The 56,526-nt window shown below is 72.3% G+C and carries 54 protein-coding genes and 1 pseudogene (1 of these 55 only partly in view); 31 read left to right on the forward strand and 24 right to left on the reverse strand.

Annotated features, from left to right (window positions below; translation table 11 throughout):
- The first annotated feature begins 448 nt into the window (after positions 1 to 448).
- Positions 449 to 652, forward strand: a complete 204-nt coding sequence (locus CA984_RS07065) for a hypothetical protein (RefSeq protein WP_086569479.1) — start codon at positions 449 to 451, stop codon at positions 650 to 652.
- Positions 645 to 2,075 (forward strand): nitronate monooxygenase, encoded by a 1,431-nt coding sequence (locus CA984_RS07070; RefSeq protein ID WP_207620767.1) that lies wholly within the window; start codon positions 645 to 647, stop codon positions 2,073 to 2,075. Before CA984_RS07065 ends, CA984_RS07070 begins: the two co-directional genes overlap by 8 nt.
- Before the next feature lie 43 nt (positions 2,076 to 2,118).
- Here the strand turns inward: CA984_RS07070 and CA984_RS07075 are convergent, their stop codons facing one another.
- Positions 2,119 to 3,018 carry a MurR/RpiR family transcriptional regulator gene (locus tag CA984_RS07075; RefSeq protein ID WP_086569483.1) on the reverse strand — a complete coding sequence of 300 codons (900 nt, stop codon included), beginning with the start codon at positions 3,016 to 3,018 and terminating at the stop codon, positions 2,119 to 2,121.
- 28 nt (positions 3,019 to 3,046) lie between these two features.
- Positions 3,047 to 4,597: a glycoside hydrolase family 3 protein gene (locus CA984_RS07080; protein ID WP_086569485.1), complete on the reverse strand. Its 1,551-nt coding sequence runs from the start codon at positions 4,595 to 4,597 to the stop codon at positions 3,047 to 3,049.
- 237 nt (positions 4,598 to 4,834) lie between these two features.
- Between CA984_RS07080 and CA984_RS07085 the strand changes: the two genes are divergently transcribed.
- Entirely contained in the window at positions 4,835 to 6,385 is a 1,551-nt protein-coding gene (locus tag CA984_RS07085) for a glycoside hydrolase family 10-like protein (protein ID WP_086569486.1), read from the forward strand.
- Positions 6,386 to 6,658: 273 nt separating this feature from the next.
- On the opposite strand, the gene CA984_RS07090 is transcribed toward CA984_RS07085, so the two are convergent.
- Positions 6,659 to 7,138, reverse strand: a complete 480-nt coding sequence (locus CA984_RS07090) for an SRPBCC family protein (protein WP_086569488.1) — start codon at positions 7,136 to 7,138, stop codon at positions 6,659 to 6,661.
- 2 nt (positions 7,139 to 7,140) lie between these two features.
- Positions 7,141 to 7,563 (reverse strand): nuclear transport factor 2 family protein, encoded by a 423-nt coding sequence (locus CA984_RS07095; protein WP_086569490.1) that lies wholly within the window; start codon positions 7,561 to 7,563, stop codon positions 7,141 to 7,143.
- Between the two features lie 73 nt (positions 7,564 to 7,636).
- Here CA984_RS07095 and CA984_RS07100 point away from each other — a divergent pair, with 73 nt between their 5' ends.
- A complete protein-coding gene (locus tag CA984_RS07100) occupies positions 7,637 to 8,149 on the forward strand; it encodes a MarR family winged helix-turn-helix transcriptional regulator (RefSeq protein WP_086569492.1) in 513 nt (170 codons plus the stop codon).
- Here the strand turns inward: CA984_RS07100 and CA984_RS07105 are convergent.
- Positions 8,146 to 9,066 (reverse strand): AraC family transcriptional regulator, encoded by a 921-nt coding sequence (locus CA984_RS07105; RefSeq protein ID WP_086569495.1) that lies wholly within the window; start codon positions 9,064 to 9,066, stop codon positions 8,146 to 8,148. The genes CA984_RS07100 and CA984_RS07105 overlap by 4 nt on opposite strands.
- A 114-nt stretch (positions 9,067 to 9,180) precedes the next feature.
- On the opposite strand from CA984_RS07105, the gene CA984_RS07110 reads away from it, so the two are divergent.
- Positions 9,181 to 9,585 carry a nuclear transport factor 2 family protein gene (locus tag CA984_RS07110; RefSeq protein WP_165781139.1) on the forward strand — a complete coding sequence of 135 codons (405 nt, stop codon included), beginning with the start codon at positions 9,181 to 9,183 and terminating at the stop codon, positions 9,583 to 9,585.
- Positions 9,586 to 9,806: 221 nt separating this feature from the next.
- Here CA984_RS07110 and CA984_RS07115 read toward each other — a convergent pair whose 3' ends face one another.
- A complete protein-coding gene (locus CA984_RS07115) occupies positions 9,807 to 10,733 on the reverse strand; it encodes an N-acetylglucosamine kinase (RefSeq protein WP_086569498.1) in 927 nt (308 codons plus the stop codon).
- 68 nt (positions 10,734 to 10,801) lie between these two features.
- On the opposite strand from CA984_RS07115, the gene CA984_RS07120 reads away from it, so the two are divergent.
- From CA984_RS07120 to CA984_RS07140, 5 genes are all read left to right on the forward strand, one after another.
- A complete protein-coding gene (locus CA984_RS07120; RefSeq protein WP_086569500.1) occupies positions 10,802 to 11,968 on the forward strand; it encodes an anhydro-N-acetylmuramic acid kinase in 1,167 nt (388 codons plus the stop codon).
- Positions 11,969 to 12,235: 267 nt separating this feature from the next.
- Positions 12,236 to 12,772 (forward strand): NADPH-dependent FMN reductase, encoded by a 537-nt coding sequence (locus CA984_RS07125; protein ID WP_165781140.1) that lies wholly within the window; start codon positions 12,236 to 12,238, stop codon positions 12,770 to 12,772.
- A 234-nt stretch (positions 12,773 to 13,006) separates the two neighbouring features.
- Positions 13,007 to 13,900 carry an LLM class F420-dependent oxidoreductase gene (locus CA984_RS07130; protein WP_086569504.1) on the forward strand — a complete coding sequence of 298 codons (894 nt, stop codon included), beginning with the start codon at positions 13,007 to 13,009 and terminating at the stop codon, positions 13,898 to 13,900.
- Positions 13,901 to 14,009: 109 nt separating this feature from the next.
- A complete protein-coding gene (locus tag CA984_RS07135; RefSeq protein ID WP_086569505.1) occupies positions 14,010 to 14,516 on the forward strand; it encodes a hypothetical protein in 507 nt (168 codons plus the stop codon).
- A gap of 62 nt (positions 14,517 to 14,578) precedes the next feature.
- Positions 14,579 to 15,451: a diacylglycerol/lipid kinase family protein gene (locus CA984_RS07140; protein WP_086569507.1), complete on the forward strand. Its 873-nt coding sequence runs from the start codon at positions 14,579 to 14,581 to the stop codon at positions 15,449 to 15,451.
- A 97-nt stretch (positions 15,452 to 15,548) separates the two neighbouring features.
- Here the strand turns inward: CA984_RS07140 and pgm are convergent, their stop codons facing one another.
- Positions 15,549 to 17,186, reverse strand: coding sequence for a phosphoglucomutase (alpha-D-glucose-1,6-bisphosphate-dependent) (gene pgm, locus CA984_RS07145; RefSeq protein WP_086569509.1), 1,638 nt, complete (start codon positions 17,184 to 17,186; stop codon positions 15,549 to 15,551).
- Between the two features lie 230 nt (positions 17,187 to 17,416).
- The gene (locus tag CA984_RS07150; protein ID WP_086569511.1) at positions 17,417 to 18,082 is read right to left on the reverse strand and encodes a TetR/AcrR family transcriptional regulator; all 666 of its coding nucleotides are present in this window, start codon (positions 18,080 to 18,082) and stop codon (positions 17,417 to 17,419) included.
- A 97-nt stretch (positions 18,083 to 18,179) separates the two neighbouring features.
- Here CA984_RS07150 and CA984_RS07155 point away from each other — a divergent pair, with 97 nt between their 5' ends.
- Positions 18,180 to 19,154: a quinone oxidoreductase family protein gene (locus CA984_RS07155; RefSeq protein WP_086569581.1), complete on the forward strand. Its 975-nt coding sequence runs from the start codon at positions 18,180 to 18,182 to the stop codon at positions 19,152 to 19,154.
- A gap of 120 nt (positions 19,155 to 19,274) precedes the next feature.
- On the opposite strand, the gene CA984_RS07160 is transcribed toward CA984_RS07155, so the two are convergent.
- Complete coding sequence (locus tag CA984_RS07160) at positions 19,275 to 19,598, reverse strand: hypothetical protein (RefSeq protein ID WP_086569513.1); 324 nt, start codon at positions 19,596 to 19,598, stop codon at positions 19,275 to 19,277.
- Positions 19,599 to 19,615: 17 nt separating this feature from the next.
- On the opposite strand from CA984_RS07160, the gene CA984_RS07165 reads away from it, so the two are divergent.
- From CA984_RS07165 to CA984_RS07190, 7 genes are all read left to right on the forward strand, one after another.
- Positions 19,616 to 20,251 (forward strand): hypothetical protein, encoded by a 636-nt coding sequence (locus tag CA984_RS07165; RefSeq protein WP_086569515.1) that lies wholly within the window; start codon positions 19,616 to 19,618, stop codon positions 20,249 to 20,251.
- A 138-nt stretch (positions 20,252 to 20,389) separates the two neighbouring features.
- Complete coding sequence (locus CA984_RS07170) at positions 20,390 to 21,613, forward strand: NAD(P)/FAD-dependent oxidoreductase (RefSeq protein WP_086569517.1); 1,224 nt, start codon at positions 20,390 to 20,392, stop codon at positions 21,611 to 21,613.
- 180 nt (positions 21,614 to 21,793) lie between these two features.
- Positions 21,794 to 22,486 carry a fasciclin domain-containing protein gene (locus CA984_RS07175; RefSeq protein WP_242675794.1) on the forward strand — a complete coding sequence of 231 codons (693 nt, stop codon included), beginning with the start codon at positions 21,794 to 21,796 and terminating at the stop codon, positions 22,484 to 22,486.
- Positions 22,487 to 22,596: 110 nt separating this feature from the next.
- Positions 22,597 to 24,234 (forward strand): RecQ family ATP-dependent DNA helicase, encoded by a 1,638-nt coding sequence (locus tag CA984_RS07180; RefSeq protein ID WP_086569520.1) that lies wholly within the window; start codon positions 22,597 to 22,599, stop codon positions 24,232 to 24,234.
- Between the two features lie 158 nt (positions 24,235 to 24,392).
- Entirely contained in the window at positions 24,393 to 24,647 is a 255-nt protein-coding gene (locus tag CA984_RS45930; RefSeq protein WP_165781141.1) for a hypothetical protein, read from the forward strand.
- 223 nt (positions 24,648 to 24,870) lie between these two features.
- Entirely contained in the window at positions 24,871 to 27,630 is a 2,760-nt protein-coding gene (locus CA984_RS07185) for a TIR domain-containing protein (protein ID WP_165781142.1), read from the forward strand.
- A gap of 233 nt (positions 27,631 to 27,863) precedes the next feature.
- Positions 27,864 to 28,751, forward strand: a complete 888-nt coding sequence (locus tag CA984_RS07190) for a hypothetical protein (protein WP_086569524.1) — start codon at positions 27,864 to 27,866, stop codon at positions 28,749 to 28,751.
- Here the strand turns inward: CA984_RS07190 and CA984_RS07195 are convergent.
- The 4 genes from CA984_RS07195 to CA984_RS07210 all read right to left on the reverse strand — a co-directional run bounded on the left by CA984_RS07195 (position 28,730) and on the right by CA984_RS07210 (position 33,101).
- Entirely contained in the window at positions 28,730 to 30,109 is a 1,380-nt protein-coding gene (locus CA984_RS07195; RefSeq protein WP_086569527.1) for a serine/threonine-protein kinase, read from the reverse strand. The two genes, CA984_RS07190 and CA984_RS07195, sit on opposite strands and share 22 nt — an antisense overlap.
- 595 nt (positions 30,110 to 30,704) lie before the next feature.
- On the reverse strand, positions 30,705 to 31,523 hold the full coding sequence (locus tag CA984_RS07200; RefSeq protein WP_086569529.1) for an SAM-dependent methyltransferase: 819 nt from the start codon (positions 31,521 to 31,523) through the stop codon (positions 30,705 to 30,707).
- A 131-nt stretch (positions 31,524 to 31,654) separates the two neighbouring features.
- Positions 31,655 to 32,509 (reverse strand): SAM-dependent methyltransferase, encoded by an 855-nt coding sequence (locus tag CA984_RS07205; protein WP_242675795.1) that lies wholly within the window; start codon positions 32,507 to 32,509, stop codon positions 31,655 to 31,657.
- A 103-nt stretch (positions 32,510 to 32,612) separates the two neighbouring features.
- Complete coding sequence (locus CA984_RS07210; RefSeq protein WP_165781143.1) at positions 32,613 to 33,101, reverse strand: ATP-binding protein; 489 nt, start codon at positions 33,099 to 33,101, stop codon at positions 32,613 to 32,615.
- 249 nt (positions 33,102 to 33,350) lie between these two features.
- Between CA984_RS07210 and CA984_RS07215 the strand changes: the two genes are divergently transcribed.
- From CA984_RS07215 to CA984_RS07225, 3 genes are all read left to right on the forward strand, one after another.
- The gene (locus CA984_RS07215) at positions 33,351 to 33,587 is read left to right on the forward strand and encodes a DUF397 domain-containing protein (protein ID WP_086569534.1); all 237 of its coding nucleotides are present in this window, start codon (positions 33,351 to 33,353) and stop codon (positions 33,585 to 33,587) included.
- Between the two features lie 125 nt (positions 33,588 to 33,712).
- A complete protein-coding gene (locus CA984_RS07220; protein WP_207620768.1) occupies positions 33,713 to 34,618 on the forward strand; it encodes a helix-turn-helix domain-containing protein in 906 nt (301 codons plus the stop codon).
- Positions 34,619 to 34,678: 60 nt separating this feature from the next.
- Positions 34,679 to 36,265: an SDR family oxidoreductase gene (locus CA984_RS07225; protein WP_242675796.1), complete on the forward strand. Its 1,587-nt coding sequence runs from the start codon at positions 34,679 to 34,681 to the stop codon at positions 36,263 to 36,265.
- Here the strand turns inward: CA984_RS07225 and CA984_RS07230 are convergent.
- Complete coding sequence (locus tag CA984_RS07230) at positions 36,216 to 36,596, reverse strand: winged helix-turn-helix transcriptional regulator (protein ID WP_086569536.1); 381 nt, start codon at positions 36,594 to 36,596, stop codon at positions 36,216 to 36,218. The genes CA984_RS07225 and CA984_RS07230 overlap by 50 nt on opposite strands.
- A gap of 164 nt (positions 36,597 to 36,760) precedes the next feature.
- Between CA984_RS07230 and CA984_RS07235 the strand changes: the two genes are divergently transcribed.
- Complete coding sequence (locus CA984_RS07235; protein WP_086569538.1) at positions 36,761 to 37,447, forward strand: HAD family hydrolase; 687 nt, start codon at positions 36,761 to 36,763, stop codon at positions 37,445 to 37,447.
- 54 nt (positions 37,448 to 37,501) lie between these two features.
- Here CA984_RS07235 and CA984_RS07240 read toward each other — a convergent pair whose 3' ends face one another.
- Complete coding sequence (locus tag CA984_RS07240; protein ID WP_165781144.1) at positions 37,502 to 38,035, reverse strand: TetR/AcrR family transcriptional regulator; 534 nt, start codon at positions 38,033 to 38,035, stop codon at positions 37,502 to 37,504.
- Between the two features lie 92 nt (positions 38,036 to 38,127).
- Here CA984_RS07240 and CA984_RS07245 point away from each other — a divergent pair, with 92 nt between their 5' ends.
- A complete protein-coding gene (locus tag CA984_RS07245) occupies positions 38,128 to 40,641 on the forward strand; it encodes a molybdopterin-dependent oxidoreductase (RefSeq protein ID WP_086569543.1) in 2,514 nt (837 codons plus the stop codon).
- Between the two features lie 156 nt (positions 40,642 to 40,797).
- Positions 40,798 to 41,733, forward strand: a complete 936-nt coding sequence (locus CA984_RS07250; protein WP_086569545.1) for an FAD binding domain-containing protein — start codon at positions 40,798 to 40,800, stop codon at positions 41,731 to 41,733.
- A gap of 48 nt (positions 41,734 to 41,781) precedes the next feature.
- Here the strand turns inward: CA984_RS07250 and CA984_RS07255 are convergent, their stop codons facing one another.
- From CA984_RS07255 to CA984_RS07275, 5 genes are all read right to left on the reverse strand, one after another.
- Positions 41,782 to 43,035, reverse strand: coding sequence for a serine hydrolase domain-containing protein (locus tag CA984_RS07255; RefSeq protein WP_086569547.1), 1,254 nt, complete (start codon positions 43,033 to 43,035; stop codon positions 41,782 to 41,784).
- 82 nt (positions 43,036 to 43,117) lie between these two features.
- Positions 43,118 to 43,792, reverse strand: coding sequence for a response regulator (locus CA984_RS07260; protein ID WP_086569549.1), 675 nt, complete (start codon positions 43,790 to 43,792; stop codon positions 43,118 to 43,120).
- Positions 43,789 to 45,009 carry a sensor histidine kinase gene (locus CA984_RS07265; protein WP_207620769.1) on the reverse strand — a complete coding sequence of 407 codons (1,221 nt, stop codon included), beginning with the start codon at positions 45,007 to 45,009 and terminating at the stop codon, positions 43,789 to 43,791. The genes CA984_RS07260 and CA984_RS07265 overlap by 4 nt, the downstream gene beginning before the upstream one ends.
- Before the next feature lie 213 nt (positions 45,010 to 45,222).
- The gene (locus tag CA984_RS07270) at positions 45,223 to 45,789 is read right to left on the reverse strand and encodes a type 1 periplasmic-binding domain-containing protein (protein WP_086569553.1); all 567 of its coding nucleotides are present in this window, start codon (positions 45,787 to 45,789) and stop codon (positions 45,223 to 45,225) included.
- A gap of 53 nt (positions 45,790 to 45,842) precedes the next feature.
- A complete protein-coding gene (locus CA984_RS07275) occupies positions 45,843 to 46,604 on the reverse strand; it encodes a 2OG-Fe(II) oxygenase (protein ID WP_207620770.1) in 762 nt (253 codons plus the stop codon).
- Positions 46,605 to 46,902: 298 nt separating this feature from the next.
- Here CA984_RS07275 and CA984_RS07280 point away from each other — a divergent pair, with 298 nt between their 5' ends.
- The gene (locus CA984_RS07280) at positions 46,903 to 48,087 is read left to right on the forward strand and encodes an MFS transporter (RefSeq protein ID WP_086569555.1); all 1,185 of its coding nucleotides are present in this window, start codon (positions 46,903 to 46,905) and stop codon (positions 48,085 to 48,087) included.
- Positions 48,088 to 48,369: 282 nt separating this feature from the next.
- The gene (locus tag CA984_RS07285) at positions 48,370 to 49,881 is read left to right on the forward strand and encodes a carboxylesterase/lipase family protein (RefSeq protein ID WP_086569557.1); all 1,512 of its coding nucleotides are present in this window, start codon (positions 48,370 to 48,372) and stop codon (positions 49,879 to 49,881) included.
- A 13-nt stretch (positions 49,882 to 49,894) separates the two neighbouring features.
- Here CA984_RS07285 and CA984_RS07290 read toward each other — a convergent pair whose 3' ends face one another.
- The gene (locus CA984_RS07290; protein WP_242675797.1) at positions 49,895 to 51,205 is read right to left on the reverse strand and encodes an aminotransferase-like domain-containing protein; all 1,311 of its coding nucleotides are present in this window, start codon (positions 51,203 to 51,205) and stop codon (positions 49,895 to 49,897) included.
- Between the two features lie 128 nt (positions 51,206 to 51,333).
- Here CA984_RS07290 and CA984_RS07295 point away from each other — a divergent pair, with 128 nt between their 5' ends.
- Positions 51,334 to 52,242, forward strand: coding sequence for a branched-chain amino acid transaminase (locus CA984_RS07295; protein WP_086569561.1), 909 nt, complete (start codon positions 51,334 to 51,336; stop codon positions 52,240 to 52,242).
- Positions 52,243 to 52,280: 38 nt separating this feature from the next.
- Here the strand turns inward: CA984_RS07295 and CA984_RS44480 are convergent.
- Positions 52,281 to 52,451, reverse strand: a pseudogene (locus CA984_RS44480) (IS701 family transposase); the annotation flags it as partial.
- 141 nt (positions 52,452 to 52,592) lie between these two features.
- Here CA984_RS44480 and CA984_RS07305 point away from each other — a divergent pair.
- The 4 genes from CA984_RS07305 (at position 52,593) to CA984_RS48600 (ending at position 54,280) form a co-directional block, all read left to right on the forward strand.
- Positions 52,593 to 53,159, forward strand: a complete 567-nt coding sequence (locus tag CA984_RS07305; protein ID WP_086569565.1) for a histidine phosphatase family protein — start codon at positions 52,593 to 52,595, stop codon at positions 53,157 to 53,159.
- Between the two features lie 43 nt (positions 53,160 to 53,202).
- Entirely contained in the window at positions 53,203 to 53,427 is a 225-nt protein-coding gene (locus CA984_RS45325; RefSeq protein ID WP_133061571.1) for a hypothetical protein, read from the forward strand.
- Between the two features lie 348 nt (positions 53,428 to 53,775).
- The gene (locus tag CA984_RS07310) at positions 53,776 to 54,141 is read left to right on the forward strand and encodes a hypothetical protein (RefSeq protein WP_086569567.1); all 366 of its coding nucleotides are present in this window, start codon (positions 53,776 to 53,778) and stop codon (positions 54,139 to 54,141) included.
- 10 nt (positions 54,142 to 54,151) lie between these two features.
- Complete coding sequence (locus tag CA984_RS48600) at positions 54,152 to 54,280, forward strand: hypothetical protein (RefSeq protein ID WP_278248991.1); 129 nt, start codon at positions 54,152 to 54,154, stop codon at positions 54,278 to 54,280.
- Between the two features lie 27 nt (positions 54,281 to 54,307).
- Here CA984_RS48600 and CA984_RS07315 read toward each other — a convergent pair whose 3' ends face one another.
- Both CA984_RS07315 and CA984_RS07320 read right to left on the reverse strand, forming a co-directional pair.
- A complete protein-coding gene (locus CA984_RS07315) occupies positions 54,308 to 55,843 on the reverse strand; it encodes an RtcB family protein (RefSeq protein ID WP_086569570.1) in 1,536 nt (511 codons plus the stop codon).
- A 216-nt stretch (positions 55,844 to 56,059) separates the two neighbouring features.
- Positions 56,060 to 56,526, reverse strand: partial view of an MFS transporter gene (locus tag CA984_RS07320; RefSeq protein ID WP_086569572.1) — the final stretch only. Its footprint extends 952 nt past the window's final position; the window shows 467 of its 1,419 coding nt (coding positions 953-1,419); its start codon lies off the right edge, out of view; its stop codon occupies positions 56,060 to 56,062.

Below are 56,526 nucleotides of genomic sequence, written 5' to 3' on the forward strand. Positions count from 1 at the left end.
GGGCACGAGACCGCAGCCGGTGAGGCCGGCTGCCAGGACGGCGATGAGCGGCGCCTTTCGCACGGTGTCGAACCCTTTCGATGATTACGACATGCTTTATTGCGACAAATGACAACGAAGAAGACCGTACCGGACACCTGGCGGGCGTGATCACGGGCATGACGCGGTCGCCGGGGACGCGCTGGAGAAGCAGGCGCCCGGCCAGGTCACCGCCCTGCCGGTCCTGGAGGCCGGCAGGAGGGCCGGGCGCGGGACGGACGCGGCGCCGCCGTCGCCCGCGCGGGCGGGGCGCTCGCCTCCGGCGGGCGGCGGAGCGGGAATGTGACCGTAGGGCCTGTCGATTCGGGACTTTGGCCACTGGGCGAGGGTGGCCGCGGATCGCTTGGATCTCAGGTGCATCCAGATACCGGCGGAGCCCTGACGCTCCGTCGTCCAGAAGGGCGTTGCCTTGTCGGTTTCCCATGAGTTCACCGGCGTCCTCCGCGAGGAGCGTCGCGCGGTCCGCGACCCGTTGCCCTCGTCGATCGGCGCTTTCCGGACGGCCGGCGCCACGCGGGGGAACGCCGGCGCCCGCGCCGCCCGCGAGACCGTCCGGGCGAAGGAGCTCGCCCTGCTCGCCTGGGCCGGTACGGTCCGAGCCCGACGTGTCTGAGGCCAGGCCGCCCCTCCTCATCCAGGGCGGGATGGGGGTCGGCGTGTCCGGGTGGCGGCTGGCGCGGGCCGTCGCCCGGACCGGACAGCTCGGCGTGGTGTCCGGAACGGCGCTGGACGTCGTGCTGGCCAGGCGGCTGCAGGACGGAGATCCGGGCGGGCACCTGCGCAGGGCGCTGGCGCACTTTCCGGCCCCCGAGGTCGCCGAGCGGGTCCTGTCGCGGTATTTCGTCCCCGGCGGCGCCGGGGACGGCCTGCCGTACCGGCCGGTGCCCCGGCTCGGCCTGCGTTCGCACCGGGGCCGGGACGAACTCACGGTGGTCGCGAACTTCGCCGAGGTGTTCCTCGCCAAGGAGGGACACGAGGGCCCGATCGGGATCAACTATCTGGAGAAGATCCAGATGGCCACGCCCGCCGCCGTCTACGGGGCGATGCTCGCCGGTGTCGACTACGTGCTGATGGGTGCGGGCATCCCCTCGGAGATCCCGCGGCTGCTCGACGCGCTCGCCGTGCACCAGCCGGCCCAGATATCGGTCGCGGTGGCGGAGGCCGCCACGGAGGACCGCCACACCGTCGGCATCGACCCGGTGGCGCTGCTCGGCCGCACGCCCGGACCGCTGGAGCGGCCCCGGCTGCTGGCCATCGTCTCCTCTCACGTCCTGGCCGCCTACCTCGCCCGCTCTCCGCAGACCCGCCCGGACGGGTTCGTGCTGGAGTCACCGGTGGCGGGCGGGCACAGCGCGCCCCCCCGGGGCAGAATGGTGCTCGACGCCGCAGGCGAGCCGGTCTACGGCCCGCGCGATCAGGTCGACACCGGCAAGATCGCCGCGCTCGGGCTGCCGTTCTGGCTGGCGGGCGGCTACGCGACCCCCGACGGGTTGGTACGGGCCGTCCAGGCCGGGGCCGCCGGCATCCAGTTGGGGACGGCTTTCGCGCTGTGCCGGGAGTCGGGCCTGGACGACACGCTCAGGCGGCGCCTGCTCGGGCGCGCGTCAAGCGGGACCCTGGAGGTCCGCAACGACCCGCGCGCCTCGCCGGCGGGCTTCCCCTTCAAGATCGCCGATCTGCCGGGCACCCTGTCCGACCCGGAGGTCTACGGCGACCGCCCCCGCCTGTGCGACCTGGGCCACCTGCGCACGCCCTACCGCAAGGAGGACGGCGCGGTCGGCTACCGCTGCCCCGCCGAACCGGTCGACACGCACGTCCGCAAGGGCCGCCCCGTCGAGGACACCGTGGAGCGCCGCTGCCTGTGCAACGGGCTGCTCTCCGCCATCGGCCTCGGCCAGCGCCGCCCGGACGGCTACCGGGAGCCTCCGCTGCTCACCCTCGGTCAGGATCTCGGGTTCCTCGACGAGCTGCCGGAGGACTACTCGGCCGCCGACGTCGTCGACCACATCCTCTCCGGGGTGAGGGCCACGGGCTGAGGGGACCCGGCCGGGTCCCCTCAGGCTCACGGACGGAGGCCGCTCAGGAGGGCTTGTTGCGGCGGCGGGTGTCGGCCATGAACTCGTCGAGCGCGCCCCTGGTGGCCCGCAGCGCCGCGTCCGAGGTCTCGAACGTGCGCTGGGCGATGCCGACGAAGATGCAGTCCACGATCAGGAGCTGGCTGATCCGGCTGGCCAGGGCTCCGGGGCGGAACGCCGTCTCCCGGCCCGCCGAGACCAGGACGTGCTCGGCCAGCTCGGCCAGCGAGGAGCGCGGGTTGTTGGTGATCGCCACCGTGGTCGCGCCCGCCTTCTGGGCGACCCGCATGGGCGCGATCACGTCGGGGGTCTCGCCGGTACAGCTCACCCCCACCGTGACGTCGCCCTCCCCGAGCAGCGCCGCGCTGGTCAGCGCGAGGTGCGCGTCGGTGAAGGCATGGCTGGAGCGGCCGATCCGCATCAGCTTCTGTGCCATGTCGGCCGCCACGAGGCCGGAGGCGCCGACCCCGTAGACGTCCACCCGGCGGGCGGCGGTCATCGCCTCGACCACCGTGCCCAGCCGGTCGGGGTTGAGCTGGGCCGCGGTGTCGGCCAGCGCCTCGGACTCGGCCCGGGTCACCTTCGCGATCACGTCGGTGAGCGGGTCGTCGGGCCCCAGATCGCCGGGGACGAGCCGTTCGGGCTCCTCCCTGGCCACCGCGGCGGCCAGGGCGAAGCGCAGCTGGGAGTAGCCGGCGAAGCCGAGGGCTCTGGCGGTGCGCACGATCGTGGCCTCGCTCGTCCCGGAGACCGCGCTGAACTCGGTGATGGTGCTGCGGGCCACCATCCCGGGATCGTCGAGGATGAGCCGGGCGATGGCCTGAGCTGCGGGGGTGAGTGAGGGCAGAACCGCCCTCACGGTGGCCACCAGGTTCACGGGTGTGGGGCCGTCTTGCTCGTTCATCCGGGCACCTCTTCTGTCGGGATCAAGCCTATTGCTCGCCGGTCAGCCATAGGGCGGCCGCGCGGGCCGAAACCCGGGAAATACCGTGGGTGGCGATGTGAACCGCCCCGGTCGGCTCGCCGGGCAGCCCGGTCTCGATCACGATCGCGTCGGGGCGCAGCCCGACGGCCCTGGACAGCAGGTCCCGGACCCACGCGTGGCGGGGGGCGTCGTGCGCCACCAGGACGAGCGGGCGCCGGTGGTCGGAGAGGTCGGGGAGGCCGGCCGTCTCGGCGGCGACGGTGTGCCCGATGGTGCCCGGCAGCAGCTCGCTCATGGCGCCGACGAGCCCGGTGGGGGTCGAGGGGTCGATCGCCAGGTTCAGGCGCGGGGCGATGTCGACGACCAGCGGCGGCCGTGACAGGACGGGCGGGTGCGCGGTCCGATCGCCCGCGACGGTCACGCGCATGGCCGCACGGGCGGCCCGCAGGCCGAGTTCCTCGCCTTCCCCCCGCGGGTCCCGTCCTCCCTGTCCGCCCGGCGCCTCCCGGGCCTCCGTGGTCTGTGCGTCCCGTGCCCGCTCCCGCGCGGCGGCGTTCCCGGCGTACCAGCCGGCCAGGGCCAGCACGCGTCCCGCCGCCTCGGCCAGCCGCTCCTCGGGAAGCCTGCCGTCGTGCACGGCCCGCACGATCGCGTCCCGCAACGCGTAGACGCTCTCCCCGCCCGCCGAGGACACGCCGACGCAGATCGCGTCCACCCCCGCGGTCAGCGCGCGGACCGCGATCTCGCCCGGGGGGTGCAGGGCGGCGACGGCGCCCATCTCGATCGCGTCGGTGACCAGCATGCCGCCGAAGCCCATCTCCTCGCGGAGCAGGCCGGTCAGGATCCGCCTGCTCAGCGTGGCGGGGTTGCCGGGATCGAGTGCGGGGACCAGCAGGTGGCCGCACATCACGGCCTGGACCCCCGCCTTGACGGCCGCGTGGAACGGCGGCAGGTCGCGTTCCCGGAGGAGTTCGAGGTCGGCGTGGACGGTCGGCAGCGCGTGGTGGGAGTCGGTGACGGTGTCGCCGTGACCGGGGAAGTGCTTGGCGCAGGCGGCCACCCCGGCMCCCTGCAACCCTGTGATCCAGGCGGTGGTCTGCCGGGCCACCAGCTCGGGGTCGGGGCCGAAGGAACGGATGCCGATCACCGGGTTGGCCGGGTTGGCGTTGACGTCCACCACGGGGGCGTAGTCGAGGGTGATGTCGGCCGCGGCGAGGAGGCGGCCTATCCCGCGGGCGACCTGTTCGGTGCGCTCGGCGTCGTCGGCCACCCCGAGCGCCCGGTTGCCCGGCCAGGAACTGCCGGTCCTGGCCTCCAGCCGGGTGACCGCTCCGCCCTCCTCGTCCACCGCGACCACCACGGCCGGGTTCTCCCGCCGCAGACCCGCGACGAGTTCGGCCGTCTGCGCCGGGTCGGCGAGGTTCCGGGCGAACAGCACGGCGCCGCCGAGCCCTTCGGAGAGCGCCCGGCGCAGCCAGTCGGGCGGCGCGGTGCCGTCGAAGCCGGGCTGGAGCACGGTCATGGCCAGCCGGGCCAGGGTGGGGCTGTGGTGGGGCATGGGGGCACCTTCTCGCCGGAGACGTCTCGGGGCAGGTTACACATCAATGACACTTTCTTTCATCATCATTGCTTTGAAAGTAACTTTCTGCCATTCTCGCCGTCGAGACCCTCGTGACCCTCCTGACCGGCTCCGTGTCCGTTCGACGGCATCTGGCCCGCGGCCCTGTGGCCCCCGCGGCCCCGCGGCCGGAGCGGCCGGGAGCGGCCGGGACGCAACACCCCCCTTGGAGTCCGCATGAGCTCACCCACCCGACGCACCGTCCTGCGCGGCCTCGCCCTCGCCGCCGCGGCGACCGCCGTACCCCTGCCCGCCTTCGCCTCCGCCTCCGCATTCGCCGAGTACGTCCCGCCGCTGCGCCAGATGCGCGGCATGTGGATCGCCTCCGTCGTCAACATCAACTGGCCGTCGAAGCCCGGGCTGACCGCCGACCAGCAGAAGGCCGAGTATCTCGCCTGGCTGGACCTGGCGCAGGCCCGCAAGCTGAACGCGGTGTTCGTGCAGATCCGGCCGACCGCCGACGCCTTCTGGCCCTCGCCGTTCGAGCCCTGGTCGCAGTATCTGACCGGCACCCAGGGCCAGGACCCCGGCTACGACCCGCTGGCGTTCGTGGTCGAGGAGACGCACAAGCGCGGCCTGGCCTTCCACGCCTGGTTCAACCCCTACCGCGTGTCGATGCAGCCCGACCCGTCCAAGCTGCACCCGGACCACCCGGGCACCAAGCACCCCGACTGGATCGTCCCCTACGGCGGCAAGCTCTACTACAACCCGGGCATGCCCGAGGTCCGCGCGTTCGTGCAGGACGCGATGATGGACGCGGTGACCAGGTACGACATCGACGGCCTGCACTTCGACGACTACTTCTACCCGGTCAACACCGCAGCCTTCGACGACAGCGCGGCCTTCGCCAAGTACGGCCAGGACTTCCCCGACCTCGCTGCGTGGCGGCGCAACAACGTCGACCTGCTGGTGCAGGAGATGCAGCAGCGGGTACGGCAGGCCAAGCCGGAGATCGCCTGGGGCATCAGCCCCTCGGGCATCTGGCGCAACAGGACCACCGACCCCCTGGGCTCGGACACGGGCGGCAGCCAGTCATACGACAACCTGCACGCCGACACCCGCGGCTGGGTCAAGAAGGGCTGGCTGGACTACATCGCGCCGCAGCTCTACTGGTACATCGGCCAGTCGAACGCCGACTACGCCAAGCTGGTCCCCTGGTGGTCCGACGTGGCGGCGGGCACCCCCACGCAGCTCTGGATCGGCCAGGCGGCCTACAAGGCGGGGGCGGCCGGGCAGCCCGCCCAGTGGTTCCAGCCGGACGAGCTCACCAGGCACCTGACCCTCAACCGGGACCACCCGCAGGTCGGCGGTGACATCTGGTACAACTCCGGCGACGTGCGCGACGACCGGCTCGGCTCGGTCACCACCGTCGTGACCGACCACTACACGCGCCCCGCCCTCGGCCCGCTGCTGCCCAGGCTCGCCGGCGGCGCGGCTCCGCGCCGCCCGGTGCTCGTCTGGGCGCGCCGGGTGGACGGGGGCGCCGAGCTGCGCATCCTCGCCACCGGCAGGGACGCCCCGTTCCAGTACGCCATCTTCCGGCTCGACCGGCACGCCCGGCCCGGGGACTTCGACGACGCCCGCAACCTGGTCGCGGTCGTCCCCGCCGACCGTCACGTGCGCTGGGTGGACCCGGCGGGCACCAGGGGCGCGTACTACTACGTGACGGCCGTCGACCGGGCCAACCGGCAGAGCCCGCCGAGCCAGGGCCGCCGCGTGCAGTGGTGACCCGCGCGGCGCCGCCGGGCGTCGTGAGCACGCAGTCGTGAGCACGCAGTCGTGAGACGCGGAGGATCCGGAGCGCGTGACCCGGCCGGAGGCGGCCGCGCCGCCGTACGCGGCAGGTCGGGGTCTCCGGGAGCGGCCGGTCCCCGGGACCGGCCGCCACCGCGTGCGGCGGCCGCGCCCTCGCCGGCTCACGGTGACAGCTCCGGCATCCGGTCCTCCACGCCGGCGGCTCGGAGATCACCGCATGCGACCGCCGTACCGGCCCCGCCCGGCTCAGGTCGCGGACCGTTCCCGGAGGGGGGCGCGGTCGCCGTCGGGCGTACCGCTGTCGAGGATCCGGGCGAGGCGGTCGAGGTCGTGTTCCTGCAGGCGCCGGTAGGACGGGGCCAGCAGCCCGGTCAGCGGGCGCAGAGGGCCGCGCAGCCGGATGTGGAGGGTCGCGACGAGGGCGACCCGCCCTTCGGGCAGGGCCTGCAGGCGGCGTGCCCCGTGAACGGTCACCGCGGCGCTGCCGCCCCGGTACTCGGCGTCGGTGGGGCCGGCGTGCTCGACGCGGGTGGGCGTGACGAAGTCCAGTCCCGCGAACCGCAGCTCCTCGACGATCCGCTGGCCGGCCCGGGCCGGTCCCGGCGGCTCGACGGTCATCCGCCGGACCTGGGCGCGCCAGCGCGCGTCCTGTGACCAGTCGAGGAACAGCCGCGCCGCGTCGTCGAGGGAGGCCCGGACGACCCGCCTGCCGGTGATCGTGCTCATGGTCAGGCCCCCGCCGGCCGGTCGCCCCAGAACTCGTCGACCTCGTACTGGTCGCGGCTGTGCAGCCAGGACTCGGCGATCAGGCCGTCCCGCAACGTCATGACGTGCGCCAGGTTGTTCTCCAGCGGGACGTTCGCGCCGGGGCGGGTGGCGGTGTAGGTGGCGAGGGCGACCGCCTGCTCGTCGTCGGCGAGAACGCGGTGGACGGCCAGCTTGAGCGTCCCCCCGGTGACGGCCGAGGCGTTGACGACGAACGCGATGACCGCCTCGCGGCCCTCGTAGTCGCCGGTGTTGGAACTGCGGCCGGGGACGTGCAGCACCGAGTCCGGGGCGAGCGTGCGGCGGACCGCGTCCAGGTCGCCCCGGTCGAGCGCGGCGTAGAAGTCCCAGACGACCTGGGTGTTGCCGGTTACCGCAGTGGTCATGGGTGAACCTCCTGAATATGTATTTCGACGTAGAAATAGTTGCACGGTTCTATTTTGATGTCAAAATAGTGTCATGACGGAAGAGGCCCAGGACCCGGTGCGGCGCATGGTCGAGCAGTGGAACGCCCGGCGTCCCGACATCGACCCCGCGCCCATGGCGCTGTTCGGCAGGCTCACCAGGGCCGAGAGAGGGGCCGGCGCCGCGATCGCCGAGGTACTGCGCCCGTACGGCCTCAACCGGGGGGAGTTCGACGTGCTCGCCACCCTCTACCGAGGTGGCGGGGACCTGTCACCCGGCGCGCTGGCGCTGGCGCTGTTGCTCTCCCCGGCGGCGGTCACCAACCGCGTCGACCGGCTGGAGCGATCCGGCCACCTGCGGCGGGATCCCGACCCGGAGGACGGGCGGGGCGTCCGTATCCGGCTCACCGACAGCGGGCACGACCTGCTGGAGCGGGCGCTGACCGATCATGTGGCCGGCCTGGCGAAACTGGCCGCCGGACTCACCGAGGCCGAGCGCGATCAACTGGAGGCGCTGCTGGCGAAGCTGTCGTCCGGCACGGGCGACCCGTCCTCCGGCCTCCGCTAGACCCGGTGCCCGGCCCGGTAGTGGCCGGGCGCCACCCCCCTGGCCCGGGAGAAGGCGCGCGACAGGGAGAACTCGGAGACATAGCCGACGCTCCTGGCGATGACGGACAGCGGATCCCCGGTGTCGCGGAGCCGCCTGGCGGCCAGCTCGACCCGCCAGCGGGTCAGGTACGCCAGGGGAGGCTCACCCACCAGCGCGGTGAAGCGCCTGGCCAGGGTCGCCCGCGAGACGCCCACCGCGCGGGCCAGTCCCTCGACCGTCCAGGCGCGTGCCGGGTCGCGGTGCATCAGCGAGATGACCAGGGCGATCTCGGGATCGCGTAGCGCCACCAGCCAGGAGGCGCCGGACTCCTCATTGGCGTTGATCCACTGGCGCAGGATGTGCACGAACAGGATGTCGACCAGCCGGTCGACGATGGTCTGCGATCCGGGGAGGCGCCCGCCGAGCTCGGTGGCCAGCATGCCCAGCGTCGTGGCCAGGTCCCCGCGCGCGGCGGTCTGGTCGGCCGGCAGATGGAGCACGGGCGGCAGGATCGTCAGCAGCGGATGGGACACGTAGGCGTCATAACGGTAGGCGCCGCAGATGATCCGGACGCTCGGCCCCCGGCCGGGGATGTCGATCTCGGCCGTGGAGAGGTCCTGACCCGCCGCGACCTCCTCGTACGGGGTCAGGGGGCCGTACGGGTCGCTGGCGAGCGCGTGACCGCCGCCGGTGGGAAGCAGCACGACGTCTCCCGCGACCAGCTGCCTGGGCTCCGAGCCCTCCACACGGAGCCAGCACGCGCCCTGCGTCACCGCGTGGAAGGCGGCCGTGGGGACCGTCCCCATTCTGAGACCCCAGGGAGCCGACGCGCTGAGCCTGGCCGACAGCACGCCGCCGATCCTCGTTGCCGCCAACACGTCGGAGAGCACATCCATGAAGCCAGCTTGTGAGACGAACGGTTATGAAGACAAGAGGAATCGCCATATGACCGCGCATTCGGCGCTCATAACGTCGATGTCGACAGCGAAACCCCTTCTGTGGAGGACACCGTGTCCACGACTTCCGACGCCCGCACGACGCTGGCGGCCTTCTTCGACCGGTTCGGCTCCGGCGACCTCGCGGGCGTCGCCGCCCTGCTGGACGACAAGATCGACTGGAACATCCCCGGCTCGGCGCGAGTGCCGTGGGCGGGGCACAGGTCCACCCCCGAGGAGGTGGTCACCACCCTGCGGACCATGGGCGGCGCGCTCACGCCGCAGGAGTTCACCGTGGACCGGATCGTGGCCGACGGCCAGGACGCCGTGGCCGTGGGACGCTTCACCCAGAAGATCAACGAGACAGGCCGGGAGTTCTTCTCCGAGTTCGCCGTCAGCGTGACCGTGACCGAGGGCAGGATCACCCGCTACCGCATCTACGAGGACAGCCTCGCGGTCGCGGTGGCGATGGACGTCTGAAAGTCCACCGGAGATCGTGCCCGGTCGGCCGGGACGCCGGTGGGCGTGGCGTGGTCAGGCGAGGGTTCCGGGCACGGTCGGTGCGGGTGAGCGCCGCGATCCGGAGGCTGACCGGGGCGCGGAGGCGGAGGGCGGCGGCACGGCCGGGGGGCTCCGGGTGCCGCTCCTGACGGCGCCCGGAGCTCGCGGGCGGCCGCGGCGACGGGAGCGGTGTGTACGGCTCAGCGCTCCTGGCCGATCAGCCGCCGGTGGGCCTCCAGCGGGGCCGCCGCCCTGGCGCCGTGCAGCGCCAGGGCGGCGGCCCCGGCGGCGCTGTCACGGGCGGTCACCACGCCGCGGTCAAGTCCGGCGCGGACCTTCGCCGCCAGCAAGGTGGGCTCGGTGAGCAGGGATCCCGCCAGCACCAGCGGCCCCGACCCCGGTCCCAGCGAGCGGACGGTGCCGACGAGCCGCCGGGCGGCCTCGTCCAGGATCGCGATGGCCGCCGCGTCGCCCGCTCCCGCGACCGACTCCACCTCCGGCGCCAGCCGCGCCAGCCAGGCGGGCCCCGCCTCGGCGACCCCCCGGTGGACCATGCTCACGATCCGCTGGGCGGACGCGCCGCCGAGGATCCCGCCGCGCAGCGCGGTGGGCGCGGCCCGGCCGTCGAGCGAGGCCAGCGCGGCCTGTACGGCCCGCCGCCCGATCCACGTCCCCGACCCCTCGTCGCCGAGCATCCAGCCGTACCCGTCGGCCCGCCGGACGACCCGCCGGTCGCAGATCCGGGCGGCCACCGCGCCGGTACCCGCGATCAGCACCGCCCCCGAGGGCTCCTCGGTCGCCCCGGCGAAGGCCGCGAGCATGTCGGGCACCACCGTGGGCCGCCCGGKCAGACCGGCAGCCCGCCACGCCTCGGTGGCGAGGGCCTCGGCCTGCTCGGGCGCCGATCCCGCGCCCGCCAGCCCGAACACGCCGCCCGTCACCCGCTCGGGGGCGAGGCTCCCCAGTGCCGCCCGGAGCGCCGCGCGCAGGCTGGCGCCGGGGTCGGCCGCCGAGAGGGTGTTCGCGCCCTTCCCGTATCCCCGCCCCGCCACCTCGCCGGACTCCGTCGCCACCACGCACCGGGTGCTCGTCCCGCCTCCGTCGACGCCGATGACCAGTGTCGTCACACGCACTCCATATGTAGATAATCTCCCAAGGACTATATTCTTCTGAAGAATTCCTGCAAGGAGAAGACGTGCGGGTGCTCGGACTGATATCAGGGACCTCCCATGACGGGATCGACAGCGCGCTCGTGGACTGGTCGATGGAAGACGGCGTGCTCACGGGGGTCGTCGAGCGCACCGGCGAGCGGCCCTACGATCACCAGCTCCGGGCGCGGATCGTCGCCGCGCTGCCGCCCAACCCGATCGACATGGCCGAGGTGTGCCGCCTCGACACCCTGATCGGCCAGGCGTTCGCCGACGCGGCCGAGGCGGGCGGCCCGGCCGACCTGGTCTGCTCGCACGGGCAGACGCTGTACCACTGGGTGGAGGACGGCAAGGTGCGCGGCACCCTGCAGCTCGGCCAGCCCGCCTGGATCGCCGAGCGAACCGGCGTGCCGGTGGTCTCCGACCTGCGCGCACGGGACGTGAGCGCCGGCGGGCAGGGCGCGCCGCTGGTCTCCTCCTTCGACCTGCTGCTCATGGCCGGTCTGCCGGGCCGCGCCGGCGCCCTCAACCTCGGCGGCATCGCCAACCTGACCGTGCGGGAGCTCGGGATCGCCTACGACACGGGCCCGGCGTCGGCGCTGATGGACGCGGCGGTGGCGGCCGCCACGGGCATGCCGTACGACGAGGACGGCCGGCTCGCCGCGGCGGGGCGGATCCACGATGAGCTGCTCCGGGACCTGCTGGCCGAGCCGTACTACCGGGCCCTGCCGCCGAAGACCACCGGCAAGGAGCTCTTCCACCCGGGCTACCTCGCCGGGATCGCCTCGCCGTACGGACTGGCCCTCCCCGACCTGCTGGCGACGCTGACCGCGCTGACCGCCGAGACCGTGGCCGCGGAGATCAGGCGGCACCGGCTCGACACCGTGATCGTCTCGGGCGGCGGGGTGCGGAACCCGGTGCTGGCCGGCATGCTGCGCGAGCGGGCCGGGCGGGCGCGGCTCGTGCCGAGCGACGAGTTCGGCGTCCCCTCCGACGCGAAGGAGGCGATCGCCTTCTCGCTCTTCGGCTGGATGACGGTACACGGGCTGCCCGCGACGGTCCCCGGCTGCACGGGCGCCGCCGGGCCGAGGGTGCTCGGCTCGATCACGCCCGGCCGGGGGCCGCTGACCCTGCCGGAGCCGCTCCGCGAGGCGCCGGACCGCATGCGTCTGGACGCCGTGCCCGCGCGCGGCGCGCGGGCGGCGGTCCGGTAGCGGGCAGGGCGGGCCCGTACGGTGACCCGGAACCCCTCCGAGGGCGTCCGGGTCCTCGCATGCGAGATCTTTCAGCGTTTCCCCGGTGAGCGACACCGGACGGAGAGGGCGGGGCCGTGGGTTTCACGGACATCCGGCCGTGTTTGGTGAAGAAATCACCGGGTCATGCGCGATATGTGCTGGAGATCACGTTCGTTGGCCTTTTCCTGGGGCAGGTCCCCCCTCGCGCGTAGCGTTCGCAAGCTCGCGACAGGGATGGGGTCGGGGATGAAGATCATAGGAATTGCCGGAAGCCTCCGCCCGGGGGCGTATGTCCGGAAACTACTTGAGGCGTCGGCCAGAGAGCTGCCGGCGTCGGTGGACTTCGAGATCTGGGACGGGCTGGATCAGGTGCCGCCGTTCCAGGAGGGGCCGCTTCCGCAGCGGGTGGACGAGCTGTGCCACATCCTCTCCGGAGCGGACGGCCTGCTGGTCGCGGCGCCGGCGCACAGCGTCCTGCCGCCCCAGCTCGGCCACGCGCTGGCCTGGGCGGCGTCCTCACGCGGCGGCGCGGTCCTCGTCGGCAAGCCGGCCGCGGTGCTGACCGCCTGCCTGCACGCCCACGAGGCGACGTGGACGCAGACCGAGCTCCGCCGTGCCCTCGGCACGGCCGGCGCGGTCGTGTACGGCGCCGACCTGGTCGTGTCGTCGGCTCTGAGCCAGTTCGACTCCGAGGGCAGGCTCGTCGATCCGGAGTTCCGCGACAGGCTCTGCAAGGTGCTGGAAGGACTCTGCAAGCCGTCCTTCACGAAGTCCACGGTGTAACGGGCCGCCGGAGCCGCGCGGCCATCGCGTGATGTCCGGTTGCGGCCCTGCCGGACGATCGCCGCGGTGGCCGTGTCTCCATGCCCGGTCCCTCCGCCGGTGCCCGTGCCCCCGTACCCGGCCTCAAGGGCCGCGGCCGGCGCGCCGGGCCGCCTCGATGTTCGATSATSATCGAACATCGAGGTATGTTCTATCTCAATCGAACACTTTGGCAGAGCTGGATCGGAGACGGCGATGGGCATCGGCCGGATCGGTGTGTGGCATCCCCTGCTCGGACGGGCCCCGGCCCCGGCCGTACGGCGGGCGGCGGTGGAGATCGAAGCGCTCGGCTACGGCACGCTGTGGTTCGGTGAGGCGCCGGGGACCAGAGAGGCGTTCAGCGCCGCGGGCATCCTGCTCGCGGCCACCGAGCGCATCTCGGTGGCCACCGGCATCGCCAACATCTGGGCACGGGACGCGACCGCCATGGCCGCCGGGGGGAAGTCGTACGGCGAGGCCTACCCGGGGCGGTTCGCCCTGGGCATCGGGGTCAGCCACGCCCCCCTCGTCTCCCAGCGGGGCCACGACTACACGCGTCCCCTCGCCGCGATGCGCGCCTACCTCGACGCGATGGACACCGCCGCGGCCGACCTGATGCTCGTCGACGACCCGCCCACGCCCAGGCTGCTGGCGGCCCTGCGGCCCCGGATGCTGGAGCTCGCCCGGGACAGGGCCGACGGCGCCCACCCGTACTTCGTACCGCCGGAGCACACCGCGCGGGCCCGCGAGATCCTCGGCTCGGCCCCGATCCTCGCCCCCGAGCAGGCCGTGGTCCTGGAGCGCGACCCGGCCAAGGCCAGAGAGATCGCCCGCGCGCACATGGACCCCTATCTGAAGCTGCCGAACTACGTCAGCAACCTGCTCCACCTCGGCTACCAGGATCACGACCTCACCGGCGGCGGCAGCGACCGGCTGGTGGACGCGATCGTCGCGTGGGGCGACACGGAAACCGTCGCCCGGCGGATCGGCGCGCATCTCGACGCCGGGGCGGACCACGTCGCCGTCCAGCCGCTCCCCACCGACCTGCGCGGCGGCGTCGATCAGCTCGCCGAGCTGGCCCCGGCCCTCGGCGTGCGCCCGGGGGAGTAGGGCGTCACATCCAGGGGGCGCCCTGTCGCCGAGGGCCGGGCGGACCCGGCGCAACCTCCGTGCCGTGCCGTACGAAGATGGGTAATAAGAGGGGGGCAGGGAGGTCGTCGTGGGTGACTCGGGGGAGGAACGGGCGCTGAGAGCACTGGGCGCCGCGCTCGACGCGAACGCCCCGGTCGTCCGCCACGGGCTCAGGGAGTTCCCCGAGGGCGCGCCGTTCCTCTGGCTGGGCTTCCCGGGGGCGGGGGAGGCCGCTGTCTTCGCGCACGACCGTCAGTGGATCTGCCTGAGCGAGCCGGTGCCGGGCGGGGTGACCACCCAGCTCGTCGCCGGCCGGCTCGACGAGGACCCCGCGCTCGTCGCCGAGCGGCTGATGTCCGTCATGGCGCCGGTCCGCGGGCGGGCCGGCGGCCTGTCCCGCGTGCTGAGGGCCTGCGGGATCGGCCTCGCCGGGGGGCTGGGGGTGGGCATGCTGGGCCTGGTGATCATGGCGATACTCGTCGCGGGCAACGGCTACCTCTCGGACACCTCGACCGCCGCGGTGTATCTCCTGGCCGCCCTGCTCGGAGTCGGAGCCGGCCTCTGGCTGGGCGTCCACTGGTGGAGGCTGGGCTGACCCGCGCGTGATCGCCGCTCCCGAGGGCAGGCAGCCATCAGGCGATCAGTTGGAGGGACGGCATGGCCGAGTTGCTGGTGATCTACAACGAGGAGGCGGGCGGCGTGGACGACGCCGCCAGGACGGCGGTCCTGGAGGTGCTCCGCGGCGGCGCCGACGTGGTGGAGGCGCCCGCGGGGCAGAAGGACCTGGACGAGATGCTCGACGCCCATCCCGGCCGCGACGTGGTCGTGCTGGGCGGCGACGGGTCGCTGCACGTGACGGTCGCAGCTCTGCACCGGCGCGGCGAGCTGGACGCCCGTACCGTGGGCCTGGTCCCGCTGGGCACCGGCAACGACTTCGCCCGCGGCCTGGGCATTCCGCTGGACCCCGAGGTGGCGGCCCGCATCGTGCTCGCCGGGCGGCCCCATCCGCTCGACCTCCTGGTGGACGACGAGGGCGGGATCGTGGTCAACGCGGTGCACCTCGGCGTCGGAGCGGAGGCCTCCGAGCAGGCCAAGCCGCTCAAGCCCGGACTCGGACGGTTCGCCTACGCGGTCGGCGGGCTGCTGGCGGGCGTGCGGAGCCCCGGCTGGCGGCTGCGGGTGACCGTGGACGGCCGGCCGCTGGCCGAGGGCCGTCCGGTGCTCATGGTCGGCATCGGCAACGGCGTCACCATCGGCGGTGGCACCCCGCTGACCCCTCAGGCCAGGCCCGACGACGGCATGGTGGACGTCGTCGTCGCGCTGACGACAGGGCCGGTGGAGCGGCTCTCCTACGCGCTGCGACTGCGCAGGGGCACCCACCCGGAGCTGCGCGACGTCGTCACCGGCCGCGGCCGCGAGGTGGCGGTGGAGGGCGAGCGCGTGCCGGTGAACGCCGACGGCGAGCTGACCGGCCCGACGACCCGGCGCCGCTGGACGGTCGTGCCCGCCGCCTGGCGGATGTTCACCTGACCGGGGCCGCCCGGCCTGCCGGGGGCCCGTCCTCCGGAACCGCCGCCGGAGATCACCCGGCCGGGCCGCCGCCGGGCCGCCCGGCCGGGCTCCGTGCCTACTTCAGCGACTCCGACACCAGGTCCCTGGCCGCCTCCTGCACCTCGGCGAGGTGCTCGGGCCCCTTGAAGGACTCGGCGTAGATCTTGTACACGTCCTCGGTGCCGGAGGGCCGGGCGGCGAACCAGGCGCTGTCCGTGCTGACCTTCACCCCGCCGATGGGGGCGCCGTTGCCGGGCGCCGAGGTGAGCACCTCCCTGATCGGCTCGCCGGCGAGCGTGTCGGCGGTGACCTGGTCGGCCGAGAGCCTGCCGAGCACCGCCTTCTCCTCCCGGGTCGCGGGAGCGTCGACCCGGGCGTAGGCCGGATCGCCGAACCTGGACACCAGCCCGGCGTAATGCTCGCTCGGCGAGCGGCCGGTGGTCGCGATGATCTCGGAGGCCAGCAGCGCCAGGATGATCCCGTCCTTGTCGGTGGTCCACACCGACCCGTCGCGGCGCAGGAACGACGCCCCCGCGCTCTCCTCGCCGCCGAAACCGAGCGAACCGTCGAGCAGTCCCGGCACGAACCACTTGAACCCGACGGGCACCTCCATCAGCCGCCTGCCCAGATCGGCGGCCACCCGGTCGATCATGCCGCTGCTCACCAGCGTCTTGCCGACCCCGGCGTCCGCGGGCCAGTCCGGGCGGTGGGAGTAGAGGTAGGAGATCGCCACGGCGAGATAGTGGTTGGGGTTGAGCAGGCCCCCGTCGGGGGTGACGACGCCGTGCCGGTCGGCGTCGGCGTCGTTGCCCGTGGAGACGTCGAACGCGTCGCGGTTGGCGATGAGGGAGGCCATGGCGTACGGCGACGAGCAGTCCATCCGGATCTTGCCGTCCCAGTCCAGCGTCATGAACCGCCACGTCGGGTCGGTCAGCGGGTTGACCACCGTCAGGTCCAGCCGGTGCCGCCCGGCGATCTCCCCCCAGTAGGCCACGCTCGCCCCGCCCAGCGGGTCGGCGCCGATGCGCACCCCCGCCTCCCGGATCGCGTCGATGTCCAGCACCGACGGCAGGTCGTCCACGTAGGCGCCGAGGAAGTCGTGACGGCCGGTCGTGTCGGCGGCCAGGGCCCTGGCGTAGGGGATCCGCCTGACCTCCTTGAGACCGCCCGCGATCAACGTGTTGGCCCGGTCCTGGATCCACGAGGTGGCGTCGGTGTCGGCCGGGCCGCCGTTCGGCGGGTTGTACTTGAAGCCGCCGTCGCCGGGCGGGTTGTGCGAGGGGGTCACCACCACACCGTCGGCCAGACCTGTCGTGCGCCCGCGGTTGTGGGTGAGGATCGCGTGGGAGACCGCGGGCGTCGGGGTGTAGCCGTCACGGCTGTCGATCAGCACCCTCACCCCGTTGGCCGCGAACACCTCCAGCGCCGACACCTGGGCGGGCTCCGAGAGCGCGTGGCTGTCGGCGCCGAGGAACAGCGGCCCGTCCACTCCCCGCGCCGCGCGGTATTCCACGATGGCCTGGCTGGTCGCGAGGATGTGGTCCTCGTTGAAGGCGACGTTCAGCGAGGAGCCGCGGTGCCCCGACGTGCCGAACGACACCCGCTGGCCGACCTCCTGGGGGTCGGGGTGGAGGGTGTAGTAGGCGGTCACCAGGCGGGCCACGTCAACCAGATCGGAGGGCTGGGCGATCTTCCCCGCGCGCTCGTGCGTCATTGCGATCTCCTTATGTCATCACGGCCAAACGGTACCTACCCGCAAACAGGCAGAACTTTAGCCATCGCCCCGCACTTCGCCCCCGGGCCTGCGACTTCTCGCCGTGCCCGGCCGCCGGGAGGGGGCCGGCACCGAGCCGGGACGGCGATCCCGGGCCCGCCGGTCGGGCAACCATGACCTGTGCCGCGTCGTGGCGGTCGAGAGACGCACGGCTTCTCCGCCCGCCTGCCTCAGGTGGGGGCGGGGGACGCGAGCATCCCGGCCGCCATGACGCGCAGCGACGCGGCCAGCCGGGACGCCTCTCCGCGCTCCAGCAGCCGCAGGACCGGTTCGCTCTGAAGGCTGCCCAGCAGGATGTGCGCCAGCAGTTCCCCGTCCAGGTCGGGACGCCTGGCGGCGATCAGCGTGCTGGTATGGCCGTGCCAGAATCGGTAGACGGGATGGCCGTCCCGCGAGCCCGGAGCATGGTCAGCGCTGTCAGCACTGTCACCGCCGTCCCGATGTCCGTTCTGCTCCTTCCACTCCGGCCTGGGGGTCGCCGTAGCGGCGTGGCCAAGTGCCGCGAGGAGCCCTTTGTTGCGGCCGACGACGTCAACGATGGCGTCCAGAAAAGCCGTCAGCCGCTCCTCGGGCGGGGCGCCGGGCCCCAGCGGCGGAGGCCCGCTCGCCACGGCCTCCTCCAGGGCGTAGGCCCGCTCCTGCATCAGCGCGACCATCAGCCCCATCCGGCTGCCGAAGCGGTGGAACACCGTGCCCTTGCCGACCCCGGCCGCGGCGGCGACCTGTTCCATGGAGATCTGCTCGGGCCGGTGGCGGGCGAGCAGTTCCTCGGTCGCCCGCAGGATGGCACGGCGGTTGCGTGCCGCGTCGGCGCGTTCGCGACGCTCCTCGATCATCGGCTCCTCTTTCCCATGGACAACTGGACCGTCGGTCAAGTACGTTCGTGTCGAACTTGACCGCAGGTCCACTTTAACCCCGATGCGGGAGGACAGCATGCGCCGAATCCGTTACCACGCCTATGGCGGCCCCGAGGTGCTCACCATGGAGGAGACGGAGATCCCCAGCCCGGGCCCCGGCCAGGTGCGCATCCGCGCCGAGGCCATCGGCGCCAACTTCGTCGACGTGAAGTTCCGTCAGGGGCCGGAAGCCGGCGGGATCTACCGCCGCGACCTGCCCGGCGTGCTCACCGGCGACGTGGTCGGCACGGTCGACGCGGTGGGGCCCGGCGCCGACCCCGGCCTCACCGGCCGGCGGGTCGCCGCGCTGGCCGAGGACGCCTTCGCCGACCACGTCGTCGCCGACACCGAGTGGCTCGCGCCCGTGCCGGAGGGGATCGACGACGCCACCGCCAGCACGCTGCCGATGGGCGCCCCCGTGGCGCTGGGCGCGCTGCGCGCCGCCCGGCCGGCGCCCGGCGAGACCGTGCTCGTCCACGCCGCCGCGGGAGGCATAGGCCACCTGGCCGTGCAGCTCGCCAGGATCTCCGGCGCCGGCACCGTGATCGCCGCAGCCGGCTCACCCGGCAAGCTCGACTTCACCCGCACACTCGGCGCGGACGCGGCCGTCGACTACTCCGCGGAGGATTGGCACGAACGAGTGCGCGAGGTCGCGCCAGGAGGAGTCGATGTCGTGCTGGACTCCGTGGGCGGCCGCGTCCTGGCACGCAGCCTCGACCTCTTGGCGCCGCTCGGCCGGGCCGTCGTCTACGGGGCGGCTGGCGGCGAGGCGACCGACATCCCACTGACCAGCCTTTTCGCGATGAAATCGGTAGCCGCCTTCTCACTGCTCGCCTGGCGCGCGGCCGCGCCGGAGCAGGCGCGCGAAGACATGGAAGCAGTCGCGCGGCATGCGGTCGAGGGCAGGCTGCGGGCCGCACTGCATGCCCGGCTACCGCTCGACGAGGCGGCCGAGGCGCATCGGATCATGGAGAGCCGCTCCCAGCTCGGCCGCGTCCTTCTCATACCTTGAGGCCGCCGAGGACTCGTGGCCCGGTCATCGATGCCTGCACGACCGTGTCCTGTCCGGTGAGCGCTCGGCGGAAGGGCTCGAAGATCCCTGACCGGCGCCGGTAGGACCGAGGTCGACGTATCATCGGCGCCCGCGGCGCGACAGCCGGCGGCCCATGCGGCTCACCCGGTCAAGCAGGCGTCTCCGGATCGCGGGAGCACCCGATCCCGCGGCGACGCCGGCCGGGCCGGCCGCCGGGATCGGGGCCACCGGCCCGACCAGGTCGGGGGCCTGGCCGAGCGCCTTCCGCTCGTTCTCCGAGGCCTCCTCCAGGCGGGCGCGGAGCCGCTCGCGGATCTCGTCCGGAGTGTAGGCCTGCCGCCGCCGTTCCGCCCGGGCGATCACCGCTCCGGTCGCCGCCACGCCCGCGACACCTGCCAGGCCGAGTATCTTCCACCACCGCATGTGCCTAGGCTACAGAGATGCCCGGCAAGAGCATCAGCCTCGACGAGGCGGTCGACCTGACCCGTACCGGCGACGTGTGGCTGTTCCGCGGCCGCACCGTGCCCGATCGAGCCATCCAGACCGTGACGAACAGTCCCGTCAACCATGTCGGCATGTCCGTCGTCATCGACGACATGCCGCCGTTGATGTGGCACGCCGAACTCGGCCGGTCGCTGCCCGACCTGTGGTCCGGGACCCACCAGCGCGGGGTCCAGCTGCACGACCTGCGCGAGGCGGTCTGCGTGTGGGCCACCAGGTACGGCCAGCGCGGCTGGCTGCGCCAGCTCGAACCCCAGGTCACCCGTGAGATGGAGGACGCGGTCCTGCGTACCGTCGCACGCCTGGACGGCACCCCCTTCCCCTCCACCGCCCGGCTCGCCGGTCGCTGGTTCCGCGGGCGGGTGCCGAGGCTCCTGAAGCGGGGCGCCGAGGAGAGCGCGCTGGAGAGCGCCTACTGCGCGGAGGTCGTCGCCGTCACCTACGAGGCGATGGGGCTGCTCCCCGGCGGTCGCCGGCCGAACTGGTACGACCCGGGCCGGTTCTGGAGCGGTGACGACCTGGAGCTGTCCGGTGGGTTCCGGCTCGGCGGGGAGATCACCGTGAAGCTGGCGTAGGCCGTACGGCAGACTTGGACGCAGACGCGTCCCCCGGCGGCTCGCCACCCGAGGTCACAGGTGGTGGATCTTGTCGCTCCGTGTCGCTGCGGGCACCTCGCAGCGGACACGCCGCTGTGAACACAAGGGGGATGGGTCATGTCGGACACCGTGGTCGTCGTCGGAGCCGGGCTCGCCGGTCTGTCATGCGCGGTACGGCTGCACGCCGCAGGGGTGCCGGTCCGGGTCGTCGAGGCCGCCGGGGAGGTGGGCGGGCGGGTGCGCACCGACATCGTGGACGGCTTCCGGCTGGACCGCGGTTTCCAGGTGTTCAACACCGCCTACCCGGAGGCCGGCCGGGTCCTCGACATCGGCGCCCTGGATCTGGGGGCGATCGCCTCGGGGGTGATCGTCTTCGACCGGGGGCGGCGGGAGCGCTTCATGCTGCCCTGGCGGCATCCCGAGCACGCGCTCAGCGGGGTGCTGGCGGATGTGGGGTCGCCGCGCGACAAGGCCGCCCTGGCCGCGCTGACGGCACGGGACATCGCCTTCCCCGCCGGCCGGCTGCGGGGCGGCACCGAACGCACCACGGAGGCGGAGCTGCGGCACTGGGGCATCTCGTCCAAGATGATCGACAAGCTGTTCCGCCCCTTCCTGTCCGGAGTGGTGCTCGAACGGGAGCTCCAGACCTCCAGCCGGTTCTTCCACCTGCTCTGGCGGGCCTTCGCCCGGGGCACGGTCGGGCTGCCGGCGCTCGGCATGGGGGAGATCCCCCGGCAGCTCGCCGCCCGCCTCCCGGCCGAGGCGCTGTCACTGGGCACCCCGGTCGCGGCGGTGACGGAGGACGGGGTGAGGACGGCCGGGGGCGAGACGATCCCGGCCCGCGCGGTCGTCGTGGCGACCGACCCGGCCGCGGCGGCCGGTCTCTGTCCCGGATTGAGGATTCCGGAGATGCGCGCGGTGACGACCTTCTACCACGTCGCCGCCCGCTCGCCGCTGGGGGAGCCCACGCAGATCGTCGACGCCGAGGGCTTGATCACCGACACCCTGGTCGTCACCGACGTCGCGCCCGGATACTCCCCGGACGGCCGCGCCCTGATCTCCACCTCGCTCCTGGGGGTCCTGTCCGACGCCGACGAGCCGGGGGTCCGGTCGCGGCTGGCCCAGATCTACGGGACGGACACCTCCGCCTGGCGGCACCTGGCGACCTATCCGATCGAGGCCGCGCTGCCCGCGATGACGCCGCCCTTCCCGCTGCGCCGGCCGGTCCGTCTCTCGCCCGGCCGCTACGTGTGCGGCGATCACCGCGACACCGGCTCCCAGCAGGGTGCCCTGGTCTCCGGCCGGCGTGCCGCCGCCGCCGTACTGGCCGATCTGGGCTGACCGATCCGAGCCGACCGGCGGACCAACATCTCTTCATGCAGGGAGATATGTAGTCAAGAGTCACACTATGGGGCATTTAACGTGACATCGGAGGGCATTGATCTACGAAAGATCGATGAGTGACCCGGGGCCCGGCGGATGGGTCCAGGAGGACTCATCCGTCCATCCAAGGAGATCATTGTGAAGAAGAAATCTCTTCTCGCCTCGGCTCTGACCGCGCTGGCCCTGGCCGCCGCCCCGGCCGCCGCCCAGGCGGTCACCACGGGTTCCATCCTCAGGGTCTCTCCCACGCCCATGCCTACGGACATGACCTCCGAGTCGCCCACGGACATGACCTCCGAGTCGCCCACCGACATGACCTCGGAGTCGCCCGGCGCCATGACCAAACCCTTCGGCCCGGGCTGTTCCTCCCTGCCCACCAGCGGCGAGGGAAGCCCGGAGAGCATGGCCAAGGAACCGGTCGCCACTGCGGCGTCCCATATCCCGCAGCTGTCCGCCCTGGCCGCGGCGGTCAAGAAGGCCGGGCTGGTCGACACGTTGAACTCCGCCAAGGAGATCACGGTGTTCGCTCCCACCAACGAGGCGTTCAGCAAGATCCCGAAGGAGATGCTCGCCAAGGTCCTGTCCGACAAGGCGCAGCTCACCAAGATCCTTTCCTACCACGTCGTCGAGGGGAAGAAGACCCCCGAGGAGCTCACCGAGGCCACGCTGAGCACGCTCGGGGGCGGCACGCTGACCGTCAAGGGCTCCGGTGAGGACTACACCGTCAACGACGAGGCCAAGGTCCTGTGCGGCAACATCCAGACCGCCAACGCCACCGTCTACCTGATCGACGCGGTTCTGCTCCCCGCCGCCGGGGCGTCACCGAGCTGAGCGGGTGAGGGGCGCCCTTCGCAGGCGCCCCTCATCATGTCCTTCCGCCGATCACGAGTACCGCGCCCATCCACGGGTAACCGGCGCGGTACACGGAGAAGGGAAGCGGCATGGGTGTGAGGGACGGCTCCGGACTGCGGGCGCGGCGGCTGAGGGCGGTGGCCCGCAAGGTCTTCGGGTGGCGGGACCTGCGGCCGGGACAGCTTGACGCCATGCGCCACCTGCTGGGCGGCGGCGACGCGCTCGTGGTCATGCCGACCGGCAGCGGCAAGTCCGCCGTCTACCAGGTGCCGGCCCTGCTGCTGGACGGGCCGACGGTGGTCGTCTCGCCGCTGATCGCGCTCCAGCGCGACCAGGTGGCCGGGCTGCGGGAGGCCGACGCCGGCGGGGCGGTCGCGGTCAACTCCGCGCAGGCCGGCACCGAGGCCTCCCTTGAGTCGGTGCGGGCGGGCAGGACCGAGTTCGTCTTCCTCTCGCCCGAGCAGCTCGCCAAGCCGGAGACGGTCGAGCGGCTCCGTGCCGCCCGCCCCTCGCTGATCGCCATCGACGAGGCCCACTGCGTGTCCGCGTGGGGACACGACTTCCGGCCCGACTACCTGCGGCTGGGACAGGTCATCGAGCGGCTCGGCCACCCCCCGGTGGTGGCGCTGACCGCCACGGCGACCCCGTCGGTCCGCGAGGAGATCGTCACGGCCCTGGGCCTGTCGGACGTCCGCCAGATCGTGCGCGGCTTCGACCGTCCCAACCTGGACCTGGAGGTCCGCCGGTTCGTCTCGCAGGAGGACCTGCGGCGGGCGCTGGTGGAGGACGCCGCCTCCCGTCCCGGGCTCGGGCTGGTCTACGTCGCCACCCGCCGTGCCGCCGAGGAGTACGCCGCCGCGCTGCGGGAGGCGGGCCGCCGGGTCGAGCCGTACCACGCGGGGATGAAGGCCGCCGACCGCCACCGCGTCCACGGGATGTTCCGCGACGACGAGCTCGACGTCGTCGTGGCGACCTCGGCGTTCGGCATGGGCATCGACAAGCCGGATGTGCGGTTCGTGCTGCACGCCGCGCCACCGGAGTCACCGGACTCCTACTACCAGGAGATCGGCCGCGCCGGCCGGGACCAGGCCCCGGCCTCGGCGGTGCTGTTCTACCGTCCGGAGGATCTCGGGCTGCGCAGGTTCTTCGCCGGGGGGCGGGCCGACGAGGAGCTCCTGCTGCGGACCGCCACGCTGATCCACGAGCACGGGGGCGCCGTTCCGGCCGCCGGGCTGCGCGACCTGCTGGACGTCGGCGCCACCCGGCTGACCCGGGTGGTGAACCTGCTGGAGCGCGCCGGCGCGGTCGAGGTCACCGGGGAGGGGGACCTGCGCCAGGTCTCCGGCGGCCCCGCGCCGCGGGAGGCCGTCGCGCGCGCCGTCGAACTCGACGACACCCGCCGCCGCATCGACGAGTCACGCATCGACATGATGCGCGGCTACGCCGAGACCACCGGCTGCCGCCGCAGGTTCCTGCTGGAGTACTTCGGCGAGCCGTACGAGCGCACCTGCGGGGACTGCGACACCTGCCGGGCGGGCCTGTCCGCCCCGCCGGAGACCGGCGACGGGCCCTTTCCGATGCACGCCGGCGTCCGGCACAGCAGCTGGGGCGCCGGGGTGGTGATGAGCAGGGAGGCCGACCGGATCACCGTCCTGTTCGACGAGGTCGGCTACAAGACGCTCTCCCTGGAGGCCGTCGAACGCGACGGCCTCCTGGTGGCCGGATAACCCGGCATGACACCGAATCGCCCCGGCACCCCCGGTGGGAGATGAGGCCTTCCACGTTCTCGGTTGTCCATCCACCAAACCGGCGCACGAGCCGAACCGCTCTCTCCTGCCGATCGCCGTAACAGGACAGCCTGTTTCATCGAGGCGGGAGGCGCAAAGTGACCGTGGATCGCCACCTCGACCGGGACGGGTGTCACACCGCCGAGGGGCACTTCCGCACCGCCGAGGGGCACGAGACGCGCCGGGGGGATTTGCCCGATCCGGCACGTCAACCCCTGCCCGTGAGCGTCGATCTTGTCCAGTGGCCACATGCCGGGATCGGGCGGCCGCGCCTCGAGCCTGCGCACGTCGACCGCCACGACGGCGCGGACGGACGGGTCAACCGGCGGGACATCACATCGGTCATCGCCTGATACACCCGCGACTCGGACGTGGTCACGGCAACCCGCATGCCGCCTCGGCCGTCCTTCTTCGTGTGTTCCATCGCTCACGCAGCTTGACCTGCGAGCGGAGCGGGCCGCACGGTTGTGGCCTGCGGCCCTGTCATCGAATCAGCGACGTCATAGTCAGCGAGGCCCGGCCATGACCTCACCAGGTGAGCAGAGCGATCGGACGCCGGTTGCGGTGGAGCCGCCGATGAGCAGCGACCCACCCAAGCGGTATGCGGCGTTCATCTCCTATTCGCACAGTGCGGAAGGCGCATTTGCGCCTGCGCTGCAGGAGGGCCTGCAGCGGCTGGCCAAGCCGTGGCGTCGACGCCGGGCGCTGGAGGTGTTTCGCGACCAGACCGGCCTGGCGGTCAGCGCCGGCCTGTGGCCGAGTATCTGCGCGGCCCTGGACGGCTCGTCCTGGCTGGTGTTGCTGGCCTCGCCTCAGGCGGCGCGATCGCTCTGGGTGGGCAGGGAGATCGAACGCTGGATCGCCACCAAAGGATCGCAGACGATCTTGCCGGTGGTCACCGACGGCACATGGGTGTGGGACGAGCAGACCGGCGACTTCGACCGGGAGGCCTCCACGGCCGCGCACCCGGCCCTTCACGGGGTGTTCGCGGCCGAACCACGGCATCTCGATATGACCTGGGCCAAGCAGGAGACCCATCTGACGCTGCGTAATCCCCGATTCCGCGACGCGGTCGCCGAGCTCGCCGCGCCCATGCACGGCCTGACCAAGGACGAACTCGAAGGCGACGATGTCCGCCGGCAGCGGCGGACGATCCGACTGGCGCGCGGCGCGATGGCAGGCCTGACCGTCTTGACGCTGACGACTTCGGCCGCAGCCGTCACAGCCGTCAACGCCGCTGAACGGGCCGGTGTCCAGCAGCGAAGGGCCGAGACGCAGAAGAACTTGGCCCTGTCGCGTCAGCTGGTCGCGCAGAGCGAGCAACTGCTGAGCGCCGATCCCGTCACCGCGCGGCGACTGGCCCTGACCGCCTATCGTCTCGCTCCCACCGATGACGCCCGCTACAGCATGCTGGCCGCCCTGGCCACTTCCGGGCGCGCCGTCCTCAACGGCCATACCGCCACCGTCTTGGCGGTTGCCTTCAGCCCCGACGGGCGCACCCTGGCCTCCAGCGGAAACGACATGTCGATCCGGCTGTGGGACGTGGCCACTCACCGTCCGATCGGTGAACCGCTGACCGGCCATACCGAGAGAATCTACGCGGTGGCCTTCAGCCCTGACGGACGCACCCTCGCCACGGGCAGCCAGGACAGAACCATCCGGCTGTGGGACGTGGCCACCCAGCGTCCGATCGGGGATCCGCTGGTCGGCTCTGCCGATGAGGTCAATACGGTGGCGTTCGCCCCGGACGGGCGCACCCTGGCCACCGGCGGCGTCGACAAGACCGTCCGGTTGTGGGACGTCGCCGGCCGCCGCCCGCTCGGCAAACCGCTGACCGGCCACACTGAAGCGATCGCATCGGTGGCGTTCGCCCCGGACGGGCGCACCCTGGCCACCGGCGGCGTCGACAAGACCGTCCGGTTGTGGGACGTCGCCGGCCGCCGCCCGCTCGGCAAACCACTGACCGGCCACACCAAGAGAATCTACGTGGTGGCGTTCGCTCCGGACGGGCGCACCCTGGCCTCCGGCGGAGGAGATGAGACCGTTCGACTGTGGGACGTGGCCGGCCGCCGCCCGCTCGGCAAACCACTGACCGGCCACACTGAAGTGATCACATCGGTGGCCTTCAGCCCCGATGGGCGTACCTTGGCCTCCGGCGGCACCGACAGGGTGGTCCGGTTGTGGGATGTGACCACGCGCAGCCCCGTCGGTGAACCCCTCGTCGGGCACACCGACATCATCTGGTCGGTGGCCTTCAGGGCGGACAACCGCACCGTGGCCAGCGCCGGAGCTGATACGTCGGTGCGGTTATGGGACGCCTCAGCCCATCGTCCGGCCGGTGAACCGCTGATCGGCCACACCGCCGAGGTCTACGCGGCGACCTTCAGCTCCGACGGGCGCACCCTGGCCACCGGCGGAGGCGACAAGTCCGTCCGGCTGTGGGACAGCGCCACGCACCGCCCCATCGGCAAACCACTCACCGGCCACACCGACGCGGTCGAGTCGGTGGTCTTCAGCCCCGATGGGCGTACCTTGGCCTCCGGCGGGGACGACCACACGGTCCGGCTGTGGGACGTGGCCACCCGCCGTCCGATCGGTGAGCCGATGACCGGCCCCCTCGCGCTCAGCGTGGACTTCAGCCCGGACGGGCGCACCCTGGCCTCCGGCGGGGACGACCACACGGTCCGGCTGTGGGACGTGGCCACCCGCCGTCCCCTCGGCGAACCGCTGACCGGCCACACCGCCGAGGTCAACGCGGTGGCCTTCAGCCCGGACGGGCACATCCTGGCCACCGGCGGCGCCGACCACACGGTCCGGCTGTGGGAGGTCGCCACCCGCCGCCCCCTCGGTGAACCGCTGAGTGGGCACACCGACACCGTATGGTCGGTCGCCTTCAGCCCTGACGGTCATACCGTGGCCAGTGCCGCCGGCGACAACACGATTCGGCTGTGGGACGTCGCCACTCGCCGCCCGGTCGGCAACCCCATGAGCGTGCCTGACGTCTGGGTCGGCTCGGTGGCCTTCAGCCCCGACGGGCGCATGCTGGCCGGCGCCAGCGGCACCAACGCGGTGCAGTTGTGGGATGTCGCAACGCGTCGCCCCATCGGGGAAGCGCTGAACGGGCCTGCCGACGTGGTCGGCTCGGTGGCCTTCAGCCCCGACGGGCGCATGCTGGCCGGCGCCACCTGGGACAGTACGGCACGGATATGGGACCTGACCGCCTTCGGGAACCCTTCCAAAGCCCTGTGCGACGCTGGGGGCCCGCTGCCGCCGGCCGAGTGGAGCCGCTACCTTCCCGGTGAGCCCTACCAGCAGTCATGCCCCCGCGTTTCCTGAAAACGGTGAAGGGCCGGTGCCCGCTGCCGCGCCATCGATCCGGGAATGCCCCGGGGAAGGGGATCTTCCAGGAGTCGGCCGCGCCGGCAGGCGGCGAAGACGGTTTCTGCACGTAACCTCCACAGTTAACGGGGCATATCTCCCCGAATACCGGCAGCTTCGGCGATCTTGTCCTGTCAAGATGCTTCTCATCCCTCTCGCATGAGGCGAGGGGCATATGCGGGAGCAATCACGTGAAGCGCTTCATCGCCGGTCTCGCGTGCGCCACGGCCACTGCCTTGGTCCCGCCCGCGCACACTCTGCCCGCACCCGCCCAGGCGAGCACCGTCTCCTTCCGCGCGGCCGATCCGGCGAACGCGCTCAGGCAGCAGTTTCGCGCCGGGCGCGGCGTGCGGGTTACCGAGACCGTCCGGCTCGGCATGGGGAAGGGCACGGACAGCGTGCGCCGCGAAGGCGTACTGCGGTTCAGCCCCTCCGGCATCGTCGCCGCGGACTTCGTGCGGCGCGTCACCTCCAGCCCGCCCCGCAAGAACGACAGTCCCATCTACGTGCAGCACATGATCAGCGTTGGCGGGAAGTACTACCACCGCGACGTCACCCCGGCCGACGACTATCTCCCCGAAGGCAAGAGGTGGGTGCGTGCCGGCATTGACAGGCCTTCGCAGAAGTGGGGCACCGCCTTCGGCGACCAGTTCATCAACGTGTTCGAGCCGGCCACCCTGGAGTTCCTGCTGCGCACCTCGACCCACCGCCTGCCCGGCCAGGGCGGCACTCAGTACCGGGGCACGATCACCGAGGCCGAGCTCTACAAGGTCTCTCGCTCCTTCCGCGAGCGGACGGTCTTCTTTGCGCCGGACAGCAAGCGGCAGCGAGCGAAAATCACCTGGCGGCTTTGGACGGACGACAGCGGGCTGGTGACCCGCCTGGTGACCGGCCACATGTACGGCTACATGTTCGACGACTCCTCCAGCGATACCCGCTACAGCGGCTGGGGCTCCACGGTCACGGTCGCGCCCCCACCCGCCGACCAGGTCGTCGACGAAGACGACGTCGACTACTCCACCAGGTCGGAAACCCCGCGCAACGTCGCTCGGCCCGATCAGCCCGGTATCCGACGCTGATCGGACCGTGCGGGCAGCCATGATCGTGTTCGACCTCTGATCGTTTCGCGTCGATCTGCGCGCTGCGAGCTCCAGGCCGACCCGACAGCGACGAGGACGACGATGCTGATCAAGACCAGCGACACTGTCGCGGACTCTCGCCCGGAGAGCTCCATCGCGTTCCGGAAGATCTCGCCGGCGCCGTGGAAGGCGAAAGCAGTCGCGCCACAGCCGAAGACGAGCCCGGCGACACCAACGACAGCAGTGACGATCTTGCCGACGTTCGCCGGCAGGAACCGCGCGAGACTGGCGCACACCAAGCCGACGAGAACGACATCGGCAACGGCGACGCTGACCACGGCGCTGCCCATGTGGTCCTCGAATTGCCCCCACGTTGCGCCGGCGTCAGGGAGTCCGGCGACGCCGAGCGCCGTTATGACCGCCATCGCCGATATGGCCACCATCAGCGCCGCAACACCTACGGGCGGCCACTTCCTCGGCCGAGCTGGGAGGATCTTGGTGTCGCGCCGCACGTGGACTTCGGTTGCGGGCTGCTCACCCGCGATGTCACCTGCCATGGCCAGTGCTTCGCCGACCGTCGGCCTGCGGCCCGGGTCCTTGTCCAGAAGCCGGGTGATCAGCTGCGTGAGCGGCCCGGCTCGTCGCGGCGCCGGGGCCTCCTCCAGTAGCACTGCGGCCAACGTCGCTTCCTGGGTATCGCGGCGGAACGGCGAGACGCCCTCGACGACCTGGTAAAGGGTCACGCCGAGGGAGAACAGATCCCCGGCGGGAAGGCCGTCGCTGCCACGCAACCGCTCGGGCGCCGTGTACTCCGCCGAGCCGATGAACATCCCGGTGGCAGTCAGTGCGGTGTCGGTGCGGTGGATCGCTGTCCCGAAGTCGGTGAGCAGGACCTTCCCGTTCCCGGTGAGCATGACGTTGGCCGGTTTGATGTCGCGGTGCACGACACCTTCCCGGTGTGCTGCGCCGACGGTCGTCAGCAGCGCCGCGGCGACTTCGACGGCCCTGCCCATCGGAAGAGGTCCGTGCTCCTCAACGTGCTCGCTCAGCGAGCAGCCGTCGACCAGTTCCATGACGATCCAGGGAAGGCCGTCGTCGATGACAATGTCGTGGATCGCGACGATTCCGTCGTGCTTGCGTAACCGGGCGGCATTGCGGGCCTCGCGTGTGGCGCGCGCCAGCCGCTCGGCTCGTTCGGTTTCCGGCATCCCTGTCGGCAGCCGCAGTTCCTTGATCGCAACGTCCACGTCGAGGGTCTCGTCGCGAGCCCGCCAGACCCGCCCGAAAGCACCGGACCCCAGTTCGGCAGCCAGCCGGTAGCGCCCGCCGACCACGTCACCGGCCAGCCTCGAAGTCATGCCCCGTCTCCTGCCATCCTGCTTGGCACGAACAGTTGATCAGGGTACAGCCACCGTCATCGGTGCATGCCCGTTTGCCGCACTTGGTGCGTAATGCGAAGGCGGCGGTCATCGCGCGTTATCCACAGGTGGTGACCCCCGACCGGCCCGCTTCACCCGGCCGAGCATGCCCGGCGAGACGGCGCACATCGCGGTTCGGGAGCGTCTTTAGATCGTCAAAGCCGGCCGTGCGCACAGCCTGGCGGCATGACACAGGGCTCGGAGAACAGGCGAACGGTGATTCTTGCGCCGCGGCCCGAACCAGCGGCCTGCCGCCAGACGTGACAGGACGTGACCAAGATCGAATGGTGGGCATCTCTACGCTTGTCAACGGCGTTCCGCCGTACGGCGGGACGCCGTCGGTCTGGTCGACCGGCCACGCTGACCGGGCTGGAGCCGCTCACCGGCGGAGATGCCTCGGGAGCCGCCGCTTCGGCAGAGTCGGGCCTGACAGCCGCCGGCGGATGATCCGAGGGTCTTCTGCCTCCCGCCGGTGTGATCTGCCGTTCAGCGGGATCGGCCCGGTCTGCCCGAACAGCCGACCCGGTAGCTCCCATTAGCCGTCGGTCTTGCGGGCGACCCCGGCCACGGTCCAGGTCCTCTCCGGGCGCTGGGCGGCGAGCGGGTTGTCGGGACGCCACTGGCGGAGGTAGACCAGGCCCGGGTCGACGAGTTCCAGCCCGTCGAAGAAGCGCAGCACCTGCTGGCGCGTCCGTGAGGCGTCCTCGCTGCGGCCGAGGACCTTGCGGTAGATGTCGACGAGCGGCCCCGCCGCCTCGGGCCGGGTGTCGAAGACGGCGTGGGCGATGACGAGGTGGCTGCCGACCGCCACCGCGTCGCGCAGCCGGGCGACGCTCTTGAACGGGTCGTCCTCGTCGGGGATGAACTGCAGCGCGGAGGTGATCAGGAGGGCCACCGGCCGCTCCAGGTCGATGAGCCGCCGCAGCTCGGGGTCCGCGAGCAGCTCGTCGGGGTGGAGCACGTCGCCCCTGACGACGGAGGTGCGGGGGTCGGTGGCCAGCAGGGCCAGGGAGTGGGAGAGCACGACCGGGTCGTCGGCGACGTAGACCACGCGTGCGGCGGGCTCCAGGGACTGCGCGACCTGGTGGACGTTGTGCTGGGTGGGGAGTCCCGAGCCTATGGCGAGGAACTGCGTGATGCCCTGTCCGACGAGATGGCGGACCGCCCGGCCGAGGAAGGCCTGGCCCTCCTTCGCCATCGTCCTGATCTCCGGGGCGATGGCGAGCACCTCCTCGGCGGCCCTGCGGTCGGCCGCGAAGTTGTCCTTGCCGTCGAGGAAGTAGTCGTTCATCCGGGCGACGTTGGGCACGCTCGTGTCCAGACCTGCCGGTGGCCGCCGGGTCGCGTCGCTCATGGGTCATCTCCTCGGTTGCCTGTGAGACTAAAGAACCGTGGCGTCCGTGGGTAGATGGCAAACCGTGGACAATGTGAGAAATACGTTGATTGTTCCGTAAGGTCCGCTGTCTCGCGCGGCCTGCTATTCCTTTATTCCTTGCGCCCCACCCCGCCGACGACCCACACGGAGTCGGGCCGGTGGAGCACGATCCCGTCGGGCCGCCACCGGGGCACATAGACGAGGCCGGGGTCGACGAGGGTGAGCCCGTCGAAGAAACGCCGGACGTCGGCCATGGTGCGCAGGTTGTCGCGGCGGGGGCCGGTGACCGAGCCCCGGTCCTGGTAGAGGGCGGCGAGCTTCGCGGTCGTCTCCGGGCGCAGGTCGCTGACCGCGTGGGAGAGGGCCACGTAGCTGCCCGGCGCTATCGCCTTCTGGAGGTCGGTGACGATCTGCATGGCCAGGACGTCGTCGGTGATGTCCTGCAGGAGCGAGAAGAGAAGGACCGCCACGGGCCGGTTGAGGTCGATCATGCCGGTGAGCCGCGGGTCGGAGAGCAACCGTTCCGGATCGCGCGCGTCGGCCTCGACCACGGTGGTCAGGAGGTCGTCCTGGAGCAGGGCCTGGGCGTGGACGACGACCATCGGATCGTTGTCGACGTAGACCACCCGCGCGTCGGGCGCGACGGCGTGGACCATCTCGTGCACGTTGCCCTGGGTCGGCAGGCCGCAGCCGATGTCGATGAACTGCCGGATGCCGGATTCGGCGAGGAACCTGACTGCCCGGCCGAGGAAGCGGCGGCCCTCCCGGGACATCGCGGGGAGCTCCGGCGCGAGCGCGAGCGCGATCTGCGCGGCCGCGCGGTCGGCGGCGAAGTTGTCCTTGCCGCCCAGGAAGTAGTCGGCTATCCGCCCGGCGTTGGGGATCGTGGGGTCGAACGTGAGACGTTCGGTCTTCGACGGCACCATGACGTCCTCCATCCGGCCGGCGCGGGTTTCAGCGGACAATATCCATCATTCGCCGAACATGAGACATATTCGCGCGAATCGCCGCTTCGGTGAGAGGCGGGGCCTCCACCGTCCACCGCTCCGCTGTCGGATGGGGCGTCCGTCAGTGGCACGCCTCCAGATGGCGCGTAGCCCTGGAGGGGACGGCGAACGCGGCCCACACGGCCTTGCCCCGGCTCTCCAGGGGCGCCCACCCCCACATCTCGCTGACTCCCTGGACGAGCTGCAGCCCGCGGCCGTTCTCCGCCTCGTAGTCGGGCTCGCGCAGGCTGGGTCCCTGATCACTGGGATCGGTGACCGCGCACAGCACCGAATGCTCGGTGTGGCAGAGGATGACTCTGACGTCCTGCGCGGAGCGGCCGCCGCCGTCCCGTATGCCATGACGCACCGCGTTGGTCACCAGCTCGGAGACCACCACGCCGGTGTCGTCGATCAGCGGGGCCAGCTCCCAGGAGCGCAGCGCGGCGGAGGTGAACTCGCGGGCGGTCCGTGCCGCGAGGGGGTCGTGGCGCAGGCTCCGCACGGCCATCCGCAGATGGTCGACATGGCTGTCGCCGTCCGCCCAGGGCGGCAGCCCGCTCGGGGGGAGCACGTGATCGAGCATTGACAACCACCGTTCCCACCCACCGATCTCTGTCCGGATGGGTGTGGCTTGGGTTCGACGTCGCGGGTGACCAGTCATCGGTGACCTTGGGGAGGCGGGAGGAGCGCGTAATGGGAGCAGGCCGTTCCGTCAATCTTGCCCGTCAAAATGTGCATAAGCAAGTACAGATGCACGTGCATCTGCACAAAGCCCTATGCTTGTACTGGTGTTTCCCTCCCTAATCGGTGAGAGGCGAGGATGGATCAGCTGCACAACGGCATGTCGGCGACGCTGCTGGACGGCATCGTCTGGCGCAAGAGCCACTTCAGCAATCCCAGCGGTAACTGCGTCGAGCTGGCCACGCTGCCGGGCGGCGGGGTCGCGATCCGCAACTCGCGGGACCCGGAGGGGCCCGCGCTGATCTACACCAGCCGCGAACTCGACGCCTTCGTCCGGGGCGTGAAGGGCGGCGACTTCGACGACCTGATCGTCTGATCCTCCGAATTGATTGAAGAATAAAATTCCATGTGGCCGGGAAGGTACGACCGGAGTACCGTGAAGGCTCGCGACGACCACAAAGAGTGGGCGGGGGCTCGCGTTCCGCGCTCGAAGGAATGTAGATGATCACACCTCACGCCGAAGGCGAGCCGGTCCGCCCCACTCCCATGGCTCTGCCGCGGGGGAGTTCGACGGTGCTGAGGATCGTGCTGGGCGCGCAGCTCCGGCGGCTCCGCGAGCAGCGCCACATCACTCTGGAGGCGGCGGGGCACGCCATCCGCGCCTCGCACTCGAAGATCAGCCGCATGGAGCTCGGCAGGGTCGGCTTCCGGGTCAGGGACGTGGCCGACCTGCTCACGCTGTACGGCGTGACGGACGACGACGAGCGGCAGCCGCTGCTGGCCCTCGTCGAACGGGCCAACGTCACCGGGTGGTGGCACAACTACAACGACATCCTGCCGAGCTGGTTCGAGACGTATGTGGGCCTGGAGGAGTCGGCCACCGGCATCCGCAACTACGAGGTCCAGTTCGTGCCCGGCCTGCTCCAGAGCGAGGGCTACGCGCGGGCCGTCGTCAAACTGGGGTTCCCGGCCGCGCCCGAGGAGGAGCTGGAGCGGCGCGTGCGGCTGCGCATGGCGCGCCAGCGCCTCCTGCGCGGCGCCGAGCCGCCCCACCTGTGGGCCGTGCTCGACGAGGCGGTGCTGCGCCGTCCCCTCGGCGGGGCCGAGGTGATGCGCGAGCAGATCGACCACATCCTCCAGGCGCTCGAACTGCCCAACGTGACCGTCCAGATCGTGCCCTTCAGCGTCGGCGGCCACGCCGCGGCCGGCGGGCCCTTCAGCATCCTGCGCTTCTCCCAGCCCGACCTGCCCGACGTGGTCTACATGGAGCAGCTCACCAGCGCGGTGTACCTCGAAAAGCGCGACGACGTGGACCGCTACCTCGAGGTGATGGAACGGCTCTGCATCGAGGCCGAGCCGGCGTCGCGCACACGGGAGATTCTCACCCGTATCCGCGAGGAGCTATAGAAGCGGCCATAAAACGGCCAAGTCGGCAACCGTCCCGGCCCGCCGTACGAAGATGTTCAGATGAGATGCCTCGTGACCGGAGCGACGGGATACATCGGCGGGCGGCTCGTGCCCGAACTGCTCGACGCCGGGCACGACGTGCGGTGCATGGTCCGCTCGGCCGGCCGGCTGCGCGACCAGCCGTGGGCGTCCCGCGTGGAAATCGCCGAGGCCGACGCGGCCGACGCCGTCCGGACGGGCGAGGCGCTCGACGGCGTCGACGTGGCCTACTACCTCATCCACACCATGGGCGGGGGAGCGGACTTCGCCGCCGCGGACCGGCGCGCGGCCGCCACGTTCGCCGCCGCGGCCCGGGAGGCGGGAGTACGCCGCGTCGTCTACCTCGGCGGCCTCGCGCCCGACGAGGGGCTCTCGCCCCACATGCGCTCCCGCGTCGAGGTGGGGGAGATCTTCCTGCGTTCCGGGGTGCCGGCCGTGGTGCTGCGGGCGGCCGTCATCATCGGATCGGGCTCGGCCTCCTTCGAGATGCTGCGCTACCTCACCGAGCGGCTGCCGGTGATGACGACGCCGCGGTGGGTGCGGACCAGGACGCAGCCCATCGCGATCCGCGACGTCCTGCGCTACCTCGTGGCCTGGGCGGCCGTCGAGGGCGAGGTGAACCGCTCCTTCGACATCGGCGGCCCGGACGTGCTCACCTACGCGGACATGATGCGCGTCTACGCCCAGGTCGCCGGGCTGCGCCGGCGCGTGATCATCCCGGTCCCGATGCTCAGTCCCGGCCTGTCGAGCCACTGGGTGGGGCTGGTCACCCCCGTCCCCGCGGGCATCGCCCGCCCGCTGGTGGAGTCGCTGCGCAACGAGGCCGTCTGCCGCGAGCACGACATCGCCGGTTACGTCCCCGACCCGCCCGGAGGTCTGATCGGGCTCAGGGAGGCCGTCGCGCTGGCCCTGCGGCGGATCAGGGAGGCGAAGGTCGTCACCCGCTGGTCCTCGGCCTCGACGCCGGGGGCGCCGAGCGACCCGCTGCCCACCGACCCCGACTGGGCGGGCGGCAGCCTCTACGTCGACAGGCGGGCCCGCCGCGTCGACGCGTCCCCGCAGGCCCTCTGGGCGGTGATCGAGTCGATCGGCGGCGAGAGGGGCTGGTACTCCCTGCCCGTCGCCTGGCGTGCCCGGGGCCTTCTCGACCGTCTCGTCGGCGGCGTGGGACTGCGCCGCGGACGCCGCGATCCGCGCAGGCTCCGCGTGGGCGACTCGGTCGACTTCTGGCGGGTCGAGGAGGTCGAGCCCGGCCGCCTGCTCCGGCTCCGCGCCGAGATGCGCCTGCCCGGCCTGGCCTGGCTGGAGCTGAGCGTTCACCGGCGCCGGGGACGGACGGTGTACGGCCAGCGTGCGATCTTCCATCCCCGGGGTCTGGCCGGCCACCTCTACTGGTGGTCGATCTCGCCCTTCCACAGCCTGATCTTCGGCCGGATGACGCGCAACGTCGCGGCGGCCGCCGAGCGCGGCGACACGGCCGACGACCTCGAGGTCCTCTCCCCCCTACGGCTCCGCGCTGATCCGGACGCCGTGACCGCACCCGTCCCGGCGTCCGGGCTCAGTGACCGGAGTCCACGCGCTGCCAGTAGGCGTCGCGGGCCTCGATGAGCTGGGAAAGATGCTTGTCCCCCCACGTCCGGCAGGCGTCGACCAGGTCGAGAAGGCTGCGGCCGAGGGGGGTGAGCTCGTACTCCACCCGTGGCGGGATCTCCGGGTAGGCGGTGCGGGTGACCATCCCGTCCCGTTCGAGCGCCCGGAGCGTCTCGGTGAGCACCTTCGGCGTGACGTGATGCAGCGGCACGAGAAACTCGGAGAAGCGCCGGGGGCCGTCTTCAAGGCAGATGACGATCATGGCGGTCCATTTGTCGCCGATCCGGATCGGCGTGACGCTGGACGGGCAGGCCGGGTCGAACATCTGGGGATCGAGTGGCTTGGTCACCGTTCAGACGGTAGTTAAGCGCCCCTGAGGTGACAAGTCTTCCCGGTGGCCTCCCGCTGTGAGCCCACGTGACCCCGAGGACTCCGCCGTCCTGGGCCGGCGGGACGTCGCCCGACGGCACCCCGCCCCGCCGCTCCGACCGCGGGTACACCGACAATGGAGCGATGAACCACCCGGAACCGCCCACGCCCGCGTTCCTGTTCGATCTGGACGGAACCCTGATCGACAGTGTCTACCAGCACGTCATCGCCTGGCGCAGCGCACTGTCGCACCTCGGCATCGACCTGTCGGTATGGCGCATTCACCGGCGCATCGGGATGAGCGGCGGCCTGTTCGTCAGCGCGCTGCTGCGCGAGACCGGCCTGTCGCTGACCAAAAGTCAGATCGACGAGCTGCAGCAGGCCCACGCGGACGCCTACACCGAGCAGATCGACTCGGTGCGCCCGCTGCCGGGCGCGGCCGACCTGCTCGCCGAGCTGACCGGCCGCGGCGTGCCGTGGGCGATCGCCACGAGCGGCTACGCCAGGACCGCCAGGTCGGCGCTCGGCATGCTGGGGCTGCCCGAGGACACCCCGATGATCACCCGCGACCTGGTACGGCGGGCCAAGCCCGACCCCGACCTCTTCCTCGCCGGGGCGGCACTGCTCGACGTCGACCCCAGGTACGCCATGGTCGTCGGCGACAGCGTCTGGGACCTGCTGGCCGCCCGCCGGGCCGGAGCCCTGGGGGTCGGCCTGCTGTCCGGCGGCTACGGCAGGGAGGAGCTCGAACGCTCCGGCGCGTTCCGCGTCTACGCCGATCCGGAGGACATGCGCAACCGGCTCGACGAGCTCGGTGTCCGCCTCGACTGAACGCCCGGCCGGACGATCCTGGGAGAGCGCCGCGTGGACGTCCCGCCCCTTCGCTCAGGGTTTCACGAGAACGTCGATGACGTCCTCGTAGCCGATCCCCTTCTTGGCGAAGTGCCCGGCCGTGGCGAGCTCGGCCAGGCCGTGGGCGGTGGACAGCAGGGCCATCACCCCGGCCTTGGAGGCGGCCGGGCCGCCGGCGGCCTCCAGGCCGAGGGCGGCCATCACGTCGTCGATCGCCCCCTCCAGCTCCGGGTGATGGCCGATGAGGAACTCCGAGGCGAACACGAGCCGGTATTCGTTCCGGTGCTCCAGGGCGTACTCGACGTAGCTGGTGTAGAAGGCCCGCAGCCGGTCTCGGCGGCCGGCTCCCTCCAGGACCGCTCCGGCGACGTGCGCGCTCAGATCGACGATGACCCGGGCGGCGAGCGCGGCGAGCAGTGCGGTCTTGTCGGCGAAGTGCCGGTAGGGGGCCATCCGCGACAGGCCGGTCAGGTCGCCGACCGCGCGCAGCGTCACGGCGTCGAGGCCCTCCTCGCGCAGCAGGCGCAGCGCGCTCTCGACCAGCCGGGTCCTGGTGTCGTCCACCACGACGCCCACCTTCTCACACCCCCGGATGTTGACAACGTCAACATCCAGGTCGACACTGTCCACATGATGTTGACGACGTCAACAGGAGTGTCATGAAGATCATCGTGAACGGCGCCCCCGTCCTGCCGGACGCCGGCCCGGACGACGCGACCGTGGACGTCCTGCGGGACGGGCTCGGCCTCACCGGGGCCAAGGCCGCCTGCCGTACCGGGGTCTGCGGCGCGTGCACGGTCATGGTGGACGGCACCCCGCAGGTGAGCTGCCTGCTGCCGGCCGCGGCGGTGGAGGGGCGGCAGGTCACCACCGCCGAGGGGCTGGACCATCCCGTCCAGCGGGCGTTCGCGGTCCACGACGGCATGCAGTGCGGCTACTGCACGCCGGGATTCGTGGTGGAGGCCGCCGCGTTCGTGGACCGCTGGCGCGGCGAGCACGGCGACACCACGCCGCCGCGCGAGCGGATCGCCGCCGCCCTGGCCGGCCACCTGTGCCGCTGCGGGGCGTACGAGGGCATCTACGCGGCGGTCGCGGCCGCCTGCCGCGGCGAGCACGACGCCGCCACCGGAGCGCCCGCGCGGGTGGAGGCGATGGACAAGGTCACCGGCCGGGCCTGCTACACCACCGACGTCCGCCTGGACGGCCAGCTCGAAGGCGTGATCATCCGTTCGGCGAGGGCGCACGCCCGGGTCGTCGAGGTGAAGGTGGACGGCGCGCACACGGTCGACCTGCTCCCGTCCGACCGGGTCGTCCGCTACGCGGGCCAGCCCGTCGCCGCCGTCGCCGCTCCCACCCGCCGCGAGGCACTGGCCATCGCGGAAGGCGCGCGGATCGTCTACGACCCGATCCCCGCCGCGCTCGACGACGCGCCCGGCGCCCCGCCCGTCTACGACGAGTCGAGCAGGAGGCGCGCCCCCAGCTCCAGCGAGGGGATGAACCTGCCGGGCGGCTGGAACGGCAACGTCAAAGGCCCCTTCACCATGGCGAGCCGGCGCAGCCGTACCGCGCGGCGCAGGATCGAGGCCGCGCGGCGCCGCGCCGACCCGCTCCTGGTGACCGGGACGTTCACCACCGCGGTGCAGGTCCACACGCCGCTGGAGCCGCACGCGTGCGTGGCCCGCTGGGACGATCGGGGCGACCTCCACCTGCACCTGTCCACCCAGACGGTGGGCCTGGCCGCCGGGCAGGCCGCCAAGCGCTGGGACCTCGCCGCGGACCGGGTCCACGTCGTCGCCGACCACGTCGGCGGCGGCTTCGGGGCCAAGGTCGGGATCACCGCGGAGACGGTCGCGGCGGTCGAGCTGGCCCGGGTCTGCGGCGCGCCGGTGCGCGTGGTGCTGAGCCGCGCCGAGGAGCTCACCGACGCGGGCAACCGGCCCGGGACCCGCACCGACATCGCCCTGCTCACCGACGACAGGGGCGATCTCGCGGCCCTCGCCATGGACGTCCGCGGGCGCGGGGGAGTGGCGGTCGGGTCGGCCGTCGCGGTGCTCGCCCGCCTGATGTACGGCACGGCGCCCCGGCTGCTCCGCGACTCCGACGTCGTCACCAACGAGCCGCCCGGCACGCCGTTCCGCGGCCCCGGAGCGCCGCCCATGCTCTGGGCGCTGGAACAGGCCGTCGACGAGGCGGCCCACCGCCTCGGTGAGGACCCCGTCGCGCTGCGCCGCCGCTGGGACGGCAACCGCAAGCGGCACGCGCTCTACGACTGGGTCGCCGGCCTGCCGGTCTGGCTCGACCGGCCGGGGACCGGCTCGCAGACGGGCAGGTTCCGCCGGGGCGTCGGGGTGGCCGCCGCCAACTGGGCCTACATGGTCGACCCCGCGACCCAGGTGGAGCTCGAGGTCCGGGGGGACGTGGTCGTCGCCCGCACCACGGTCCAGGACATCGGGACCGGCACCCGCACCGTCATCGCCGAGGTACTGGGCGAGGAGCTCGGCCTGCCCCCCGAGCGGATCCGCGTGGAGATCGGCAGGACCGGCACCGTGCACGGCCCGCCCTCCATCGGCAGCCGCGCCACGACCTCGGTGGCCCCGGCCGCGCGGGACGCCGCGCGGCGCCTGCGGGCCCAGGGCCTCGCCGACGGCCGCAGGGTCGTCGGCAGGCGTCGCGGCGACCGGCGCGGCTATGTCACCCCCGTCGCGGTGGCCGGCATGGCGCTGGGCCGCGGGTTCAGCGGCGCCGTCCACGTCACCGAGGTCGAGGTCGACACCCGCCTCGGCGTGATCAGGCCGCTGCGGGTGTGGGCCGGGATCGCGGTCGGCCACATCTACAGCGAGCGGCTGGCGCGCGGCCAGTGCGAGGGCGGCATCGTCCAGGGCATCGGCTACGCGCTGCACGAGGAGCGTCACGTCGACCCGGTGACGGGAGCCGTGCTGACCACGAACCTGGAGGACTACCGGATCCCCGGGATCGGGGACAGCCCCGAGATGGTCGTCCACTTCCACCAGGACGGGTGGGACCACGTCAACGGCGGCGGCGTCGGGGTGGGCGAGGTCTCCACGATCGGCGTGGCCGCCTCGGTGGGCAACGCCGTCCACAACGCCACCGGCTGGCGCCCCCGTGATCTGCCCATCCGGCCTGATCGGCTTCTTGAGGGGATCGGCGGTTGACCGTTCTCAGCGGCCTCGGCCGGCGTCCCCGTGGCCTGCCCGTCCGGCCTGGCCGGCTTCTTGAGGGGATCGGCGGTTGACCGTTCTCAGCGGCCTCGGCCGGCGTCCCCGTGATCTGCCCGTCCGGCCTGACCGGCCTCTCGAAGGGATAAGACGTTGACCGTCCTCACCGACCTCGACCAGGCCGCCCAGCACACGGGCGAGTTCCGCGCGGGCGGCACCGATCTCATGGCCCGCCGCCCGGCCGGGCCGTACGTGGACCTGCACGGCCTTCCCGGACTGTCCGGCCTCACCTGGCGGCCGGACGGCTCCGTCCGGATCGGCGCGCTGACCACGGTCGCGGAGCTGGCCGGCGACGTACGGCTCCGCGCCGCCCATCCCGGCCTGGCGCTGACGGCGCAGGCCCTCGCCACCCCCCAGATCCGGGCGGTGGCCACCGTCGGCGGCAACCTGCTCCAGCGCAACCGCTGCTGGTACTACCGCAACCCGTCCTTCTCCTGCCACCAGAACGGCGGCGACTCCTGTCCGGCCCGCGCGGGGCTCACCCTCTACTCCGCGGTGATCGAGACCGGCCCGTGCGTGGCCCCGCATCCCTCGTCGCTGGCGATGGCGCTGCTCGCGTGCGAGGCCTCCGTCGAGGTGCACGGCAGGGGCCCGTCGCCGGTCGGCGACCTGTACGGCGACGGCTCCGACCCCGCCCGCGACCACCTGCTCGGCTCGGGCGAGATCCTCGTCGGGATCGACCTGCCGCCGCCCGTGCCGGGAGAGCGGGCCGCCTACCACCGTGCGATCGGCAGGTCCGAGGCCGAATGGCCGCTGGTGGAGGCGGTCGCGCGGCTGGTCCCGGGCGGCGGCGGGATCGCCCTCGCCGCGGTGGCCGTGGGAGGCGTCGCCCGCACCCCGCTGCGCCTGCCCGAGGTCGAGGAGGCGCTCCTCGCCGGCGAGCCCCTCGACCGGGCGGCAGGGCGGGCCGTCGCCCGGTGCACCCCGACGGCCCAGAACGGCTACAAGGTCGCGCTGCTCACCGGGACGGTCCTGGAGGTGCTGGAACGCGCCGCCGGGGGCGCCGGGGGCAGCGGGGGCAGCGGATGAAGCTGGAACGCGCCGCCGGGGGCGGCGGATGAGCAGAAGGGCGGCCGGTCAGAAGTACTTCGAGGTCAGGTCGGTCGTCGGCCAGGTGGTGACCTTGTTGAGCTCGGCGTTCATGTGCGGGCTGAGCACGTCGAAGTCGAGCGTGCCCTCCTCCTCCCGCCGGTTGAACAGGGCCGCGTAGGTGAAGCCGTTCTGCAGCCGGGCGAGGTAGGTGTAGGTGCCCGGCAGCGATCCGTCGTGCCAGGTGTTGAGGTTGCCCGGCACCTGGCGCACCCACCAGCCGCCCCCGTACCAGGCGCCGTTCTCGTTGACGCCGATCTCCGGTTTGGCGAACATCCTCCCGATCGACGTGGCGTTGAGCACCGGCCCGGCGGCGTCGAAGACCCGCGAGAACCGCACCAGGTCGACCGCCGAGGCCAGCCAGCCGCCGCCGGCTCCCCGGTTGGCCATGCTGAAGCCGCCGTACGGAGCCGGCACGACCGTGCCCGATTCGTCCGTCACGGTCTTGGCGGTGTACTGCGAGGAGTAGACGACCTCGGTCGGCGCGGCCTCCGACCTGAGAACGCGGCCCAGTCGCATCCGGGTGATGCCGACCGGGGCGAGAAGCTTCTGCTTGACGTAGGACTCGTAGCTCGTGCCGGAGACCTTCTCGACGATCCGGCCGAGCAGCATGTAGCCGTAGTTGCTGTACGCCATCCGCGACCCCGGGGCGAAGTCGAGGGGCCGGGAGCCGGCGTAGCGGATGATGTCCTCCTGGCTGATCGGCAGCGGCGCGTCCAGCGTGGCGGAGATCTGGTGGTCCAGGTACAGGTAGTCCTTCGACACGTTCCGGTCCCAGCCGCCCAGGTGCTGCATCAGCCGGAGCACGGTGACCTGCGCGAGGCGGGGGTCGGCCTCGGCCGAGAGCCCGAGCAGCGTGGTGACCGGCGCGGACAGGCTGAGCTTGCCGTCCTGGACCAGCCGCATGATCGCGGTGGCGGTGATGTGCTTGCTCAGGCTCGCGATGCGGAACAGCGAGGTGGGGGTCACCGAGGGGAGGGCCTGCGATCCGTCCGAGTACTGGTACCCGCGGGCCAGGAGGATCTTGCCCTTCTTGGCGATCGCCAGCTGCGCGCAGGAGATGTTGCGCTCCGTGACGAAGGTCTTCATGACCTTGTCGAACCCGGCCAGCGCCGCCGGGGCGATCCCCGAGACGGTCACGACCGGCGCGGGCGCGGCCTGGGCGGGGCGGGCGCCCAGTGCGACGGCGGGCACGAAGCCCGCACTCGCCTTGAGCAGGTTCCGGCGGCTGAGCGTTGTCACTTGTGTCCCCCAAGGCGCAGACGTATCAGGAAGGTCAGCATTTTACGGATTTTTAGGCATACCGGAACTCGGGAGGTGATCCCTAGCGCGGCCGGCGCGACGCCACCGAGACCAGGCCGGTCTCGTAGGCGAGGATGACGAGCTGGGCGCGGTCGCGGGCGCCGAGCTTGCTGAGCAGCCGGCCGACGTGCGTCTTCACGGTCGCGAGGCTGAGGCGCAGATGGCCGGCGATCTCGGTGTTGGACAGCCCCCTGGCGATGAGCGCGAGCACGTCGCGCTCCCGGCCGGTGACGCCGCCGAGCTCCCCGGCGAGCGGCCGCGACGGTTCCGGACGCCGGGCGAACTCGGCGATGAGTCGGCGCGTCACCGTCGGGGCGAGCAGTCCCTCACCGGCGGCGACGACGCGGATCGCCGCCAGAAGCTCGCCCGGCGGCGTGTCCTTGAGCAGGAAGCCGCTGGCACCCGCCCGCAGTGCCGCGTAGACGTATTCGTCCAGGTCGAACGTGGTGAGCATGAGGACACGCACGCCCGCGGTGTCGGCCGAGCCGCAGATGCGCCGGGTCGCCTCGATGCCGTCCATCTCCGGCATGCGCACGTCCATGAGCACCACGTCCGGGTGCTCGCCGCGGGCCAGGGCGACGGCCTCCGCCCCGGTCGCGGCCTCGCCGACCGCCGTCAGGTCGGGCGCGGTGTCCACCAGGAGGCGGAAGCTGCCGCGCAGCAGGGCCTGGTCGTCGGCGACCAGCACGCGGATCACACCGTCCTCCCGCCGGGCCCGCCGTACGGCGTGCTCCCGCCGTAGGGCGTGCTCCCGCCGTAGGGGAGCCGCGCCGACACCCCGAACCCGCCCTCCGGCCGTCGCCCGGCCGCGAAGGACCCTCCGTACAAGAGGACCCTCTCCCGCATTCCGGCCAGCCCCTGGCCCGGCTGTCCCGGCAGGACCCGGTGGCCCGGGCCGTCGTCGGTCACCTCGATCCGCGCCTCCCGCCCGTCCGCCTCGACCAGCACCCGGCAGCGCGCCGGCGCGGCGTGCCTGACCACGTTGGTCAGGGCCTCCTGCACGATCCGGTAGACCGACAGCCCGACGCCCTCCGGCAGCGCGGCCGCGGTGACGTCCAGCTCGACGCGGACACCGGCCAGCGCCGCCCGGTCGGCCAGTCCGGGCAGGCCGGCGAGACCGGGAGCGGGGGAGAGGTCGGAGACCGTGTCCGGCGCCGTGCCGGAGCGCATCACGCCCAGCAGGTGGCGCATCTCGGTGAGCGCTCCCCGGCTGGTGGCCTCGATGACGCGCAACGCGTCCCTGGCCTCCTCCGGCCGGGCCTGCGCGACGTGGTTGGCGATCCCCGCCTTGACCGCGATGAGGCTCATGCTGTGCGCGACGACGTCGTGCATCTCGCGCGCGATGCGCAGGCGCTCCTCGGTGACCGCCCGGTCGGCGAGCTGCTCGGCCGAACGCGCCGCGTACGCGCGCCGCTCGCGCACGGCGCGGCCGACCGTCCAGGTGCCGCTGAGGAGCGCCACGCACAGGAGGAGGTCGCCGAGGAGGCGCAGCCACCCGGTGGGGGCGGAGCCGCCCGCCACCGACAGCATCAGTACGGCTGCCGCGCCGCACACGCCGATCGTGATCGTCGGCTCCCACCGGAGCCTGGGCCGGGTGAGCGCGACGAGGTAGAGCGCGAAGGCCGCCGCGGCGAACCCGTCGTGCACCAGGCCGAGGAGCAGCGCCGCCAGGGACGTCCCGAGGGCGAGGACGAAGGCGGGCAGCGGCCACAGCCGCCGCAGGGCGAGCGCCGGCCCGGTCGCGGCCACGAGCAGGCACTGTGCCCACATCGGTACCTCAGCGACGGGGCGCGAGGCCGCGAACGTCAGGAACACGATCGTGTACGCCGCCCCGGCCAGAGCGTCGAGCGCGATGAGCTGACCGCGGCTCCACCGCCGGAGGAACAGCGAGTCGTCCACGTTGAGATCGTCCACGCTGAGACGGTATCCGCCCGGGTCCCGATCCTGCCTCCACCCAGGGGACGTCATCCTCAGGTCTGACTTCCCCGCGAGGCGGGGCCGCCGCCCGATCCCCGCTCCGCGCTCGCCGGCGGATGCCACGCCGGCCCGGTGAGGGCGTCCGCGCGCCGTACGGAGGGTCCGCGGCGGTGGCGGCCGGAGTGAGGGGTGGGCGGCGGGACGGGGTGATCACCACGGGCTCTCTCCGGGGTGCGGGTAGTAGGTGATCAGACCTCGGCCGATCCGCCAGGCGCTGCCGTCCGCCGCCACCCCGCGCATGCCCTCCAGCGTGGCCGGCCCGGCCAGCTCCACGACCCGCACGTCGCCCAGGCAGGCGAAGCCGTAGGTGCGCCGCGGCTCCCAGCCGGTGCTGTGCCGCAGCCGGCGGCTCATCTGCGCCCACCCGAGCGCGGTGCCGGCCACCACCCACGCGTCGGGGTCGCCGGCGGTGAACCGCCGCGCCGGGCGTAGCCAGGAGGCGGCCTCCTCGGGCCAGTCGACGACCGCCGGCACGGTCCCGCCCGTGCCCTCCCAGCTCCGGACGAACGCCTGCGCCGCCGCCCGGGAGACGGCGTCGCGGCCGTGGCCGACGGTGACCGTCTGGACCCGTGGCCGGGCCGCGGTCAGCAGGTCCAGCAGCGCCGCCGTCTCGGCGGGGGTGTGCCCGGCGGGTCGCCCCGGAGCGGCGGCTCCCGAGGCGTCGCCCCGGCGGATCAGCGGTGAACCCGATCGGGTGGTTCTTTCGGTGACGGTCATGTCGTGTGCTCCCTGTCGATCTTCCAGGCGGTGTGTCGCACGGCCGTCCCCCTTCAGGCCGCGTCGTGGAAGACCAGGCCCAGGGTGTGGCGGATGCCCGAGCGGACGGTGCTGACGCCGTGGCGGACCGGGGCGGCCGACCAGCCGCGCGCCGACTCCACGGGACGGTCACGGGTGGTGAAGACCAGCCCGTGGCCCTGCCGGAGCAGGGTCGAGGTGCCCCGGGACTGGGCGCGGGGCCGCTGCTCGACCATCAGGAACTCCCCGCCCGTGTGGTCGGCGCCGGGCTCGTCCAGGCCGATGACGACCTGCAGGGGGAAGACGAGGTCTCCGTAAAGGTCGCGGTGGAGCGCGTTCCAGTCGCCCTGCCGGTAGCGCAGCAGGATCGGCGTCGGCTTGGTCTGCCCGGCCGCGTGGCACATCTCCAGCCACTCGTCCAGGGTGTCGGGCCACGGCGCGCTCCTGCCGAGCTTGGCAGCCCAGTCGCGGGCGATGGGCAGCAGACGCGGATAGAACGCCTGCCTCAGTTGCCGCACCGGTTCGGGGAACGGGCTGTCGAAGTAGCGGTACTGCCCGGATCCGAACCGGTAACGGGCCATGTCGACGGTCGAGCGGAAGCGCCACGCCTCCTCGTACAGCGCGGAGAGCTCCGCGCACTCGGAGGGGCCGAGGAGCCGTGGGGTCAGGGCGCAGCCGTGGGCGTTGACCTCGTCCGTCACGCCGGCCCAGTCGACCTGGCCGACCCGGGTGGCGAGGTCGGCCTCGTCGGCCGTCACGGCCACCGTGCCGCCGGTCTGCCGGGATGGGGTGTGCATGAGTGGCCTCGATCCCTTCGGGGAAGTTGTCGTCTCATCTGGTAAACGTCCCGGGGTGGCCGGATGTGAGGTCCCGGTCTCAGATGGGCCGAGAGCCTGGTCGCTCCGTATGGACGGCTCGCATGAGAGAGCCTGGTCACTCCGCAGGGACGGCTCGTATGAGAGAAGCCGCCCTGCCTGCCGTACAGGGGACCGTACACCGGCGGTTCTGCTGCGAGCCAGTTACCCGCGTTTGCAATTATCGCGCGTCAACAACTATTGTCGGCGCTTGTACTCGTCGCCCGTAAATGGAGGGCTCATGCCTCTCGCCTTGCTCGCGCTGGCCATCGGTGCCTTCGGCATCGGCACCACGGAGTTCGTCATCGCGGGCCTGCTCCCCGAGGTCGCCCGCGACTTCGGCGTCTCCATCCCCACGGCCGGCTACCTCATCTCCGGCTACGCGCTCGGCGTCGCGGTGGGCGCCGCGCCGATGACCGTCCTCGGCACGCGCATGCGGCGCAAACATCTGCTCCTCGCCCTCATGGTGATCTTCATCCTGGGTAACGTGCTGTCCGCGCTGGCGCCCACCTACGGACTGATGATGGCCGGCCGCATCGTGGCCTCCTTCACCCACGGCGCGTTCTTCGGCGTCGGCGCGATCCTGGCCGGCGACCTGGTCGCCCCGGGCAGGCGGGCCAGTGCCATCGCCCTGATGTTCACCGGCCTCACCCTCGCCAACGTGCTCGGAGTACCGATGGGCACCTTCATCGGCCAAGCCTTCGGCTGGCGCGTCACGTTCTGGGTCGTGGCCGGCCTCGGTGTCGTCGGCCTTCTCAGCATCGCCGCGCTCGTGCCCGTCCAGCCCCGCCCCGCGAGCACCGACATCGGCGCCGAGCTGGCCGTGTTCCGCAACCCGCAGGTGTGGCTGGCCATCGCGATGACCGTTCTCGGGTTCGGCGGCGTCTTCGCCTCCTTCACCTACATCGCGCCGATGATGACCGAGGTCGCCGGGTTCTCCGAGGGGGCGGTCAGCTGGCTGCTGGTGCTCTTCGGCGTCGGGCTCGTGATCGGCAACCTGCTCGGCGGGCGTCTCGCCGACCGCGCCCTGATGCCCAGCCTCTACGCCCTGCTGGCCGGCCTCGCGCTCGTGCTCGCCGTCTTCACCCTCACCTCCCGCGCCCAGATCCCCGCCGCGATCACGGTGTTCCTGCTCGGCGCGTTCGGCTTCGCGACCGTCCCGCCCTTGCAGAAGCGAGTCCTCGACAACGCGGCGGCGGCTCCGACGCTGGCCTCCGCCGTCAACATCGGCGCGTTCAACCTCGGCAACGCCCTGGCCGCCTGGCTCGGCGGCCTGGTCATCACCGCCGGTCTCGGTTACACCGCCCCCAACTGGGTCGGCGCGCTGCTCGCCGCCGCCGCCCTCGCCCTGGCGGCCCTCTCCGGGCTGCTCGAACGCCGTACGGTGACGGCCGCCGCTCCCCGGTCCGAGATGCAGCCGGTCTGACCGCTCCCCAGACCGGGGATTCGCCGCGGTGGCTCCTCCAGCGCCTCCAAAGCCTCCAGCGCCTCCACGGACCTGGGGTCCCGGGGCGCCGGCGGCGGATCCGGCCTCCCGGCCGTCGCCCCGGCCGGGGCGCGTAATTCGTTTGTCCGGCGCCGCTCCGCTCTGGAAGCATGCTCCGTCCGCCGGAACGGCAGGCGGCCGGGAGGGCAGCCGGTGGCCGGTGGTCAAGGAGCCGGTCGTGGCCGTCGAGTCGGCGGCCGGTGGTCGTGGGACAGGGGGCGCATGGACAGGGCGACGGCGGGCGAGGTCGTGGCGACGACGGGCGGACGGGTGCGGGGCCGGAGGGTGGCCGGCGGTGTCCGCGCCACGCTCGGAATCCCCTACGCGGCCCCGCCCTTCGGCGCCGGGCGGTTCCGGGAACCGCGGCCCGCACCGGCCTGGGGCGGTGTGCGGGACTGCGACCGGTTCGGCCCCGTCGCGCCGCAGTCGGCGCGGTTGCCCGGGGCTCCGCCGTGGTCCCCGGACCAGGAGGACATGCTGAGCGTGAACGTGTGGGCCCCCGAACGGGCCGCGGGCCCGCTCCCCGTCCTCTTCTGGATTCACGGCGGCGCCTACACCTTCGGCTCCTCGGCGCAGCCCGAATACGACGGCGCCGAACTGGCCCGCGCCGGGCTGGTGGTGGTGACCTGCAACTACCGGCTGGGGTTCGAGGGGTTCGGCCACGTGCCCGGCCTCACCGCCAACCGGGGCCTGCTCGACCAGGTCGCCGCGCTGAGCTGGGTCCGCGACAACATCGCGGGCTTCGGCGGCGACCCCGGGAACGTCACCGTGGCAGGGCAGTCCGCCGGGGCGGGCTCGGTCGCCTGCATGCTGACCATGGACCGGGCGCGCGGGCTGTTCCGGCGCGCCATCGCCCACAGCGTGCCCGACGCCTACCACCCGCCCGGCCTCGCCGCGGGCCTGGCCCGGAAGGTGGCGGAGGCCGCCGGGATCCCCGCCACCGCGGGCGGGCTGCTCGCCGCCGCGCCGCATGTCCTGGTCGCCGCCTCCGACCGGGTGGTCCAGGACTACCGCGCCGACCCGGCCTCCGGCCCGCTGCACTACGACACCGTGATCTACGGGCCGGTTCTCGACGGGGACGTGCTCGCCACGGACCCGCTGTCCGCGCTCTCCGCGGGCACCGTGCGGGAGGTGGACCTGCTGCTCTGCCACACCACGCAGGAGTCCTGGCTGATGCACCGGACGGGGAGCATGCCCCCGGTCACCGACGAGGAGGGGCTGGCCCGTTTCGCGGCGGACTTCGGCCTGCCCGGCGCCCTGGTGGCGGGCTACCGCGCGCTGCTGCCGGACGCGCCGGTGCTGGAGGTCTACCTCGCCATGGCCGGAGACGCGGTCTTCGCCGAGCACACCGCCGGGCTGGCACGGGCCCACGCCCGCGCGGGCGGGCGGGCCTTCCTGTCCCGCTTCGCCCGCTGCCGCACCTTCCCGGACGGCGACACGGCACGGCCGTGGCATGCCGCCGACGTCCCGTTCGCTTTCGGCAACCTGGACGCCGTCGGCGTGGACTTCCTGATCGGCGGCGCCCCCGACAGCCGGGACCGCGCGCTGTCCCGGCGGATGGTGCGCGCCTGGGCGGACTTCTGCGCGACCGGCGATCCCGGCTGGCCCCGGCTCACCACGGCCTCCGCCCCGGTGCGGTCCTGGGGCGTGCCGGAGGACCGGGTGGCCGACGACGACGCCACCGCCGTCCACGCCCTGTGGCGCGGAGTGGTCCCCTCCCGGCTGCGGCTCTGACCGGGAGGCGGAGTCAGTCGCGTTCCTCCCAGGCGCGGACGAGACCGGTGACGGCCTGGTCGAGCAGCTCGGGCGGGAGGGCGAAGCTGAGGCGCAGGTGGTCGCGGTGGCGGCCGTCGGCGGAGAACAGCGAGCCGGGCGCGACGGCGACGCCGTACCGTCGGGTGAGCGCGGCGAAGCGGTCGGTGTCGACGCCGGGGAGGCGGGTCCACAGGGACAGGCCGCCGGAGGGCGGCGTCCAGGTCCACCCGGGGAGCCGGGCGGCCAGCGCGGCGGTGAAGTGGTCGCGGCGGCGGGCCAGCTCCGCGCGCCAGGGGGCGACGGGGTTGCGTTCGAGCAGTTCGGCCGCCAGACGCTGGGAGACGGCGCTCGTGGCCAGATCGGACTCCTGCTTGGCCTCGGTCAGGCGGGCCAGCAGCGGCTCGGCGGCCTCCAGCCAGCCCAGCCGCAGTCCGCCCCAGAGCACCTTGGACAGCGAGTTCACGGTGACCGTGCCGTACGGGTGAACCGTCGCGAGCGGGGCCGGAGGCTCACCCTCGTAGACGAGCTCGGCGAGGGTCCTGTCCTCGACGATCGTCACGTCCTGCGCGCGGGCGAGCTCGGCGACGTGCCGCAGGTCGGGGACGGCGCCGGTCGGGTTGCCGACGCTGACGACGTAGACGAGGGCGGGCCGGTGGCGGGCGATCGCCGCGCCGACCGATCCGGGATCGGCCAGGTCGACGGGTACGGTGTGCGCTCCCGCCCGCCCGAGGATCGTGAGGGCGCCGCCGTACGTCGGGTCGTCCACCAGCACCCGGTCACCCGGGCGCAGCAGGACCCTGACGGCCAGGTCGATGCCGTGCTGGGCGCCTCCGGTGACCAGCACGTCCCCGCCGAGCATGGCCCGCAGCCGGGGGTCGCCCCTGGTGTCGTAGCCGTGGCCGCTGGGCGTGCGCATGAGCTCGGCCGGGTCGAGCGGGGGCAGGACCAGATGGGAGGGGTCGGGCACGACGGAGGTGGACAGGTCGGCGAGCACCGCGCCCGCGTTCAGCAGCCCGGTGAACGAGGGCGCCTGGAGCAGGTAGGTGCCGCTGCCGTGCCGGCGCTCGCAGAGCCCCTCGTCGCACAGGGCGTTGAAGGCGGCGGCGACCGTGCCGCGGCTGAGGCCGACGGCCTGTGCGAGGTCGCGTTCGGACGGCAGCCTGGTGCCGGGGGTCAGCGCGCCGATCTCGGCGAGGTCGGTCAGCGCGCCGGCGAGCCTGCGGCCGGCGGGCTCCCTTCCCTGGCGCAGCCGCAGCCGGTCGCGCACGAGGACGGCGAACTGGTCCAGATCTTCACTTCCCACCCGGCCATTATGCCGTCGCGTGATCCGATACGCCCTTGCGTGGACCACTGTGCCGTCGATACTTTGCCACTTATCAATCAAGTGGCTCATATTTATGAGCTGGAAGATGTCACTTCGGGGAGGGTTTGATGGCGCTGCGGGAAGCGGAAGCGATCTGGATGGACGGTGCGCTGGTCCCCTGGGGCGAGGCGCGCGTCCACGTGCTGTCGCACGCGCTGCACTACGGAACCGCCGTGCTCGAAGGAACCAGGACCCACGACACGCCCGACGGGCCCGCGGTCTTCCGGCTCGACGCGCACCTCGACAGGCTCTACCGGAGCGCCAGGATCATCGGTCTGGAGATCCCCTACGCGCCCGCCGAGCTCCGTGCGGCCACCCTGGAGACGGTCGCCGCCAACGGCCACTCCTCCTGCTACATCCGTCACCTCGTCCACCGGGGCTACGGAGAGATGGGCGTCGCGGCCCGCGGCTGCCCGGTCACCGTCTCGATCGCCACCTGGGAGTGGGAGGCGCTGCTCGGCGAGGGGGTGCGTCTGATGACCAGCTCCTGGCGGCGCAACGACCCGGCGGTCGTGCCGACGTCCGCCAAGGCGACGGGCCCCTACCTCAACTCGGTCCTGGCCAAGGCCGAGGCGCTTGACGCGGGATTCGACGAGGCGGTGCTGCTCAACGCGGCAGGCTACGTCAGCGAGTGCACGGCGGCCAACGTCTTCACGGTCCGCGGCGGAGTGCTGTCGACCCCGCCCTCCAGCGCGGGAGCCCTGGAGGGCATCACCCAGGACACGGTCGAGCGGCTCGCCGCCGACCTCGGCCTGCCGGTGCTCACGCGCGACCTGCTCCGCGCCGACCTCTACACGGCGGACGAGATGTTCCTGTGCGGTACGGCGGCCGGGATCGTGCCGGTCCGATCCGTCGACAACCGCGAGCTCGGCGGTCCGGGCCCGGTCACGGCCAGGCTCATCGACGTCTACGACGCCGCCGTCCACGGCCGCGACGACCGCTACCGCCACTGGCTGACCCCCGCCGGGCCCCGCTGACCGCGGTCTCCGGCGTGGTGCGCAGCTGGATGCTGGAACAGCAGGTGCCTCATCCCCTCCGGAGTCCGGTCTCCGGCATGTTCGGCGAGCGTCCGGCAGCTCTTGCGCGGCAGCTCCGCGAGCAGTCCAAGCAACATGGCCCGCGCCCGCCGCCGCGGTTCTACGCGGGAGAACCTGTCGGCGATCCGGCTCGTGAGCTCATCGGACATCAACCGCCGGCGCGAGGCCGTTGCGCTATCGCCTGCGGCCACCCCATGATCTTCGTCTGTCAGCACAACGATCGGTGATCGTGGTGACCGCACGTGTTCGTTGCGCTCGCCACCACACCGCCTTGTCGAGGAGGACGTCTCATGCGTTGGCTGGACGTGCGCCGACACAGCTTGACCAAGAAGGGCGCGATGCGCGGCCGGGGATCTCATCTGTCGGCCGACGGCATCGCCCTGGCCCGTTTCATCGGTTCTGGAGCCGGCCCCTACGAGCGCGTCGTCACCAGTTCGTCCCCGCGGGCGGTCGAGACCGCCGTCGCGATGGGGTTCGCCGTCGACGACACCATGGAGATGCCGTCAGGCTACGTATCCGGAGAGATCCCCCGGCACGCGCAGTGGGACTGGACCAAGCCGTACCAGCGGATCGCGGGCATCATCCGGAAGGGGCGTGCCGCGGCGGCCGTGGCCGAGACTCACCACGCGATCTGGGCCGACACGGTGGCCGGTGTCGCGCAGGGCGGGTCGGCGCTGTTGATCGGGCACGGAGGGGCGATCGAACTGGCGTTGGTGGCGTGTTTGCCGGACGCTCCGCACGACACGTGGGGAACGCCGTTCGCGCACTGCGATGGCGTCCGCCTCGGCTTCATCGACGGTCACTTTGTCAGCGCCGAGTTCTACCGGGCCCCACAGAGCCCTCCCCAGCTGGACTGAAGATCGCTGAGTACGGCTGGAGTATTAGATCCTGCTGGAATGGATGACTTATACCCAAAAAATCATCAAAAGTGGATCCACGCGCTCGGCCGCCGGGGCTGCTTCTCCCACCGGCGATGGCAATCCGACCGTCATCAACACGGGAAACGGCAAAGCAGATTTCTGCGCATCAAGAGATAATTCTACGATCGGGCCGACTGTGTCGATTCCGCATCGCCGATTCAAGATTTCGATCCTGGCGGGCTCCATGGAGTGGCACGGAGTTTGAACGTCAGAGATTCATCGTCCAGACGGAAAGACGCAGGCAGCTGAAACTTTCCGGGCGTCTGGATCGACATAGGAGAGCTCTCCCGACGGGAGAGGCGAACTGAAATTCCATTCCATGTATTCTGTCGCGGCCGGCGCCGCGGAAGCCTGAGACCGGTTGGGGTAGATCAGACAGCGGCTGATCTTCAGACGTTCGGTTGCCGGTTGCCAAGGCCGCTGGACGGTCACATCCTCGGACGCACCCTCTGCTCGCTCTGCTCCTCTGCAGAGCGACGGAGTGCGAAGAGTGAACCTTTTTCATCCTCGTGCGACCTCGTAGTCCTGCCGTGGCACATGTGAAGATGACCGAATGATCGAAAAAATCCGCGCGGAAAAGCCTGCGTTACGCAGAGCCGCGTATTTGGGGGCGGCGCTCTTGGCTGTCGTCCTCGTCGTGTCCCTGATCTGGGCCGAGGACCTGCGCTTCACCCACTCGGCAGGGAATATGGAGGCGGTCGCCCGCACGCTGGGGGAAGGCGTCGAGCTCAGAGATCAAAGCATCGGAAGCCTCTCGTTCGAGTTCGTTCGGCGGGAGAACGCCATGGTCTACTTCTACCGGGGCAAGGACCGGGGAGGGAACGGCTACGGCTATGTCTGGAGCCCCGCGAGCCGACCGGGCGATGTCCGGCATGTGGAAGGGCCTTGGTACGAATTCCGGGACGACGCGCACCAGTAGAGAACCTGACGTGGCCGGGCAGGTCCGGATCGGCTCACGCGACGGTCGTGATGACGTCGCCGCCGACCACCAGGCCGAAGAAGGCCGTGGCGCCTCGGCGCACACCGCCCGGCGGGGCAGCGGCCGGCTGAGGACCTGAAGGCGTTCCTCGGCACCCCTCAGCCGGTCACCCCTTGACGGTCAGCAGCGGTCGCAGCTCGACGACGGGTTCGGCGACCCCGGCCCTGCGGAGACTTGAGACGACGGGGCCGATGTCCTTGTAGACCCAGGGCGCCTCCTGCTTGAGGTCGCGGCGCCACGCGGCCATCACGTCGGAGCGGCGGGTGACGGCCGGGTCACGGTGGTCCAGCGGGGTGACCACCCGGAAGTCACGCAGGAAGGCGTCCAGCTCGGCGTCGCCCGCCTGGGCGGCGGCGCCCCGGCGCACGCGGCGACCGGCGCCGTGGCAGGCGCTCGCCAGGGTCCGGGGGCTGCCGTGACCGCGCAGCACGTAACTGGCCGCCCCCATCGAGCCCGGTACGATGACGGGCTCGCCCCACATCGCGTACGGCCCGCCCGCCGCCTCGGCGTATCCGCCCGCCGGCGTCGCGCCCTTGCGGTGTACGACTTGTCCGTCGTCGTGCTGCCACAGCAGGTTGTGCGGGGCGTCGTACACGAGGTCGGCGGAGAGTTCCCCGCACTCGGCGGCCAGCCCGGCGCGCAGCATCAGCGACAGGAAGAACCGGTTGCCCACCGCGAAGTTCGCCGCGTTGCCGAACGCGTCGAGGTAGCGCCGCCGCGCCGGTGCGGACCGGCCGTCCGTCATCAGGGGGATGATCCTGTTGTCAGGCAGGGGGACGCCTCCGGGCCATGCGGCTCTGGCCTGGTCCAGTCCGGACGCGTTGGCCTGATGTCCCAGCGACAGGGAGCCGCTGTGCACCATCAGCACCACCTGGCCGAGGCTGAAGCCCCAGCCGTGGGCGGCCTGCCGGTCGTGGACGGCCGACACGTACTGCAGCTCCGCGAAATGGTTGCCGCCCCCGACGCTGCCGATGATGCTGTCGAAACTCGTGCCGCCCGCGCTGTGGATCCAGTCCCGGAAGGCGTCGGCGTTCGTCGTCGGGTACCGCGATCCGTGGATCCGGCCGGGCTGGGCGTCGCCGGGCCGCAGCGCCGACCAGATCCCGTCCGCCCGCTCCGGCACGCCGGCGCCGAGCAGTCCCGGAAGGCCGTCGCGGAGCAGCGCCTCTCGCTGGAGACCGGACAGCGCGATGCGCCGGCCGCCCTCGAAGAACAGGTGCCGTAGCCGGCGCTCCAGCGCGTCCAGCCGCGGGCGCACCTGGTCGGCGGTCAGGGACGTCGTCTCCAGCCGCATGCCGCAGTTGATGTCGTTGCCGACCGCCTGGGGGAGCAGCGCGCCACGCGTCTGCAGCACCGTGCCGATCGGGATCCCGGCCCCCTTGTGGAGGTCGGGGGTCAGCACGACCCGGCTGATCGCCGCTTCGGTGTGCCCGGTCACCGCGCCCAGCCGCTCCAAGGTGTCGGCGGTGGCGAGCACGGTGAGGATCTCGTCGATCGCGCTGGACTCGATCGGCACGTCGGTCCCGGCGCAGATGTCCACGGGGATGCCCCACCGGTTGGGCAGGTGGAGCCAGCTGTCGTCGGTGCGGATGAGCCTGGGGTCCTGCTGGAACGCGGCGGGACGCCGCTTGGAGGTTGCCATGGAGCCTTCCTGGTGGCTGCTGGTAAGAGAGATGCGAGGTCCGCCGCCATCCGGTGACGGGCATGCGGGACAGCGCCGGCACCTGGGCCGGCGGTGGACTCCCCGAGGTTCAGCAGCCGCGAGGTGAGATCAACTCTAGCGACGGAGCCCGGCACTCCCAACGGGTTTTCGGTCGCCGCCCGCCTTCGCCCCTGTCCGGCGTCCGGCGCCTCCGCGTCAGCGCCGGTGACCGTGGAGAACCGGCGCCGCCCGGCCGGGTAGTCCGGCCGCCGACAGCGCGCCGATCAGGGCTACGGCGGCGAGGACCACGAGCGTGGGGCCCATCGCGGAGGCGAAGGCGTCAGCGGTCCGGTGCGGCCCGTCGCCGTACGGCCGGCCCGCGGGGGCGGCGAGGGTCATCAGCGTCGTCGCCGCGGCGACGCCCAGTGCCGGGCCGACATTCATGGCGGTCTGCTGGAGCCCGCCGGCCACCCCGGCGGTGTCCACGGAAGCGTGGTGCACGATGACGGCTGTCCCGGTGACCATCACCGCGCTGAAACCGGCGCCCAGCACGAGAAAGCAGCCGCTGATCGCGAGGGAGGCCGGCGCCTGGCCGAGACGGGACAGCAGAAGGATGCCGAGGGCGAGCAGGGCCATCCCCGCGCCGGCCGTCCCACGTGGCCCCCACCGGCGCAGCAGCACGG

The organism is Streptosporangium minutum (genome assembly GCF_002149035.1).
GTDB lineage: Bacteria > Actinomycetota > Actinomycetes > Streptosporangiales > Streptosporangiaceae > Streptosporangium > Streptosporangium minutum.

Bases quoted from the DNA above. Each gene is read 5' to 3' on its own strand.
- CA984_RS07075 (WP_086569483.1), bottom strand. From the start codon at position 3,018: ATGAACGAGCAAGACGGCCCCACACCCGTGAACCTGGTGGCCACCGTG.
- CA984_RS07085 (WP_086569486.1), top strand. From the start codon at position 4,835: ATGAGCTCACCCACCCGACGCACCGTCCTGCGCGGCCTCGCCCTCGCC.
- CA984_RS07090 (WP_086569488.1), bottom strand. From the start codon at position 7,138: ATGAGCACGATCACCGGCAGGCGGGTCGTCCGGGCCTCCCTCGACGAC.
- CA984_RS07095 (WP_086569490.1), bottom strand. From the start codon at position 7,563: ATGACCACTGCGGTAACCGGCAACACCCAGGTCGTCTGGGACTTCTAC.
- CA984_RS07100 (WP_086569492.1), top strand. From the start codon at position 7,637: ATGACGGAAGAGGCCCAGGACCCGGTGCGGCGCATGGTCGAGCAGTGG.
- CA984_RS07105 (WP_086569495.1), bottom strand. From the start codon at position 9,066: ATGGATGTGCTCTCCGACGTGTTGGCGGCAACGAGGATCGGCGGCGTG.
- CA984_RS07125 (WP_165781140.1), top strand. From the start codon at position 12,236: ATGAAGATCATAGGAATTGCCGGAAGCCTCCGCCCGGGGGCGTATGTC.
- CA984_RS07130 (WP_086569504.1), top strand. From the start codon at position 13,007: ATGGGCATCGGCCGGATCGGTGTGTGGCATCCCCTGCTCGGACGGGCC.
- CA984_RS07140 (WP_086569507.1), top strand. From the start codon at position 14,579: ATGGCCGAGTTGCTGGTGATCTACAACGAGGAGGCGGGCGGCGTGGAC.
- pgm (WP_086569509.1), bottom strand. From the start codon at position 17,186: ATGACGCACGAGCGCGCGGGGAAGATCGCCCAGCCCTCCGATCTGGTT.
- CA984_RS07150 (WP_086569511.1), bottom strand. From the start codon at position 18,082: ATGATCGAGGAGCGTCGCGAACGCGCCGACGCGGCACGCAACCGCCGT.
- CA984_RS07155 (WP_086569581.1), top strand. From the start codon at position 18,180: ATGCGCCGAATCCGTTACCACGCCTATGGCGGCCCCGAGGTGCTCACC.
- CA984_RS07160 (WP_086569513.1), bottom strand. From the start codon at position 19,598: ATGCGGTGGTGGAAGATACTCGGCCTGGCAGGTGTCGCGGGCGTGGCG.
- CA984_RS07165 (WP_086569515.1), top strand. From the start codon at position 19,616: ATGCCCGGCAAGAGCATCAGCCTCGACGAGGCGGTCGACCTGACCCGT.
- CA984_RS07170 (WP_086569517.1), top strand. From the start codon at position 20,390: ATGTCGGACACCGTGGTCGTCGTCGGAGCCGGGCTCGCCGGTCTGTCA.
- CA984_RS07180 (WP_086569520.1), top strand. From the start codon at position 22,597: ATGGGTGTGAGGGACGGCTCCGGACTGCGGGCGCGGCGGCTGAGGGCG.
- CA984_RS07185 (WP_165781142.1), top strand. From the start codon at position 24,871: ATGAGCAGCGACCCACCCAAGCGGTATGCGGCGTTCATCTCCTATTCG.
- CA984_RS07195 (WP_086569527.1), bottom strand. From the start codon at position 30,109: ATGACTTCGAGGCTGGCCGGTGACGTGGTCGGCGGGCGCTACCGGCTG.
- CA984_RS07200 (WP_086569529.1), bottom strand. From the start codon at position 31,523: ATGAGCGACGCGACCCGGCGGCCACCGGCAGGTCTGGACACGAGCGTG.
- CA984_RS07215 (WP_086569534.1), top strand. From the start codon at position 33,351: ATGGATCAGCTGCACAACGGCATGTCGGCGACGCTGCTGGACGGCATC.
- CA984_RS07220 (WP_207620768.1), top strand. From the start codon at position 33,713: ATGATCACACCTCACGCCGAAGGCGAGCCGGTCCGCCCCACTCCCATG.
- CA984_RS07225 (WP_242675796.1), top strand. From the start codon at position 34,679: ATGAGATGCCTCGTGACCGGAGCGACGGGATACATCGGCGGGCGGCTC.
- CA984_RS07235 (WP_086569538.1), top strand. From the start codon at position 36,761: ATGAACCACCCGGAACCGCCCACGCCCGCGTTCCTGTTCGATCTGGAC.
- CA984_RS07245 (WP_086569543.1), top strand. From the start codon at position 38,128: ATGAAGATCATCGTGAACGGCGCCCCCGTCCTGCCGGACGCCGGCCCG.
- CA984_RS07270 (WP_086569553.1), bottom strand. From the start codon at position 45,789: ATGACCGTCACCGAAAGAACCACCCGATCGGGTTCACCGCTGATCCGC.
- CA984_RS07275 (WP_207620770.1), bottom strand. From the start codon at position 46,604: ATGCACACCCCATCCCGGCAGACCGGCGGCACGGTGGCCGTGACGGCC.
- CA984_RS07280 (WP_086569555.1), top strand. From the start codon at position 46,903: ATGCCTCTCGCCTTGCTCGCGCTGGCCATCGGTGCCTTCGGCATCGGC.
- CA984_RS07285 (WP_086569557.1), top strand. From the start codon at position 48,370: ATGGACAGGGCGACGGCGGGCGAGGTCGTGGCGACGACGGGCGGACGG.
- CA984_RS07295 (WP_086569561.1), top strand. From the start codon at position 51,334: ATGGCGCTGCGGGAAGCGGAAGCGATCTGGATGGACGGTGCGCTGGTC.
- CA984_RS07305 (WP_086569565.1), top strand. From the start codon at position 52,593: ATGCGTTGGCTGGACGTGCGCCGACACAGCTTGACCAAGAAGGGCGCG.
- CA984_RS45325 (WP_133061571.1), top strand. From the start codon at position 53,203: ATGACTTATACCCAAAAAATCATCAAAAGTGGATCCACGCGCTCGGCC.
- CA984_RS07310 (WP_086569567.1), top strand. From the start codon at position 53,776: ATGATCGAAAAAATCCGCGCGGAAAAGCCTGCGTTACGCAGAGCCGCG.
- CA984_RS07315 (WP_086569570.1), bottom strand. From the start codon at position 55,843: ATGGCAACCTCCAAGCGGCGTCCCGCCGCGTTCCAGCAGGACCCCAGG.